Origin of the sequence: Mesotoga sp. Brook.08.YT.4.2.5.2. (genome assembly GCF_003351125.1) — a bacterium.
Taxonomy (GTDB): domain Bacteria; phylum Thermotogota; class Thermotogae; order Petrotogales; family Kosmotogaceae; genus Mesotoga.
On sequence record NZ_JPGZ01000031.1, the window covers coordinates 1 to 57671 of the forward strand.

50 protein-coding genes and 3 tRNA genes (1 of these 53 running past the window's edge) are annotated in these 57671 nt (G+C 45.1%); 36 read left to right on the forward strand and 17 right to left on the reverse strand.

Features of this window, described 5'->3' with window-relative positions:
- Positions 1 to 341, forward strand: a 341-nt coding sequence (locus Q502_RS07835; protein ID WP_181815880.1) for a transposase, incomplete at its 5' end; no start/stop codon positions are given.
- A 469-nt stretch (positions 342 to 810) separates the two neighbouring features.
- On the forward strand, positions 811 to 1989 hold the full coding sequence (locus tag Q502_RS07840; RefSeq protein WP_108702520.1) for a hypothetical protein: 1179 nt from the start codon (positions 811 to 813) through the stop codon (positions 1987 to 1989).
- On the opposite strand, the gene Q502_RS07845 is transcribed toward Q502_RS07840, so the two are convergent.
- From Q502_RS07845 to Q502_RS07870, 6 genes are all read right to left on the reverse strand, one after another.
- Positions 1986 to 2690, reverse strand: coding sequence for an IspD/TarI family cytidylyltransferase (locus Q502_RS07845; RefSeq protein WP_099829142.1), 705 nt, complete (start codon positions 2688 to 2690; stop codon positions 1986 to 1988). The two genes, Q502_RS07840 and Q502_RS07845, sit on opposite strands and share 4 nt — an antisense overlap.
- The gene (locus tag Q502_RS07850; RefSeq protein ID WP_099829143.1) at positions 2687 to 3928 is read right to left on the reverse strand and encodes a DUF1015 domain-containing protein; all 1242 of its coding nucleotides are present in this window, start codon (positions 3926 to 3928) and stop codon (positions 2687 to 2689) included. Before Q502_RS07850 ends, Q502_RS07845 begins: the two co-directional genes overlap by 4 nt.
- 3 nt (positions 3929 to 3931) lie before the next feature.
- Positions 3932 to 4360 (reverse strand): rRNA maturation RNase YbeY, encoded by a 429-nt coding sequence (ybeY, locus tag Q502_RS07855; RefSeq protein WP_099829144.1) that lies wholly within the window; start codon positions 4358 to 4360, stop codon positions 3932 to 3934.
- Positions 4302 to 5795, reverse strand: coding sequence for an HDIG domain-containing metalloprotein (locus Q502_RS07860; RefSeq protein WP_099829145.1), 1494 nt, complete (start codon positions 5793 to 5795; stop codon positions 4302 to 4304). Before Q502_RS07860 ends, ybeY begins: the two co-directional genes overlap by 59 nt.
- Entirely contained in the window at positions 5761 to 6738 is a 978-nt protein-coding gene (locus tag Q502_RS07865) for a PhoH family protein (RefSeq protein WP_099829146.1), read from the reverse strand. The genes Q502_RS07860 and Q502_RS07865 overlap by 35 nt, the downstream gene beginning before the upstream one ends.
- Positions 6739 to 6807: 69 nt before the next feature.
- Positions 6808 to 8124 (reverse strand): sigma 54-interacting transcriptional regulator, encoded by a 1317-nt coding sequence (locus Q502_RS07870; protein WP_099829147.1) that lies wholly within the window; start codon positions 8122 to 8124, stop codon positions 6808 to 6810.
- Between the two features lie 198 nt (positions 8125 to 8322).
- On the opposite strand from Q502_RS07870, the gene Q502_RS07875 reads away from it, so the two are divergent.
- Positions 8323 to 10053 (forward strand): phospho-sugar mutase, encoded by a 1731-nt coding sequence (locus Q502_RS07875; RefSeq protein WP_099829148.1) that lies wholly within the window; start codon positions 8323 to 8325, stop codon positions 10051 to 10053.
- Between the two features lie 33 nt (positions 10054 to 10086).
- A complete protein-coding gene (locus Q502_RS07880; protein WP_243392243.1) occupies positions 10087 to 10854 on the forward strand; it encodes a hypothetical protein in 768 nt (255 codons plus the stop codon).
- Here Q502_RS07880 and Q502_RS07885 read toward each other — a convergent pair.
- Entirely contained in the window at positions 10841 to 11641 is an 801-nt protein-coding gene (locus Q502_RS07885; protein WP_243392244.1) for a PhzF family phenazine biosynthesis protein, read from the reverse strand. The genes Q502_RS07880 and Q502_RS07885 overlap by 14 nt on opposite strands.
- Before the next feature lie 170 nt (positions 11642 to 11811).
- Between Q502_RS07885 and Q502_RS07890 the strand changes: the two genes are divergently transcribed.
- From Q502_RS07890 to Q502_RS07940, 11 genes are all read left to right on the forward strand, one after another.
- Positions 11812 to 12258, forward strand: coding sequence for a ferrous iron transport protein A (locus tag Q502_RS07890; protein ID WP_099829150.1), 447 nt, complete (start codon positions 11812 to 11814; stop codon positions 12256 to 12258).
- Positions 12259 to 12266: 8 nt separating this feature from the next.
- Positions 12267 to 14216, forward strand: a complete 1950-nt coding sequence (gene feoB / locus Q502_RS07895) for a ferrous iron transport protein B (RefSeq protein ID WP_099829151.1) — start codon at positions 12267 to 12269, stop codon at positions 14214 to 14216.
- Positions 14213 to 14608: a hypothetical protein gene (locus Q502_RS07900; protein WP_099829152.1), complete on the forward strand. Its 396-nt coding sequence runs from the start codon at positions 14213 to 14215 to the stop codon at positions 14606 to 14608. Before feoB ends, Q502_RS07900 begins: the two co-directional genes overlap by 4 nt.
- A 77-nt stretch (positions 14609 to 14685) precedes the next feature.
- A complete protein-coding gene (locus Q502_RS07905) occupies positions 14686 to 15291 on the forward strand; it encodes a response regulator (RefSeq protein WP_099829153.1) in 606 nt (201 codons plus the stop codon).
- A 3-nt stretch (positions 15292 to 15294) separates the two neighbouring features.
- A complete protein-coding gene (locus Q502_RS07910) occupies positions 15295 to 15747 on the forward strand; it encodes a TrkA family potassium uptake protein (RefSeq protein ID WP_099829154.1) in 453 nt (150 codons plus the stop codon).
- Positions 15744 to 16403: a TrkA family potassium uptake protein gene (locus Q502_RS07915; protein ID WP_099829155.1), complete on the forward strand. Its 660-nt coding sequence runs from the start codon at positions 15744 to 15746 to the stop codon at positions 16401 to 16403. The genes Q502_RS07910 and Q502_RS07915 overlap by 4 nt, the downstream gene beginning before the upstream one ends.
- Complete coding sequence (locus tag Q502_RS07920; protein WP_099829156.1) at positions 16404 to 17888, forward strand: TrkH family potassium uptake protein; 1485 nt, start codon at positions 16404 to 16406, stop codon at positions 17886 to 17888.
- Positions 17881 to 19155, forward strand: a complete 1275-nt coding sequence (gene hisS, locus Q502_RS07925; protein ID WP_243392245.1) for a histidine--tRNA ligase — start codon at positions 17881 to 17883, stop codon at positions 19153 to 19155. The genes Q502_RS07920 and hisS overlap by 8 nt, the downstream gene beginning before the upstream one ends.
- A gap of 134 nt (positions 19156 to 19289) precedes the next feature.
- The gene (locus Q502_RS07930) at positions 19290 to 20024 is read left to right on the forward strand and encodes a DUF4912 domain-containing protein (RefSeq protein ID WP_099829157.1); all 735 of its coding nucleotides are present in this window, start codon (positions 19290 to 19292) and stop codon (positions 20022 to 20024) included.
- Between the two features lie 4 nt (positions 20025 to 20028).
- The gene (locus Q502_RS07935; protein WP_099829158.1) at positions 20029 to 21633 is read left to right on the forward strand and encodes a glycoside hydrolase family 57 protein; all 1605 of its coding nucleotides are present in this window, start codon (positions 20029 to 20031) and stop codon (positions 21631 to 21633) included.
- 139 nt (positions 21634 to 21772) lie between these two features.
- Positions 21773 to 23974: a peptidylprolyl isomerase gene (locus tag Q502_RS07940; protein ID WP_099829159.1), complete on the forward strand. Its 2202-nt coding sequence runs from the start codon at positions 21773 to 21775 to the stop codon at positions 23972 to 23974.
- A 33-nt stretch (positions 23975 to 24007) separates the two neighbouring features.
- On the opposite strand, the gene Q502_RS07945 is transcribed toward Q502_RS07940, so the two are convergent.
- A tRNA-Gln gene (locus tag Q502_RS07945) sits at positions 24008 to 24083 on the reverse strand.
- Positions 24084 to 24139: 56 nt separating this feature from the next.
- On the opposite strand from Q502_RS07945, the gene Q502_RS07950 reads away from it, so the two are divergent.
- From Q502_RS07950 to Q502_RS07985, 8 genes are all read left to right on the forward strand, one after another.
- A complete protein-coding gene (locus Q502_RS07950; RefSeq protein WP_099829160.1) occupies positions 24140 to 25804 on the forward strand; it encodes a nucleoside kinase in 1665 nt (554 codons plus the stop codon).
- An 11-nt stretch (positions 25805 to 25815) separates the two neighbouring features.
- Positions 25816 to 26091 (forward strand): metal-sensitive transcriptional regulator, encoded by a 276-nt coding sequence (locus Q502_RS07955; RefSeq protein WP_099829161.1) that lies wholly within the window; start codon positions 25816 to 25818, stop codon positions 26089 to 26091.
- Positions 26092 to 26871: a tRNA (adenine-N1)-methyltransferase gene (locus tag Q502_RS07960; RefSeq protein ID WP_099829162.1), complete on the forward strand. Its 780-nt coding sequence runs from the start codon at positions 26092 to 26094 to the stop codon at positions 26869 to 26871.
- The gene (locus Q502_RS07965; protein ID WP_099829163.1) at positions 26864 to 28102 is read left to right on the forward strand and encodes a S41 family peptidase; all 1239 of its coding nucleotides are present in this window, start codon (positions 26864 to 26866) and stop codon (positions 28100 to 28102) included. Before Q502_RS07960 ends, Q502_RS07965 begins: the two co-directional genes overlap by 8 nt.
- On the forward strand, positions 28099 to 28773 hold the full coding sequence (locus tag Q502_RS07970) for a hypothetical protein (protein WP_099829164.1): 675 nt from the start codon (positions 28099 to 28101) through the stop codon (positions 28771 to 28773). Before Q502_RS07965 ends, Q502_RS07970 begins: the two co-directional genes overlap by 4 nt.
- A gap of 100 nt (positions 28774 to 28873) precedes the next feature.
- Positions 28874 to 31288 (forward strand): RND family transporter, encoded by a 2415-nt coding sequence (locus Q502_RS07975; RefSeq protein ID WP_258553711.1) that lies wholly within the window; start codon positions 28874 to 28876, stop codon positions 31286 to 31288.
- 3 nt (positions 31289 to 31291) lie between these two features.
- On the forward strand, positions 31292 to 31909 hold the full coding sequence (locus Q502_RS07980; RefSeq protein ID WP_099829165.1) for a hypothetical protein: 618 nt from the start codon (positions 31292 to 31294) through the stop codon (positions 31907 to 31909).
- The gene (locus Q502_RS07985) at positions 31906 to 32526 is read left to right on the forward strand and encodes a metallophosphoesterase family protein (RefSeq protein WP_099829166.1); all 621 of its coding nucleotides are present in this window, start codon (positions 31906 to 31908) and stop codon (positions 32524 to 32526) included. Before Q502_RS07980 ends, Q502_RS07985 begins: the two co-directional genes overlap by 4 nt.
- 65 nt (positions 32527 to 32591) lie before the next feature.
- Here the strand turns inward: Q502_RS07985 and Q502_RS07990 are convergent, their stop codons facing one another.
- A complete protein-coding gene (locus tag Q502_RS07990; protein WP_099829167.1) occupies positions 32592 to 33845 on the reverse strand; it encodes a Glu/Leu/Phe/Val dehydrogenase in 1254 nt (417 codons plus the stop codon).
- A gap of 182 nt (positions 33846 to 34027) precedes the next feature.
- Positions 34028 to 34102: transfer RNA gene (locus Q502_RS07995), tRNA-Arg, on the reverse strand.
- A gap of 225 nt (positions 34103 to 34327) precedes the next feature.
- Between Q502_RS07995 and Q502_RS08000 the strand changes: the two genes are divergently transcribed.
- Both Q502_RS08000 and Q502_RS08005 read left to right on the forward strand, forming a co-directional pair.
- The gene (locus tag Q502_RS08000) at positions 34328 to 35185 is read left to right on the forward strand and encodes a pseudouridine-5'-phosphate glycosidase (RefSeq protein WP_099829211.1); all 858 of its coding nucleotides are present in this window, start codon (positions 34328 to 34330) and stop codon (positions 35183 to 35185) included.
- Positions 35182 to 36615, forward strand: coding sequence for an amidohydrolase (locus Q502_RS08005; RefSeq protein ID WP_099829168.1), 1434 nt, complete (start codon positions 35182 to 35184; stop codon positions 36613 to 36615). The genes Q502_RS08000 and Q502_RS08005 overlap by 4 nt, the downstream gene beginning before the upstream one ends.
- A 164-nt stretch (positions 36616 to 36779) precedes the next feature.
- Here Q502_RS08005 and Q502_RS08010 read toward each other — a convergent pair.
- Positions 36780 to 36857: transfer RNA gene (locus tag Q502_RS08010), tRNA-Ile, on the reverse strand.
- Positions 36858 to 36919: 62 nt separating this feature from the next.
- Here Q502_RS08010 and Q502_RS14290 point away from each other — a divergent pair.
- Positions 36920 to 37093: a hypothetical protein gene (locus tag Q502_RS14290; protein WP_165775337.1), complete on the forward strand. Its 174-nt coding sequence runs from the start codon at positions 36920 to 36922 to the stop codon at positions 37091 to 37093.
- Positions 37094 to 37114: 21 nt separating this feature from the next.
- On the opposite strand, the gene mnmG is transcribed toward Q502_RS14290, so the two are convergent.
- A complete protein-coding gene (gene mnmG / locus Q502_RS08015) occupies positions 37115 to 39001 on the reverse strand; it encodes a tRNA uridine-5-carboxymethylaminomethyl(34) synthesis enzyme MnmG (RefSeq protein ID WP_099829169.1) in 1887 nt (628 codons plus the stop codon).
- 48 nt (positions 39002 to 39049) lie between these two features.
- On the opposite strand from mnmG, the gene Q502_RS08020 reads away from it, so the two are divergent.
- The 5 genes from Q502_RS08020 (at position 39050) to Q502_RS08040 (ending at position 47886) form a co-directional block, all read left to right on the forward strand.
- A complete protein-coding gene (locus tag Q502_RS08020) occupies positions 39050 to 40444 on the forward strand; it encodes a pyruvate carboxylase subunit B (protein ID WP_099829170.1) in 1395 nt (464 codons plus the stop codon).
- 201 nt (positions 40445 to 40645) lie between these two features.
- The gene (locus Q502_RS08025; protein WP_099829171.1) at positions 40646 to 41836 is read left to right on the forward strand and encodes a maltose ABC transporter substrate-binding protein; all 1191 of its coding nucleotides are present in this window, start codon (positions 40646 to 40648) and stop codon (positions 41834 to 41836) included.
- A gap of 93 nt (positions 41837 to 41929) precedes the next feature.
- Positions 41930 to 43672 (forward strand): ABC transporter permease subunit, encoded by a 1743-nt coding sequence (locus Q502_RS08030; RefSeq protein WP_099829172.1) that lies wholly within the window; start codon positions 41930 to 41932, stop codon positions 43670 to 43672.
- On the forward strand, positions 43672 to 46443 hold the full coding sequence (locus Q502_RS08035) for an ABC transporter permease subunit (protein WP_099829173.1): 2772 nt from the start codon (positions 43672 to 43674) through the stop codon (positions 46441 to 46443). Before Q502_RS08030 ends, Q502_RS08035 begins: the two co-directional genes overlap by 1 nt.
- A 258-nt stretch (positions 46444 to 46701) precedes the next feature.
- On the forward strand, positions 46702 to 47886 hold the full coding sequence (locus Q502_RS08040) for an alkaline phosphatase family protein (protein ID WP_099829174.1): 1185 nt from the start codon (positions 46702 to 46704) through the stop codon (positions 47884 to 47886).
- Here the strand turns inward: Q502_RS08040 and tsaB are convergent.
- From tsaB to hrcA, 5 genes are read right to left on the reverse strand one after another with little or no spacing between them, the layout of a single operon-like run.
- On the reverse strand, positions 47883 to 48542 hold the full coding sequence (tsaB, locus tag Q502_RS08045; protein ID WP_099829175.1) for a tRNA (adenosine(37)-N6)-threonylcarbamoyltransferase complex dimerization subunit type 1 TsaB: 660 nt from the start codon (positions 48540 to 48542) through the stop codon (positions 47883 to 47885). The two genes, Q502_RS08040 and tsaB, sit on opposite strands and share 4 nt — an antisense overlap.
- A gap of 9 nt (positions 48543 to 48551) precedes the next feature.
- A complete protein-coding gene (locus tag Q502_RS08050; protein WP_102818838.1) occupies positions 48552 to 49409 on the reverse strand; it encodes a YitT family protein in 858 nt (285 codons plus the stop codon).
- A gap of 1 nt (position 49410) precedes the next feature.
- Positions 49411 to 50538, reverse strand: coding sequence for a molecular chaperone DnaJ (gene dnaJ, locus Q502_RS08055; RefSeq protein WP_099829177.1), 1128 nt, complete (start codon positions 50536 to 50538; stop codon positions 49411 to 49413).
- A gap of 21 nt (positions 50539 to 50559) precedes the next feature.
- Positions 50560 to 51177, reverse strand: coding sequence for a nucleotide exchange factor GrpE (locus Q502_RS08060; RefSeq protein ID WP_099829178.1), 618 nt, complete (start codon positions 51175 to 51177; stop codon positions 50560 to 50562).
- Positions 51178 to 51189: 12 nt separating this feature from the next.
- Complete coding sequence (gene hrcA / locus Q502_RS08065) at positions 51190 to 52233, reverse strand: heat-inducible transcriptional repressor HrcA (protein WP_099829179.1); 1044 nt, start codon at positions 52231 to 52233, stop codon at positions 51190 to 51192.
- Between the two features lie 107 nt (positions 52234 to 52340).
- Here hrcA and Q502_RS08070 point away from each other — a divergent pair, with 107 nt between their 5' ends.
- The 5 genes in view from Q502_RS08070 to Q502_RS08090 are tightly spaced (at most 2 nt apart) and all read left to right on the forward strand, a layout consistent with a single transcriptional unit that may run on beyond the window.
- Complete coding sequence (locus Q502_RS08070) at positions 52341 to 53837, forward strand: UDP-N-acetylmuramoyl-L-alanyl-D-glutamate--2,6-diaminopimelate ligase (protein ID WP_099829180.1); 1497 nt, start codon at positions 52341 to 52343, stop codon at positions 53835 to 53837.
- A complete protein-coding gene (gene murF / locus Q502_RS08075; RefSeq protein ID WP_099829181.1) occupies positions 53834 to 55159 on the forward strand; it encodes a UDP-N-acetylmuramoyl-tripeptide--D-alanyl-D-alanine ligase in 1326 nt (441 codons plus the stop codon). Before Q502_RS08070 ends, murF begins: the two co-directional genes overlap by 4 nt.
- A complete protein-coding gene (locus tag Q502_RS08080; RefSeq protein ID WP_099829182.1) occupies positions 55152 to 56078 on the forward strand; it encodes a phospho-N-acetylmuramoyl-pentapeptide-transferase in 927 nt (308 codons plus the stop codon). Before murF ends, Q502_RS08080 begins: the two co-directional genes overlap by 8 nt.
- Positions 56079 to 57410: a UDP-N-acetylmuramoyl-L-alanine--D-glutamate ligase gene (murD, locus tag Q502_RS08085; protein ID WP_243392246.1), complete on the forward strand. Its 1332-nt coding sequence runs from the start codon at positions 56079 to 56081 to the stop codon at positions 57408 to 57410.
- A gap of 2 nt (positions 57411 to 57412) precedes the next feature.
- Positions 57413 to 57671, forward strand: partial view of an FtsW/RodA/SpoVE family cell cycle protein gene (locus tag Q502_RS08090; RefSeq protein WP_099829184.1) — the 5' end (the start) only. 851 nt of this gene lie beyond the right edge of the window; the window shows 259 of its 1110 coding nt (coding positions 1-259); its start codon is at positions 57413 to 57415; the stop codon falls past the right edge of the window.

The following is a 57671-nucleotide window of genomic DNA, read 5'->3' on the forward strand; positions in this document are numbered from 1 at the left end:
GGAATGCATTGCTTGCATTAGAAGAGAAGTGGGGTGACAAATACCACTTGTCAATAAAAAGCTGGAAGGAAAACTGGGAATCTCTCTCAACCTTCTTTCAATATCCAGAGGAACTGAGAAGATTGGTTTATACAACTAATCCCATTGAATCAGTTAATAGACAACTGAGGAAGGTTACTAAGAACAAGGGAGTCTTTCCTACGGATACTTCTCTCTTAAAGATGGCTTATCTAGCAATAATAAATATAACAAAGAAATGGACAGTAAGAACCCTTGAATGGTCAAAGATCCTTACTCAACTTGTGATAAAGTATGAAAGATTAGCTAAGTACATAAGCTGATTCTTAAACCCATTACAAAAAAGGGGTTTACACAAAAAAAGAGACAGAACCTGCACGGGATCTGCTCTTCCTAACCAAGTCTCGATAACCCGCTTCTATCAACCCGATCTTTCTAACCCGCACTTAGTAACCCGTTCCTAGACTAGGCTCTTCCGGCCGGCGCAAGCCGGACTGGCCTGCGCAGCAGACTGGCCTTTGCGAAGAAAAGACTGGCCACCGAAGGTGACTGGCATTTATTTCCCTCCTGCGCAGCAGCATCACTTCCCCGGATGCTCCTCCGGGCATCACTTCCTGGGATGTACTTCCCAGCCTCACTTCCCGACGAAGTCGGCCTCGCCTCCTGCCGAAGGCAGCATTGTGTCTTCCAACTGCTGTCTCACATGCATTACGTCCATAAATCAATCTTGGTATAATCAAGAATCGCGATAATGTCTGGAATTCTTGCAGCTTCTGCAGGGGAGGTGAGTCTTTGAGATCGAAAGTGGGTAACGCAACCGTCTATGCTATTCTTGGAATTCTTTTGGGAACTCTTGCTCTTTTAGACTATCTCTTCCCGTTGAATCACATGCCCGTACCTGACGGACCTCATAAGGTCGGTTTTCGTTCTTTCGAAGTGACGAATCCCGAACCGATTGGAGTTGCTGGAATAAGCTACTCGGATTCAACGAAGATAGGTCTGGATATCTGGTATCCGGCAGATGAGATTTCCGGTTATGAAAGAAAGGGTTGGATAGACAATGATCCGATTATCTTTGAGGGGTTCGAGATAATGACCGGTTACCCGAAGGGACTGTTCGAGCATCTATACCGAGTACGAACTAATTCGTTCATAGGCGCGCCTCCATCCATGAACTCGTCTGGCTGGCCCATTATCATATTGCTTCTCGGTTGGTCGTCAATAAGTGAATTACATACCTCCCTGGCCGAGTCCCTGGCTAGCAGCGGATATCTTGTCGCAGGAATAGAGCACCCGGGCGCCTGTGCAGTAGTGACATTTTCGGACAATAACGTCTACTATTTTTTGGGAAACGACCTTCTTGACGGTTTGCCTGAAGGCACAAGAGAGAATAAGCTCAGGTTTCTGTCGGAGTATCTTTCTCGTGATATAGACTATGTAATTGAGTTTCTAAAAGAGATGAATGAAGATCCTTATTCAGATTTCTATGAAAGATTGAATATGGAGGACATCGGTCTCTACGGCCATTCCGGAGGCGGGAGCGTTGCCTTACGGTACGCGCTTTCAAACGAAGAAGTTCCGATGGTCCTGGCCGATCCTACCCTTGAAGGCTTCACCATTGAGGAATTGGTTTCAGGGCTTTCAAATCCAGTATTATTGATGACTTCAAGTGAATGGGAATCCGGTGTCAATGGCGAGTTTCTTTCAATGGTTTCGAAAGATTCTGCCAAATCGAACTACAACTTAAGCATAAGCGGCATGAGACATGTCGACTTTGCAATGGTCAGAAATCTCTCTCCACTAACTTACTTCTTCGGCGAGACAGGAAGGTTCATGAACAAGAGAGACGCGGTAAATTACCTGGACAGCGCGGTGAAGTTCTTCTTTGATAGTATCTTTTTCGGAAGAAGCATAGAGGCGCTTTTCAAGCTCTCGGATTCCGTGCCCGAATTCTCTTTGAGTGAGTATTAGTCTCTTCTATTGAAGTCATATTCTCTATTTATCAGTAGCTCGGCCATTTTGAAGTCGAGAGGAGTAGTTATCTTTGGGTTTGGAGCGATCGAGTCGACAGTAACCACTCTGCCGCCAAATCCTATGAAAAGTTGCGCATCATCAGTTGAGCAATGAATCCCTTCTTCGGCTGCTTTTCTGTGTGCCTGCAGGATTTCGCAGAACGTGAAGGTCTGTGGGGTCTCTGCCCGTCTGAGATTACTTCTATTAGGAACGTCGACCACCACTTCATCTTCCACCAGATAGACTGTATCTGTTGCTTTCTCAGTTACTACGACTCCCGTTCCGGGTGTAATAAGTCTAAGGATCTCCGGAATTTGCTCTTTCGAAAAGAAAGGTCTTGCTGCATCGTGGATCATGACTATCTCTGGTCTGATTGTTTCGCAGAACAAAAGCCCGTTTTGAACTGACTCTTGCCTTGTCTCTCCTCCAGAAACTACACTTACTGAGTTTATTCCTCTTTTCTCGAGAATCCTCCTTGCCTGACCTAGCCAGTCTTTGTGAACGATCAGCACAATGAAATCAACATAAGCAGATCCGTGAAATACTTCCACGGATCTGACGAATATCTCTTTTCCTGAAAGAGGCATAAACTGTTTTGGAAGAGAGGAATGCATTCTCAGTCCTAGACCGCCTGCTACTATTAGAGCCCCAGTTTTCATCTAAGTAAATGAACCACAAGTCCACTGCGCAGTTTTGGTTCGAACCAGGTTGATTTCGGAGGCATTATCCTTCCCTGATCGGCGACAGCCAAAAGCTCCTCCATCGAAGTGGGGAACATTGAGAACGCGACCGCCCAGCCATTCGCTATTCTGTTCTCAAGAGCCTTCAGTCCTCTTATTCCTCCTACGAAGTCGATTCTGGAATCCTCTCTTGGATTGTCAATTCCAAGAATGGGATCGAGAAGATTCTTCTGAAGAATGTCTACATCGAGGCTTGAAACAGGATCGCTTTCATCAAAAGTACCCTCTCGGGCCGTCAATCTGTACCACTTGCCTGTCAGACACATTCCAAATTCGTGTCTCTTAAGAGGCCTGTATGGAATATCGGGAGCTTCTTCAACATCGAAAGCCTTGCTTACCTTTTCGATGAAATGCGATTCGGTCATGCCGTTCAAATCCTGAACGACTCTATTGTAGTCCATTATCTTTAGATGAGAATGGGGAAACGCAACGGCCATGAAAAAGTTGTATTCTTCGTTCCCAGTATGTGCTGGATTTTCCTTCTTGAAAAGCTCTCTTACCCTGGAAGACGAAGCTGCTCTGTGATGACCATCGGCAATATACATGCACTCGACACTTGAAAACGCAGCTCTCAGTTCATCGACTTTCTCTCTTTCCTTTACTGCATAAAGTCTATGTTCAACATCATTTTCATCGATAACACGCATTGATAATGGCAGTTCCTTGGAGTATCTCTGAAGAATCGTCTCAAGCCCTTCATTTGCTCGGAACGTCAGGAAAACCATGCCCGTATTTGCACCGGTGGTTCTTATGTGTTTAACTCTGTCCTCTTCCTTGTCCTGCCTCGTTAGCTCATGTTTCTTTATGAGGTCTTTCTGATATTCATTTACACTGGCTCCTCCAACCACTCCGATCTGAACGTGGTCTTTCATCTTCTGCCAATAGATGTAGTACATCGGCTCATCTTCCTGCACGAGAATTCCATCCCGGATCATTCTATCAAGGTTATCCCTTGCCTTCAAATAGATCGTGTCGGCGTAATGATCGGTTTCCATTGGAAGGTCGATTTCTGCCCTAATCACATGCATGAAACTCTCGGGACTCCTCCCGATCTCTCTCGCTTCTTCAAATGAAACAACATCGTATGGTGGGCAGTTCACCTTTTGCGCCATTCCTTCTGCAGGTCTTACTGCTCTAAATGGTCTAAAATCAGACAAAGCCTATCCCTCCTTAACAAAGCGCGTGAAATAACCTTTCTGGAGATCAAACATCTCTTCTCCACCATTATCGTATCCTTCATGAGTGTACCCTAGAACATGTAGGACGCCGTGAATGAGAATGTAGTATAGTTCTTCCTCAAAAGAATTGTCGAACTCAGCAGCTTGCTCAGAGATTCTGTCAAGCGAGATTACTATATCACCAATAGTTTCCTCTTCCAAGCCATACTGGAAAGAAAGAACATCGGTTGATTCATCTTTGTTTCTGAATTCCCTGTTTATGCTTTTGATTTCCGAATCGCCCGTGAGCAGAATGTTCAGTACCCCCGGATTTTTATCACCAAGCTCTGCTCTTATTACTTTCTCCGCGATGTCAACTACTATGTTCTCTTCTACCTTCCTCTGTGTCTTGTTTTGTATCAGAATCTCCATTGATGGACACCACCTTTTCGGTAGCCTCTTTAGGGTATTCAATTCTTGGCCGATTCATACTCATTAGAACTCTAGTGAAAGCTTCAATGATCTTCTCAAGATCATCGAGATCTAATCCACTTTGATCAAGCTGCCTTTCATTGTAGATACCGTTGACGACCTCTTCAACAAGCTCTTGAGTCTTTGCGGGAGTAGGTTTCTTTATACTCTTGAACGCTGCTTCAACGGAATCCGCCAGCATAATTATCCCAGACTCCTTGAACTGCGGCTTCGGACCAGGATATCTGAAGTCATCGCTTCTCTCTTCCTGACCCATCGTCTTGGCTTTGTGAAAGAAGAATTTCTTTATTCTTGTTCCATGATGTTCTTTTATTACGTCCTCTACAAGAAGCGGAAGCCTATACTTTCTAGCCTGTTCGATTCCTTGCTTCACGTGTTCATTTATAACGAGATTTGACATTGATGGCGTGATATTGTCGTGAGGATTTGTCCCCTCTTGCTGGTTCTCAGTGAAGTACTGCGGACGTTTCGACTTTCCGATGTCGTGAAAATAGGCTGCTACTCTCGCCAGTATGGCGTTTGCTCCTATCCTCTCCGCGGCAGCTTCAGAGAGATTTGCAAGGGAGATGCTGTGATAGTAGGTCCCTGGCGCGTATATCGACAGATTCTTCAGCAAAGGATGGGATAAATTTCCGAGTTCCAGCAAACCCATATCCGAGTAAATCCTGCTTGCGTATTCGAGATAGGGTATTATTCCAATTACAATCACAGACGACAGAATGGGATTAGCAAAAGCTATTAACAGATCGACCACACGAATTGCCTCTCCTTGAAGTGACATTCTGATCCCATTTACCACCGTAAATATCAAGCTAACTTCGAAACCGGCTCTAGCGATCTCAATTCTTCTCTCTATAGCTCTTGTGGTAAGAGCTGTTGCAAGAACCACCACCGACAACAGTATGAATGTTTCAAGAGAGTTGTCGAGATTCGCAGATGCAAGGAAGGACATGAACAGACCGCTGCCAATCCCCTCCTGGTAACCAATCAGAACTGTCACAATTGAAACACTCAGAAAAATCGGTGTCATTTCCGGTAGAAGTGCTTCGTCTGCAAGAGAGGGTACAAAAGAATTCACAAAAACACCAAAAGAAACAACAGAAAAGAAAGTTATCCGATAAGCTCTATGAAGGTTGAAATACCTGTTATTTCTGACGGATCTCTCCGCGAATATGTACCATAAGATCGCCGAACCCACGAAGTAGAGAAATGGTTTTGAAGGAAGCGAAAGGAACGGCAATCTATTGAGCAGTGCTAGGAATATGGGAAAGACTACGAAATTTGTGAGATCTTTGACATTCAGAAGTCTCTCAAGAGGGAACTGAACCTTTGATATTTCACTATTCTTCGTCTTTTTCTTCTCGTTCATACTCATCGTATGCCTTTATAATATCCTTAACAAGAGGGTTTCTCACAACATCCTGATCGGTCAAATATGAGAAGCCGATCGTTTGGATATCTCCAAGCACTTTCTGAATGACCACTAAACCCGACCCTGAATCTCTAGGAAGGTCAATCTGAGTAATATCCCCAGTCACAACTACTCTCGAACCAAATCCAATTCTAGTAAGGAACATCTTCATTTGCTGGTAGGTTGTGTTTTGAGCCTCGTCAAGGATGATGAATGAGTTGTTCAAAGTCCTTCCTCTCATATAGGCAAGAGGGACGACTTCGATTATCGAACTCTCTCTGTAGTAGGCGAGTTTCTCAGCGGGTATCATTTCCATGAGTGCGTCATAGAGAGGTCTCAGATAAGGATCTACCTTATCGAGAAGAGTGCCCGGGAGATATCCCAATTTCTCTCCGGCTTCTACGGCGGGTCGAGTGAGGATTATCCTTTGTACCTTACCTGACTTCAGAAAGTCTACTGCCATAGCTACAGCAAGATAGGTTTTCCCGGTCCCAGCAGGACCAATGGAAAAGACGAGTTCTTTCTCCTTCATCGTCTCCATATAGTTCTTCTGCCCGATGGTTTTCGGTCTTATCCTGTTTGAAAGCAGTGTTGTTTCCTTTACTTCGTTGTAGACGCCCTTGAAGCTTCCCCCATCCTCGTCATACTGCAGGTGTTGATCTACTATATATTCAAACTCCCTCCACTCAACAAGGTGGCCATCTCTGCTTATCTGAACAAGTTCATCCACTATCTTTCCTGCAATATCTATTCCTGTTCCATCTTCACCTTTTATCCAAATCTCATCACCGATGATCGAAATTCTTACATCCAGCTTCTTCTGAATATACTTAGCTTTTCGATCATACTCTCCGAAAAGCTCGGCGACTTCAACCCCTGTTGGTAGACTGAGCTTTCGTATCGCCAAAAAAACACCTCCTACTCCAGAGATTATACATTAATATTTTCGCATAAGGAGAGTCCGATGATCGTGGTTTCACTCTTCTCCATCACTTCGTGTTGGATTATTGGCGGAGCTGTTAAGCTCAGCAAGGAGATCTCTGATCCTTCTTGTAGTCAAACCAAATTCCTTTGAGAGTTCGTTAATATCGTTTCCGAGGACTTCTGAACGTTGTTGGAGTAGTTCCTGAGAGGCGCTTTTATAGACTTCCTGGAGAAAGTCTTTGTAGGTTGTTCCGTTTACTATTCTAGCCACCATCGCCTCTTCGGCGAGAAGTTTGACATTTTTCGACATCGAAGAGTTTACGGAAGCTTGAACAACATCGTTGACCGCCAGATACTCTTCAACCATGTTGATCAACTCCCTGACGTTGCCTGGGTAGTTGTAGGTAAGAAACCTCTCCTTAAGCTCTTTAGGGATATTATCGAATTTTACAAGGTATCCCTTCTTCTCTAGAACGTCGTCAAAAATCAGCGGGATGTCCGTCTTTCTCTCTCTTAGCGGTGGGAGATCTATCTTCACTGCGGACAGTCTGTATCTTAGGTCATTTCTTAATGCAGAATCATCATATCTGTTCGTTGCCGTTATGAACCTAACATCTACCTTCATCGGTTTTGTCGCGCCTATTTTGAAGAACTCCCGGTTTTCTGTTATTGCAAGTATCTTGGCCTGCAGGTTCAGCGGCATGTCTCCGATCTCATCTAGAAATAACGTCCCGTAGTTCGCCTGTTCGATAAGACCAACTTTTTCGGAAGTTGCTCCGGTGAAGGCCCCCTTCTTGTACCCAAAGAGCTCGCTTTCCAGTAAGTTCTCCGGTATCGCCGCGCAGTTTATCGAATAGAAGGGCCTGGAACCTCTTGGAGAGAGCTTGGCTATTACTTCTGCAAGTAGATTCTTGCCAGATCCCGTCTCTCCGAGAATCATTATTGAGCCGTCATAAAACATAGTGAGGACCATCATCTTCTTCATCTGAAGAACTCTATTGCTTTTTCCGATTATCTTATCCAGGCTGCCGTCGATACTGGATACTATCTCCTGAACTATCTGCCTCGCACTCTTGTAGCTGCTGACAACGCGGTAGTAACCTTTGAACTCCTGCAGCTCTTCAGAATAACCCCTGATAATGAATGCCCGAATCGGGTTGTTGTTAATCAGAATTATGTTTGTGAATGCAAAGATCCAGTCGTTTAGAACATCTTTGCTGTATTTGCTTGCATCTATGAAAAGAATCGTCGGCATATCCTTTCCAAGACCGACCAGATAGTCGAAGTCGACATCAAACAGGCTTTCGAAATACATCTCGCACTGCATGGATTCAAGATTCTCTCCAACCATGATCTTTCTGTAGAGCAAAATCACACCCCCAAATTGTTAAGTGCCGCCTTAGTGATTATACAACGCATGCTTTTCCGTGATGGCATCAAAACACTCTTACTATTCGACTCATATAGGGAGATTTCTTTCAGCTGTAGAACTTGTATGCCGAAGATAAGCTATGCCAACCCGTAAGTTGTACTATATAATTAGTTAAAAGAGAAAAGGAGGCTTGATATGGATTACAAGAGCCGTTATCAGAGGTGGCTTAATAGCCCCGAAATCGATGGACCTACGCGAAATGAATTGCTCTCTATATCGAACAGTGACGACGAGATAAAGGACCGCTTCTATAAAGAGCTCGAGTTTGGTACAGCAGGTTTAAGGGGCAAGTTAGGCGCTGGCGACAACAGGATGAACAAGTACAACGTTGCCAGAGCAACGCAGGGATTGGCGAATCTGATTCTGACCGGAAGTCTTGAGCAAAGGGATAGAGGTGTTGTAATCGCCTACGATTCCAGACATATGTCAAGAGATTTCGCTGAAATTGCTGCATCGGTACTTACAGCAAATGGAATAAAAGTCTACCTCTTTAATGATATAAGGCCAACACCGCTGCTTTCCTTCTCCGTTCTTACACTCTCAACAGTAGCGGGAATTATGATTACCGCCAGCCACAATCCAAAAGAGTACAATGGGTACAAGCTATACTGGGAAGATGGGGCTCAAGTACTGCCCGAAGTGGCCGACAAAGTCTACACCCAGATGCGAAAAACAGAGCTGTTTGTTGGCCCGAAGACGATCCCTCTAGAAGAGGCAAGAAGGAATGGACTGCTGGTTGATGTGGGTAAGGAGCTCGATGATCTCTACATCTCCAAGGTCTTGTCACTTACCCTTCGAGATTCAGAGGAGGAGCTGGACAAATCAATTAGAATCGTCTTCACTCCTTTGAATGGTACCGGCAACGTCATGATACGTCGTGTATTGAGAGAACGGGGCTTTAAGAATGTTTTTGTGGTTCCTGAACAGGAGAATCCAGATCCAGACTTCTCTACAGTTGGTTATCCAAATCCTGAAGATGTTAGGGCCTTTGCACTTGCTAGAAAGCTCGGGCTTGAAAAGAAGGCCGATTTGCTTCTTGCAACTGATCCAGATGCTGATCGTCTCGCAGTAATGATCAAAAAGAATGAGGACTATGAACCACTTAACGGGAATCAGACGGGGGCACTCCTCGTTTGCTATCTTCTTCTATCAATGAAAGAGAAGGGAGTTCTACCTGAAGATGGCTTCATCGTTAAGTCTATAGTAACGGGAGATATGGCGAAAACGATTGCGCAAGAGTACGGGGTAAGAACTTTCGAAGCGTTGACTGGATTCAAGAATATCTGCGGAAAAGCCATTGAAATTGAAGAGGGTGGAAAGGGGAGATTCATATTCGGATACGAAGAAAGCATAGGTTATGTCACGGGAAGCTTTGTAAGAGATAAGGATGCCGTTTCTTCATCCATGCTTCTTTGTGAGATGGCAGCTTATTTCCTAAAGAGAGGAAAGTCATTGTTGAACGTACTCGATGAGCTATATGTCAAATACGGTGTCTTCTCGGAGAAGCAGATATCAATAATTCTTGAAGGCGTATCGGGACAAAAGAGGGTCGACAGAATTATGAAGGAGTATAGGATGGAGTACCCCGTTAAGATAGGCACTTCGAGAGTGGTGAATTACATAGACTTTCTGAGCGGCGTTAATACTGATCTTCGTACCGGAAAAGCGAGCGCAACGAAGATTCCAATCTCCGATGTCATTAAGTTCATCTTCGATGATGGTTCATGGTATGCGATAAGACCGTCGGGAACAGAGCCCAAACTGAAGGTTTACATCTATGCTAGAGCGAAAGATAAAGACGAGGCGTTAACTAAACTAGTAAGAATAGAGCAATTGGTACTTGAGAAGATAGAGTCCATACAATGATCTGATTCTTCTATCTGGACTGGAGGTAGTGGCTTGAAAGTATCTAAAAGCACAATAATGATCTTCCTCTCGATATGGGTCTTCTCATACATCCTTGCGGTGATCCTGACGGAAATCATTTCCTCGAACAGCAATGGATATCTGCTCTCTGCGATTTCGAGGAGCCTTCTGTGGCCAATTCTAATCATTGCACACTTTCTTTTCGTAAGGAAGTTCGAAGAAACTGCTTTTGACGGCTTCTGGCTTGTCTCTCTCTATGCCATGCTTGCCGGTTGGATTCTCTTCGCTGCAGTAAATGTGGGTAGCGCATTGCTGATTCTATCAATTCCGATCGTCTTCCTGTCCTTACAGCTCTTCAGGCTGAGCAAGATGAACTACGGCAACTTGTTGAAGCATATCAGATCAAGCTTCCTTGGAAGTCTCACTTTCTCATTAAGTCTTGTAATTCTTGTCTGTAGCCTTTCTTTCTTCTTTTCTTCAGAAGCTACCTCTGTCTTGCTTTTGTTCGCTCTGCTTATCCCATCGGTACTCCTCACCCATTTCAAGGCAGACGTCTTATCGGGAAGCGTCTTCGCATGGTTCTCTTTTGCAGTTGGAATGGCGAACAGGGGAGCCTCTGGTCACATAGCGGTCGCCGGCTTCTCTCTTGGACCAATTTTCATGCTTTTATCTATCTTCTCTTCTTTACTGGCAAGTGAAGATCCATCTAAAAAGGTTTTTGCAACGGTGAATCCAAGAAAGCCAGTAGATGAAGATGATCTCAGAATTCAACTGGGCGCCGACAGGACTAGATCGAAATAGTGCCCCTTATTAACGTGACTGCTTCTCCCAGGATTAAAATCCTGTTTTCCTCCAATAATCTGAGCTCGATTTCTCCCATTCTAGAAGAGAGTTGACAGGCCTTGAGAACTCTCTTTCCGAGTTGATTGGACCAGAAAGGACCTAGAACTGTGTGAGCAGATCCGGTTACCGGATCTTCGTTTATGCCTACCCATGGAGCGAAATATCTAGAGTAGAAATCATATCTTTGGTCGCCGGGAGATGTAACGATCAAACCCTTGACTTCAATACCAAAGTCCATCTTCTCAAGAAGATTGAAGTCCGGCAAAATCGCTTCGAGCTCAGAGATTGATGGTATGAAGTAGAGAAGTTTTTCCGTTGCGGGTGAATAGTAGCCTTTCCCTTTCACTCCGATGATACTCTCCAATGCATCATCGATTGGTACCCTAACTGGATTATCTGAAGGGAAATCCATCTCTATCTTTCCATCGACATACCGAACCTTCAGTCTGCCGCTTAGAGTCTCATAGAAGATTTCTCCTTCTATTCCCAGCTCGGTGAACTGTACCCAGGCAGTAGCAAGAGTGGCGTGCCCGCACATTTTCACTTCAGTCTTAGGAGTGAACCACCTCAACCCAAAAGTATTACTCTTCGTCAAAGGATTCACAAAAGCAGTCTCGGAAAGATTCATCTCAGCCGCAATGTTAAGATACTGCCTCTCTTCAATTTCCTTTTCAAGTACACAGACCCCTGCAGGATTTCCACCGAAAGGCACTCCCGTAAATGAATCTACCTGAAAGATCTTCAACAATCTCCCCTCCTTCTGCCACAATTATACGTAGTTGATTCACTCCTGTAAAATCCACTTAGGTCATTGGGAACGATCCACCTGGATTCTTTTCAGATCGTTCACTATGCAGCGGTAGCCGTTTAATGATACAATCTTATTGAGACAAATTCTCAATAATGGTGATTTCGATGGTTGTTCCACTGTCAAGAATGTGCGAAGGTGAAAAGGGCAAAATCAGAAAACTAGAGCTTCCCCCGATAACGAGGGAGCGGTTATGTGGTCTCGGTTTTGTTAGCGGCGAGGAGATACAGCTGATCAAAGTCGCTCCTTTTGGTGATCCAAAAGTCTACAGAATAAAGGGCACAGATATTACTCTTAGAGATGATATATCCATGTGGATACTTGTAGAGACATCTTCAATTTCTCTTTCATACGCTTCCAAAGGAGATTACTTGGTAAGTCTCATAAACGGTGGGATGGGATTTAGAGAAAGGCTGCGATTGCTGGGGATCGAAGAAGGCAAAGGACTTACAGTAATCGATAATCTTGGAAGGCGGATTGAAATCAGCGTAAAAGGCAATTATGCAACGCTTTCGAGAGGTCAGGCGATGCGAATCATAGTCAGGGAGAGATAAACTTATCCGTGAAAAATCAGCCAGATAGAATCGATTCAAAGGAAATTACCGTAGCGCTTCTAGGAAACCCAAACGTTGGAAAGACAAGCATATTTAACAGTCTAACCGGCTCGAGACAGGTTGTTGCGAACTGGCCCGGTGTTACTGTTGAAAAGAGAGCCGGAGTGATGAGGCATCACAATCACACCATAGATGTTGTTGATCTGCCAGGCACTTACACTCTGGGTGCCACCAGTCTTGATGAAAAAATAGCCAGGGATTTCCTTGTGAATGAGAAGCCTGGTGTCGCAATAGTCATAGGTGATGCCGTCAACCTGGAAAGAAGTCTCTATCTTCTTCTTCAAGTTCTTGAGCTTCGCGGAGATGTAGTTCTTGTAGTAAACGCAGTCGATGAAGCGAGGAAAGCAGGCTTTGAGATCGACAAGAACGAGCTTTCGAAGCAGCTTGGCATTCCGGTTGTCGTTACCTCGGCGGTCACAGGCGAAGGTATCGAAGAGCTGAAGAATACTCTTGTGAAGAGCACCAAGAGCAGCAGCCATGTCCACTATCTTTTCTCCGATGAAGTGGAAGCTCACCTTAGGGATCTATCAGAGAGAATAAAGGGAAACCCTTCTCTGGCCGGGTTTGACGAACGTTGGCTTTCGATAAAGCTTCTGGAAAAGGACTATGAAGTTCAAAAAATAACGGGAATAACTCTGGACTACGACTTCTCTGTGGAAATCGCTGAAACTCGCTATAAATATATAAAAAGGATCCTTTCCACATCAGTTAAGGGTAAAGAAAAGATAGGGTGGAATTTTTCCGAAGCAATAGATCACGTTATGACTCATAGATTTCTTGGGATTTTGATATTCCTTGCGGTTATGTACATCGTCTTCCAGCTGACCTTCACTATCTCAGGACCCTTATCGATCGTGATTGAAGAACTGCTCGGAGGCCTCGGCCGCGCATTTGGCGGCTTCATCGGCGTAGATTGGCTTCGCTCTCTCGTTGTTGAGGGAATAATAGGAGGCGTTGGAGCCGTTTTGGTTTTCGTGCCTAACATTTTCATACTTTTCCTAGCGCTTGGAATTCTTGAAGAAACCGGCTACTTGCCTAGAGCTGCCTTTGTCATTGATAGACTAATGTATTCAATGAAACTCAGCGGGCGCTCCTTCATGTCTATGCTCCTTGGATTTGGATGCAATGTTTCATCTATTATGTCGACAAGATCGATCTCTGAACCAAAAGAGCGAATAGTAACCATTCTTGTCTCGCCGTTTATCTCTTGTAGCGCGAAGCTTCCAGTCTATGTTTTGATTGCAGGCACCTTCTTCGGCGCAAGAGCCGGTGTAGTGATTTTCTTTTTGTACGTTTTAAGTATTGTTATAACGGTCCTTTCCGCGCTGCTGATCAACAAGCTCTTCTTCAAGGGCGAGCCCTCCACGTTGATAATGGAGCTTCCACGTTATAGAAAACCGAGGCTAAGTTCATTAATTCTCTATACCTGGAACAAGGGGCGTCACTTTCTCGAAAAGGCTGGTACGATAATACTTGGCGCCTCTGTTGTAATATGGTTTCTCAGTTACTTTCCCTCAGAAGGGACAGGGAGTTTCGCAGCCATGATTGGGAAATCACTTGAACCGCTCTTCATACCCCTGGGTTACACGTGGGAAATGATAACCAGTTTGGTTTTCGGAATAGCCGCGAAAGAAGTCATCGTTTCATCGCTCACAACGTTCTTTGGAAATCTTAGCGTCTCAGGAAGCTCTCTTGGTGCTATAAGAACGTTGATTACCCCTGAAATAGCTTTGAGTTTCCTAGTTTTTGTACTTCTGTATGTTCCGTGCATGCCAACACTTGCTGTGATAAAGAATGAAACCGGAAGCTACAAGTATGTATTCTTCTCCGTCTTCTACAGTCTTACAGTTGCCTATACTGTTGCACTAATCGTAAGAGTAGTTGGGGGATTCCTATGAGAGGCAGGTCGATAACATTCTGGCTTATGTTCGGTGGAGTACTCTTTGCAGCTCTCGCGATAAACTCATTTTTCGGATTGCTTCTGACTGATCGCGATCCGTTTCTTGCCATCATCATTGGAATAAACTCCGCTATCTACTTTTTCGGAATCGCTGAGAAGAAAAGCAATGTAAGAAAACGGTATTCGCATCTGTTGGTTGGAAGCTTCTTCTCCTATGTGCTCTCAATATACCAGGTTCTTGTGGTGTTTAGTGTCTGGCTCGAGGGATTACTGATCTCAAGTTGCCTATTGACTATTGAGGTATTGAACCTCCCTCTCATTGTATCAGGCTTTGCAATATCCTTTCTTTTTGACTTCGCAAAGAAACAAATCGAGACAAACAGTTTCTAAGAATTCCATTTGTGGAAACTCTCAAACACTATTTGAGCTTAATGTGGTAATATGATTTGTGTTGTGGAGGTGATTGCATGGCACTCGTTTACGTGGTCGATGACGAGCTGAATGTCAGGCGAATTGTCAAGAAGACCATGGAGAACGAAGACAATGAAGTCCATACTTTCGTGACTGCCGAGGAAGCCCTGGAAGAGATTGAGAAACGAAAGCCAGACCTCCTATTCACAGATCTTAGCTTGCCTTCTATGGATGGAATTCAATTCCTCCAGGAACTTAAGAATAGAGCATATTCAATTCCCGTAATAGTAGTCTCGTCAGACATATCTCCCGAATCAATGAGAAAAGCATTTAAAGCGGGAATAGTGGATTTTCTAACCAAACCGTTCACACCTCAGGAAATCAGAGATGCGTTTGAACTTGCCTTGAGAGAAGAAGACAGTATCTATAAGCGCGCGAGGGAAATCAGAAGATTGATCGAAGATGGCCAAACCGCCAAGGCCGAATCACTGATGAGTGCCCTATTCTCCGACTTCCCTGGGTCACCATTCCCCCACTTTCTTTATGCACTGCTGGTGGCCAAAGATAATCCAAAACTTGCTGCAAAACATCTTAAAGCCTCACTTTCTCTTGATGAGGCTTTCAAAGAAGCTTCTGAAGAACTGAAGAAGCTGGAGGAGTAAGAGATGCCTTTCATGAAGGGTGCAATCAAGAAGGATGAGTATTACATCGTTATCTTCGGTTGCGGTAGACTTGGATCGAGAATGGCTAACTGGCTCTCTTCAATGGGTTGCAGTGTGGTTGTCGTCGATAGAAACGAGTCTTCTTTCAATGCGCTCTCGTACGAATTCACAGGATTCAACATAATGGGCGACGCAACAGAACTCGATGTACTGAAGGAAGCCAAACTTGATAAGGCCGACGTTGCCCTCGTTCTCACTACGGATGATAATACTAACTTGATGATCTCAATGTCTGCCAAAGAGTACTTCGAAGTTCCAAGAGTCGTGGCAAGAGCTTATGATCCGAATAACATCCAGATGTTCTCCGATTTTGGGATAGAAGTTATTTGTCCAACACTGTTAGCAGTTGAAAGCATCAAGAACGCGTTGTACTTCATCGGCGGTGACGACAAATGAAGATCGTGCTTATCGGGGGCGAGAAGATCGCTTATCACCTGGCAAGGAGATTTCTGAGTAAGGGTCATAACGTGATGATGGTTAATAAGAACGATCGGTTTTGTGACGAAATGGCCAAGAAACTTCGTGCGGTGGTCGTAAGAGGCGATGGCAGCAAAAGATACATTCTTGAGCAACTAGAGCTTGATCGATCGGACCTCTTTGTTGCTTTGACTCCTAATGATCAGGACAATCTCGTTGCGTGCCTAACGGCCTCCAGAGTCTATGGTATCGAGCGCCCGGTAGCTATGGTGAATGATCCAGACAACAAAGCAGTCTTCGAAAAGATGGGAATAAAAAGTGTTGTAAGCCCAACGGAAATACTGGGCGTTGCTCTTGAAGATAGCCTCTTCAGAGAGCATATTACGAACCTCCTTCCTTCTTCGGAGAAAGTCTCGATTCTAAGGATAGAGATGACGGACAAGTCCCCAATAATCGGAGAAGCTATCAAGGATATCCCTCTTCCGGACGAAAGCGTCATAGGTGCGATTGTCAGGGATGACGAAGTGGTCATTCCAAGAGGTAATACAATCATTGAAAGGGGCGATGTTCTTCTAGTTCTGAGCAGTCCAACCGTTCAATCTTCAGTCTTTGAAACTCTCCTGGGAGAGGTGTAGATGTTTCAAAACATTCTGAAGCAAAGATATAGGCTTGTTTTCGGATACTTGGGGAATCTCTTCATCTTCTTCCCGATACTATTGCTGATTCCCTTGTCATATTGCATTTGGAATCCCTCCACATTTGCCGAGAGTCTTTCCTTCATCGTAACTGCGTTTCTGAGTTTTGTCATGGGACTTGTTCTTAAAATGACAATGCGAGTTAAACCTGGCTCCGCAATCACAGTTCAAGAGGGCGCGATAGTAGTCCTCTTCTCCTGGATAATCGCAATTCTACTGTCTGCCCTTCCTTTTGTTATCGGGGGTTATCTAGACTTCACACAGGCAGTTTTTGAGTCGACAAGTGGTTGGACAACGACTGGTCTAACCCTTGTGGACGTTGAAAAAATCCCCGGAACGTTTCTGCTTTGGAGAAGCTTGATGCAGTACTTCGGTGGAGCTGGCATTGCAATCATAATGATGTCCGCGATTCTCGGACCTTCGGGGCTCGGTCTTTATAAGGCCGAAGGACGAATGGATAATCTCGTTCCGAATATAAAGAGCTCCACGCGAACTATAGCAGTGATTTACGGTTCATATGCACTGGCAGGAATCGCGATGTACGTGCTAGCTGGAATGAATGTCTTCGATGCTGTAAATCATTCTTTGACGGCTCTGGCAACTGGCGGATTTTCGACTAGAACCGGATCAATAGGGGAATTCAACAGCATCTTCATAGAAATAGTCACTATAGTGTTGATGATACTGGGTGCCACCGGATTCGGAATACATTATGCATTGTGGAAGAGGAATTTCAGAGCCTTCTGGAAAAACGGTGAACCGAAACTGATGTTCGTAATTCTTGCTGTTTTCACACCTCTTCTTATGACCGGTACTCTTACGGTGGTTTACTCATCGGGCGCAGAAAGATTTCGGCACGGCCTGTTTCAAACTGTTTCTGCTCTAACAGGTACCGGTTTCTCTACCGTGGACTTTGTCCCTTGGAATCAGTTCGGTATCTATTTGATAGTTTTGTTGATGATTTTCGGTGGAGACCTTGATTCAACCTCGGGAGGCCTCAAGCAATACCGTTTGTTTGCTCTGATCATGATTCTCTGGCTCGAAATCAGACGCTATTTCCTTCCAAAGGATGCGCTTCTCAAACAGGAGATATGGAAAGGTGAAACAAAAAGGTATATCGACGATTCACTGGTCAAAGAGATTCTGTTGGTCTTTTCATTGTACTTCTTCACTTATGCAGTCGGAACAGGAATATTGATGTCATATGGAAACTCGATGGCTCTTTCTGTCTTTGAGTTTGCTTCGGCATTGAGCACTGTTGGCCTTTCGGTAGGTATAACGTCCCCCGGAGCACCGGCCGGACTCCTATGGACCGAGACGATAGGAATGTTTCTCGGAAGGCTTGAATTCGTTGTCGTAATATATGCTATAACTAAACTACTTAGAGATGGAAAGATCATATTCAGAAGACGGAGGAATGCTTAAAGTCATGATTACAAGAATAAAGGGAACTCAGGACATATCTTATGAAGACATTGGATACTGGCATTATGTTGAAGAGGCCATAAGGAATATATCTCATAAGTACGCCTTCACTGAAATCAGAACGCCAATCTTTGAAGCGACTGAACTCTTTCAGAGGAGCGTGGGTGAATCTACCGACGTTGTCCAGAAGGAGATGTACACATTTGAAGACAAAGGCGGCAGGTCGATCACTTTGAGACCCGAAGGAACGGCAAGCGTGGCCAGAGCATTCATCGAAAACTCTTTTGTGAACCTCGGGTCGCCTATTAAGCTCTTCTACAACGGGCCGATGTTTCGCTACGAAAAGCCACAAGCCGGTAGACTAAGGCAGTTTCATCAGTTCGGCGCGGAAATACTTGGCTCTGAAAGTCCCTTGGCAGACTTCGAGATAATTGAGATGGCTTACAGCTTCCTCAAAGAATTGAGATTGAACAAAGCGAAGTTATTCATAAACTCTATCGGCTGTCCTAAGTGCAGAGAGGATTATAAGACGGCTCTCAAAAAATACTACAGTGACAAGCTTCCGGAAATGTGTTCTGACTGTCAGCGTAGGTACGAAACGAATGTCCTAAGACTTCTTGACTGTAAGGTTGATAGAGAAAGGGTTGCAGGAGCCCCCAGTATTCTTGATTACCTCGACGTTGACTGTAGAAGTCACTTTGAAGAGCTTCAATGGTACCTCGATAAAGCAGGTATTCAGTATGAGGTTGATCAATTCATGGTCCGCGGACTAGATTATTACAGTAGAACTGCCTTCGAAGTAAGGTCCTCTTCTTTAGGTAGCCAGGATCAGTTAGTCGGTGGGGGTAGATACGACGGTCTTATTGAGTACATTGGAGGAAAGAGCTGCCCCGCAGTTGGTTTTGCGATAGGTCTTGAGAGAATTGTAATGCTTCTCAAATCGGAAAACTCGAAAGCCGGTATCCCAAGAGGCTCAGAAGTTGCAGTTCTTACCTTTGGAAGAGAAGAGAGTGTTAAAGGATTCGATTATGCCAGAAGGCTCCGGAAAGCTGGGGTCTCAACTTACGTTGACGTGATGGAAAGAAACATGCGAAACAAAATGAAACATGCTGCAAGAATCGGAGCGAAGATCTCTCTGATTATCGGAAAGGAAGAAATCGAAAGAGATATAGTGACCGTCAGGGTAATGAGTGACGGGTCGCAGTTTCAGGTAGATAGCGACTATATGGTTGACTACGTGGTCGATAAGCTAAGAGATATTACGTAAAACTGCCAATTTAAGTTGTCTGCGAAAGAAAATTGATAATAATCACCTTTAGTCAACTGTAATCACTTGAATTATCTTCCTGGAGTATGTTATCATCTACTCGTGGAGAAACTCATGCCCAGGAGGTTTTCAACATGATTAACGAAGAAATTCAATCATTTTTAAGTACCGACCCGACGATTCAGGATCTCCGACGTTTCGCGAAAATGATGGGGATTAACCTTAAGAGAACTATGGGAAAAAAGGATATCTCTCGTGCTCTGAAGAAGCATGCTCAGGAGAGCAAACATGTTTCGAGCGATGCAGCGACAAAGACTCCCTCAGAGATCCTCCGCCCTTCCAAGCCAGTAAATGCAGAGATCCCATCATCGTACTTTCATGATTTTGTTACTATCCATCCAGTGAATCCTTACTGGGTGTATGTGGTGTGGGATCTTTCTGAACGAACTGCTCGAGATCTTTCGACCTCTCAATTCAGGCTTCTTGTAAGAGTCAGTGATATTACTAACATCATCTACGATGGAAAGAATGCTCACAGATTTAAGGAGTCTGACATCTCTATCGATGCGGGCAACTGGTATTTCCAGGTTGATTTTCCCGATGCAGACTACATTGCCGAGATCGGTTACTACATTGACGGTCATTTCAAGAGCGTTCTTAAATCTGGAATTACGCGGACACCGAGGAACTCGCCGAAGTTTACCGATAATGAAATCTGGGTAGATCTGAGAAAAGGCTCTAGGAAAGAGTTGAAAGTCTCTCACGAGAGTTCTAGACGTGCGAGAATCACGAAATCTTCGGGACCAACAGGCAATCCTTCTTCTGAAGAGTTCATCAAAACTATCTCGAAGAGCAGAAGCGGGAGATGATTTTATGAGCAGAGGGAGATTCGTATTAATGCTCCATGCGCATTTGCCGTTTATCAACCACCCTGACTTCCCGAGCTTCATGGAAGAGAGATGGCTGTTCGAGGCCATTACAGAGACATATATACCTCTCTTACAGGCTTTCAGAAGGCTGAGGAGTGACGGAGTGAATTTTAAAGTGACGATGAGCATAACTCCGCCTCTGATGGAAATGCTTGCTAATAACGACCTGCAGAAGAAGTATCTCAATTATCTTGGATCATCGATTGAGCTTGCAGGAATAGAGATTTCGAGAACCTCTGCAGAACACCCGGCCGCCAACAGGCTGGCTACGCATTATCTTCATGAACTGGAAGACATTAGGAAAGTCTATGAAGAATGCAACTGCAATCTGGTTGGAGAATTCTCAGGGTTCCAGGATAGCGGAGAATTGGAGATTGTAACATGTAACGCTACTCATGGTTTTCTACCTCTGATGACCAATTTCCCTGAGGCGATAAATGCTCAAATAAGCATCGGAGTTGACTCCTATAGGAGACATGTTGGGAAGGACCCCAGAGGAATCTGGCTGGCCGAGTGTGGTTATGTCCCAGGCTTCGATTCGTATTTGCGCGAACACGGACTTTCTTTCTTCTTTGTTGACTCTCACAGCCTTTGGTACGGAGATCCGGCACCGAGATACGGAGTATACAGACCGGTAGTTACACCAGAGAATGTTTTTGTGTTCGCAAGAGATCCCGAATCAAGTCAACAGGTATGGAGTGCCGAAGTTGGTTATCCCGGTGATTCAAGGTATAGAGAGTTTTATAGAGACGTGGGCTTCGACAGGGAAGAGGACTATATTAGGCCCTACATAGATCCGAGTGGAGAGCGGTGCAACACTGGAATAAAGTATTATAAGATAACTGGTAAAGATGTACCCCTCAACGAAAAGAGCTATTATGACTTGGACGATGCCCGAAGAGCTACTGTAGAACACGCAAAGGATTTCGCAAACAGAAAGAGAGAACAGGTTAGGAGGTTATTCAGTCAGTTTGACGGAGAAGAACCTGTAATCGTTGCTCCTTTCGATGCAGAGTTGTTCGGTCACTGGTGGTATGAAGGCCCTCTGTTCATTGAGGAGCTTTTCAGAGAACTTAACGGAGATGACATTGTTGTTCCTTCAACTCCTTCAGAAGTTATCAACTCAATGGATCAGGCACAGGTAGTCACTCCCAATACCTCTACCTGGGGAGCCAACGGATACAACGAAGTTTGGCTGAATGGTAGAAACGACTGGATATATAGGCATCTGGACGAAGGCTCCAGGAGAATGATTGAACTCGCAAGGAAGTTTGAAAGAACAGACGACGCACTTAGAATCAGGGCGCTAAATCAGATGGCTAGAGAGCTTCTTCTTGCTCAGTCAAGCGACTGGGCATTCATCATAACAACTAACACGACAGTGGAATACGCTGTTAACAGAACCAAGACTCATATTGACAGGCTGCTGAGGCTCTATGGAGAAATCGAGAGTAATTCGATAGATGAAAGCAGACTGAAGACCCTGGAATGGATTGACTCAATATTTCCGCACATTGACTTCAGGGTCTACGCTAAGCAGGTCGGTTAGTTAAATCCATCATTTTTCTTGACGTTGCGCCGATTACAAGAGCAAACTTACTATGGTATAATTCGTGAAGCCGGGGGAGGCATGAACCTCCCCCTCTTGGTTGTAGAGTATTTGGTGCTTGGAGGGAGTTGAAAAGTAAATGCCAAAGAAGAAATCCAGAGGAAATCCTAATTTCATGAAATCTATTCAACGGCCTGTCGTTTGGGCAGTAGCTGTACTCTTTGGAGTTGGAATTATTTGGTGGTCCGTTGCCCAGTATATTGGAGGCGGCTCTCAAGGAAATCAACAGAACACAGGAGCTACGGTCAATTTCAGCGAAACCGTTGGAGGGCTCACAAAGGACGGCACACCTCTTTCTGATCCAAATTACTGGATTACCTATTCAGAGTACGAAACATCGGTACGCGACACACTAACGAACCTGAGAAGCCAGGGGTATACCCTAGATCCGTATTTTGAGATGGAAAACTATCCCAGTGAAATGGGAATTAGATACGACATATTCATGTCATTGATCGATCAGAAGACACTGCTTCTCTATGCAACAGAGAATGAAGTCCTTCCGACGACTGCACAGGTCGAGTCTGAGACAAAGAGGATAGTTGATCAGTATGTTGCAGATGAAGAAACCAGATCCGCAATAATTTACCAGTACGGTTCTGTCGATGCCTTTTCAGCGCTCATCAAAGACTATGTGGCAACGCAGTTGCTAACTGTGAATGTCGCAAACAAGGCGATTCCAGACATGAATAGTCGCTTCCAGACTTTTGTTGAAGAGAATCTAGAAGGTTTGAAGTTCGATTATGAGAGGGTAGATGCAGACCATATCCTTGTTTCTGATGAAGCGAGCGCAGTCGAAATAAAGGCGATGATTGAGAATGGTGAGGTCTCATTTGCCGAAGCCGCTACTAGGTATTCGATAGACACAGGTACTGCAGCCAGTGGCGGTGCCCTTGGGCAGTTCAGAAGAGGAGAGATGGTTCCTGAATTCGAAGACGCTTCTTTTGACGCAACTCCCGGCGTTTTGGTCGGCCCTGTCGAGTCACAATTCGGGTACCACCTTATACTTGTAAACAACAAGTCTACATTCGACAGCTTCGAGGAATTCGTTAACACTCCCTCTTATCAGACTGAAATGAATCAGTTTGAGAACGCTGAATTCGACAAATGGATCGCAGAATACAGAGTGGAGAATAATCTATCGCATATGATAAACGATCCCGATCTTGAGATGTATTCCAAGTATGATGAAGCAAGAAGAGACAGACAGGCGGCCAAGAGATTTCTGGAAGAACTCGAAAGCGACTATTTTGACGAATCCGGAAATGTCCTCATAGGCGAATCGTACCTTCCGGTTGTCTTCTATACGCAGTTAGTTGAGGACGAGGTAACCAACCTCAGATATCAGGTGTTCGATTTGGAAGATCTAGAGGATCTCTTGTTGGCTCTTCCAGCAACCGCAACATCGATGTCGATCGAGGATATTAACGATCAGCTTGAAACAATTCCGGCAACAAACACTGAATTGAGAAGTGTTCTTTCTGAAGCTAAAAGGGCCCGAGAATACATGACAGAATTCGGTGTTGAGAGTTTGGAAGAAGTTCAGGAGATGCTGGCAGATAAGCGGAAAGTCTATGACGAAACGAACTCCCGTTTCGAGAGCTCTGTTAGATACCTCTATTCTGTAATGCCCAACTCAACAAAAGTCGTAAACTATATGTACCAGATAGACGGCAACAATCCAGAAGTCGCATACATGTACAACGAGAACTCCTACAACTTGAACGTGAGGCCTCTGCTGGAGAACTCCGCCTTGCTGGATAGCTATCTTCAATACTACAGTCAGTACTTTGGAGCGCAGGCTAGATCTCTCTTGATTGACTCTCCTATTCAGAGCATAGAAGGAGATCTGAATCGAAAGGTAATTAACTCTACAGAAGCCGCGACGGATCTGAAGATTAGTGCGCTTTATCTGCTTGTTGACATCTATGAGAAGATGGCAAATCTGGAGCAAAACGAACCGCTAATGGAGATCTACCTTATGGCTGAAAAGCATTACCTGGAGAAGCTTCTGGAATTTAATCCGGAAGACGAGACTATCAGGGGTCTAATTGAGAGTATCGAATTCTATATCTCAGAACTGAACGCTAGCCAAACGATCGATGCAACCGAGACGGCTGACTCAACGGAGTTCGAAACCTCTAGCGACATGGACCTTGACACCGAAGTTACTTCAGGAGAATTGAGTGTTCCATTTGAAATCGAGGCACCTTCACAAATAGGAGATGTCGATCTGGACGTAACTCTTGATAGTGAAGGACCGAACGAGACAAATAACTAGTCATAAGAAAGGGTGGCGATAGCCACCCTTTTCTGGCTGGGGCGGCAGGATTCGAACCTACGGATGTCAGAGCCAAAATCTGATGCCTTACCAACTTGGCTACGCCCCACAGCAAATAGATTCTAACATCGACTATTTGTGGTGTCAATGATTTGGAGTGATTCTATGGCTAACCACGAGATTTTCGTAAAGGAATTGAATAAGAAGATTCCAGTTACCAAAGAGACTACTTTCTATGAACTTTCCAAAATGTGTGACGGCTTCCACAGAGCTCCCATCATGGCCGCAAAATCAGGCAATGCTTTGATAGAGCTTTGCAGAAAGGTAAACGAAGAACAGGAAGTAGAGTTCGTAGATCTGTCTTCTCTAGACGGGTTAAGAATCTATACAAGGGGAACTCTCTTCATTCTCTTCATAGCAATCAGAGAGCTCTTTGGAGCTGTGCAACTAAATGTTCATCACTCAAGAGGCCCTGGCCTTGTCTGTGATATTGAGGGTGTAGAGCCTACTTCGGATAATCTGAAGACAATTGAAAATAAGATGAGACAGCTTGTTGAAGAGGACCACGTCTTCGAAAAGGGAACGTTGGGCAAATTCGAGGCCATTAGGATGTTCAACGAAGATGGGCAGAGAGACAAGGCTCTTCTGTTCAAATACCGAAAGAAGTCAACTGTGAACATTTACAGATGCAAGGGATACCTGAATTACTTCTATGGATATATGCCCTTTTCGACAGGTGCGGTTAAGAACTTCGCGCTAATTCCGTATGGAGAATACTTCATTCTGAACCTCCCCAATACTGAAGAGCCAGACAGACTACCAGTATTTGTTGATCAGCCAAAGATCTCAACAGTCTTTCTGGAGCACGAGAAATGGGGGAAGATTCTTGGTGTTAAGACCGTGGGCGAGCTGAACGAAATAATAAGCAAAGGTCCAAAGGAGATAAGAGAGATAATCAATATTGCGGAATCTCTCCATGAAAAGAAGATCGCTGCGATTGCAGATCTCATAGCCGCACACAAAGAGCCTAGTCTTATCCTTATAGCCGGCCCTTCAAGCTCGGGCAAGACTACCTTTTCTCAGAGGCTGATGCTGCATCTAAAAGTACTGGGAATGAAACCTGTACAGATATCTATTGACGACTACTTCGTTGATAGAGAGAAGACTCCGAGAGATGAAAACGGAAACTATGATTTCGAATCGATTTATGCTCTCAACATAGAGCTATTTAACGAACAGATTTCACAGCTGCTTGACGGAAAAGAAGTCTTGCTTCCAAAGTTTGACTTCATTCTTGGAAAGAGCGGATTTCATGACAAACCTATCAGGATCTCTGAGGGTCAGCCTGTCATAATCGAGGGAATTCACGGCCTAAATGAGCTGCTCAGCAGTTCCGTACCTCACGAGAGAAAGTTCAAAATATACGTCAGCGCTCTGACGCAGATGAATCTCGATAACCTGAACAGAATACCTACTACTGATGTCAGATTATTGCGTAGAATCGTGCGTGACAATCGATTCAGAGGGCACTCGGCGCTCGATACAATAAGAATGTGGTCAAGCGTTAGGAGAGGAGAAGACAAGTATATCTTTCCCTTCCAGGAAGAGGCGGATGTGATGTTCAATTCTGCAATTGTATACGATTTGGCAGCATTGAAAGCATTCGCAGAACCTTTGCTAGTTCAGATAGACGATTCGGTACCAGAGTATCTTGAAGCTAAGAGGCTTCTGAGGTTCATAGATTACGTGCTCCCCATGACGAATCTGGAGGATATTCCGAGAACCTCCATTATAAAGGAGTTCATAGGCGGCAGTGTATTCGGTTCCTAAGAGGTGAAGGCATGCACGGAGTTGATGAAGAGACCAGGAAAGCGGTCTTGAATAGGTTGAAGAGGATCGAAGGCCAGATCAGAGGCCTGCAGAAAATGGTTGAAAACGACAGGGTTTGTGGAGACATTCTTACTCAGGTCTCTGCAGTGAACTCGGCTCTTTCAAGAGTATCGGAGATGATTGTCAAAGGCTACGCAAGAAAGTGCGTTGTCGAAGCCAGTGAATCTGGCCAAATCGAAGAACTCGATAGCCTGATTGAGAACATAATAAAACTCAGAGGAGTCTAGATGATTGAATACGGTGACAAAGTACTGATCCTGCTTGAAGATGAAGAAACAAAGTACTTCTCTGAGGTCGAGAAAGGGACAGTTCTCAAGACTCACTATGGAAACCTAATGATTGATTCAATTGTAGGCAAGGAGTTCGGAGAGAGGATCAGTCTTGGTCTGAGAGATGCGTATTTGATAAAACCGTCTATCATCGACGGAATCTTTTCGTTGAGAAGATCAACTCAGATCGTTTACCCAAAGGATATTGCGTTCATTCTCTTAAACCTGGACATAAAACCGGGTGACGTTGTCTACGAAGCCGGAACGGGTACTGGTGTAATGACTTCAGTCTTCTCTCGTCAAGTAGGTGAGTCTGGCAGAGTCGTCACCTACGAGAAGAGATCAGACTTCTTAGAGAAGGCCAAGAAGAATGTCGGGCACCTTGGATTTGCAGAAAGGGTGAACTTCGTAGCGGGAGATATTGTAGAATGCAAAGACAGTAAGGTAGCCGATGCCTTCTTTCTTGATGTTCCCGAACCTTCTACTTCTCTTGAGACTTCGACAACTATCCTGAAGAGAAGCGGTAGGATCTGCGTTCTATGCCCTACAGCCAACCAGGTTCAAGAAACGATCGGGATTCTTAGGAATCTAGGAGTTATCGATGTTCAGGTATGGGAGATAATGGCAAGAAGCTATAAGACCAATCCCGAAAGGTTTAGGCCGGAAGACAGAATGGTCGGCCATACTACATACCTGGTGTTCGGTATAAAAGTAGAAGGGAGGAAGTTGCATGACTAAGAAGAAAGCCTTTAGGATAACGGCGTCGATCGCGGTTCTTATTGCGGTCTTCTTCCTGGGGGCATTTACAACTATGACGGACGATGAGATGTTCGAGAAGTTCAGTCCTGTGTTTCAGATACTTACATATATAGAACGAAACTACTACGACATTGACAAAGTAGATTATGACGATGTGCTCAACGAAACTTTAACAGGTACGATGCGTGGACTCGATGATCCATTTGCATGGTATTTTGATCCCGTTCAAACCAGGGAGAATGAGCTTGACACAAGCTCCAAGTATGGAGGTATTGGTTCTACTGTTCAGTACAACATTAAATTTGATTGTCTTGAAGTGGTGGCACCTATGGCCGGGAGCCCGTCAGAAAGAGTGGGCCTAAGACCCGGCGACTTGATTCTTACAATAGATGGAGTACCAATTTCCGATGTCGGCTATTACGGTGCCGTCAACATGCTCAGAGGAGACCCCGATACCCAAGTGGTTTTGGAGGTCTACAGAGAAACTCTCACTGAGCCTTTCTTCGTTGAAATTACCAGGGCATTCATTGAAATAAGGAGCGTAAAGAGTGAGTTGATAGATATTGAAGATATCGAAATCTCTTATATACACATTACGGGCTTCAACGCGCCAACCTACGATGAATTCCAGGATGCTCTAAACCTTAGCAGAAACAGCGAGGCCTACATAATCGATCTGCGAAACAACCCAGGCGGACTTCTGCAAAGTGTTCTGAACATCTCATCTCTCATTCTGCCCAAAGGCCAGAGAGTAATAACGATTAGGTACAGAGACGGTCAGGAAGAAATATACAACTCATGGGGATCCAGATACAATGCCTACTTCAAAGACAAACCAATCGTTTTGCTTGTTAATGAAGGAAGCGCATCGGCCTCAGAGATACTTACTGGAGCGTTGAAAGATCACGGACTGGCAACGGTTATCGGAACAAAGACCTTTGGGAAGGCGGCAGTTCAGACTGTTTTCAATCTTTCCAATGGAGGCGAAATATGGCTACCAACTGCTCATTATTTCACTCCAGATGGTAATGATATTCATCTTCAGGGTATAGAACCAGATATCATCGTTGAACCGGGTGATGATGTCCTTGAAGAGGACGGAAGCGAACTAACACTATCCAAAGCCACTATAGACATCGAACATGATCTTCAACTTTTAAAAGCAATCGAGATAATCCTCGAAAGTCTAGGAGTGAAGACCGTAAATTGAGAATCGCAAGTTTGCCAATCGCAATTTCGCTAATTGCCCTGATTTTCGGGCTTTTGGTGATATTGTATGTTAATCTGGAAGCTCTTCAGAATATCGGGAGACGGAGTGCCGCTCCCGACTTCTTTCTTAGAAACAAGTTTCTGCCGGTGCTTGAAGGTTTCAAGAATCATCTCGAAGCAGTTGAGGAGTTCAGCTCTGTACTTAAACAGCTAGAGAAGGAAAACGTAGGACCCTGGATAATGTCTACTGAAAACGGGATGAGAACGTTTGTCAGTCCATACTTTGAAACCTTCTCGAGATTGCAGACACTTTTTGTCATTGAAAGCGGAAAACAAGGTTCAAGAGAAAGAGAGACAATCGACTTTTTCGGTTCAGTTGTAACCAGGCTGGAGTTCATCGACTACGGAGCTTTCCGACTAAGTTATATCCCCGGCTACACAATCGTTATGGAATCAGACTTCAATTCATTGCAGGAAGAAGGGTTCGAATTCGCCAGAGTCCATTATATGCACTCTCTCAGTCCTGGAAGGTTCGTTTCAGATGTTTTCTCCGGCAGTGGACCCATTGTGGTTCTCAGAGAAGGCGCGACTATTAGCGAATCCTTCTTACAGACGGTCGAGAGATACTCGATACCATTTCTTCCGGTCAGATATTTTCTTATCAGGGACTGAACACTCAGCTTTGGTCGCTTAATATCGATCTCTGGCCATGCAAAAGTTGATATACTAGAGTTGCTTGTTCAATTTAGAAGAAATGACTGAGAGTGATTATTTGTTGCAGAGATTGAGTGAGTTCGTGGTAAGACACCGTGCAGCAGTAGTAGTGTTTTTCGTAATTCTTGGCGCATTTGGTGCATACCTTTCATTGAAACTGAATATTGATTCAGATCTGCTTAAGATTCTTCCACAGGACGATCCTGTCGTGAAGCAGTACAATCGCTTCATAAACGGAGACACTTCTGGCGACGTCACTTACATCGTTCTGCAAACACAAGACAAAACTGAAAAGGGAATAGAGAATCTTATTTCGGCTGCGAGAGGGATTTACGAAGGATCGAACGAATTCAGGAGTATCGAATCCTTTGTGAGGTTCGATCTAATGTCTGATCTCGGGCCTCTGGGCCTCCTAATGGTCGATCCAGGACAACTCTCCTCAATCAGAAATCGAGATCAGGATCTTTCAAGGACCGTCCAAAGACTCGTCAACTACGATTTCTCTGCTATTCGAAGCCTTGGACAGATGTTGCTCGGTTTTGAGGACCTCAAAGGACTAGTTGCAAACGAACCGGAAGGAGAAGACTTCTTCAGCTTCATAAGACTTCCAGAATCAATTCCTGTTAACGACCCGATGGTTTTGGTTATGGGTATCAGGCTCGATGGGCCTTCTTCCGATGTATCATACGTGAAAAGAGTGATTCCAGCACTAAGAGAGTGGCTTGATGGTGTTTGCGGAGTTCACGGAGTAACTTATGGAATGGCAGGAGATCACTTCGGAACTTACGACTCGCACAGGCAAGTAAGTGATGATTTCATGCTGACAACAGTGCTGTCGCTTGCAGGAATCTCTCTTCTCTTCTTCATTGCCTATTCAAGCTGGAAGGTTACCCTTTGCGTTTTCTCTTCACTGGCTATTTCGATGTTCATCACTCTCGGCCTTGCTTACGTAATCTTCGGCTCTCTAAACATCATCACTACCTTCGTCACCGCCATAACGCTTGGACTGGGAATCGACTATGGAATACATATGATAACCAGACTTTCGGATGGTGCAAACAGAGAGAAGAACCCGGTAACTCTATTGTACAGCTCCTATAAAGCTCTTATAAAGCCTCTTTCGGCAAGCATGATAACGACAGCTCTTGTCTTCATGATCCTTGCAGTAATCAGCTCCCCGGCCATTAGAGAACTGGGGATTCTCTCTGCAATCGGTATTGTTGTCTTCTTTATCGTAATGACAGTCTATCTCCCGGCAATTTCGATCATGACCGTAATAAATCCTGAAAAGAAGGCAAACATTCACCTGCTCGACAGATTTTTCCTGAGAATCTCGAAGGTAATCTTGAAATTCGGCGTCGTTTTCGGAGGAGTTGTCTTCATGCTTATCCTGATGCTCAGTTATCTTGGTTTGAACAATATTAGAAGCTTTTCCTATACTCCTCCCGGATTGATGTCAACCGACTCAGAACAGATCGCAGTTCCCAGCCTAATTGAAAGAACCTTCGGGGGAAGCATTATAAACACAGTGCCATTTATACTTCCAGATATAGATTCTCTAAGAAGGGCGCATGAGGAAATCGATCAGAATCCGAATTTCAAGAGCTCCTTCTCAATACTTTCTGTTATCGAAGGAGGAGAGGGAGATTACATTAATCAGATGCAGCAAGTTACCAGGGAAATCAATGCGCTGAGAGACTCTCCGTTAATTGAGGCCGTTTTCAAGAAAGCAAATTACTATGACTTCGTTGTAGAACTCCTTGACAGAGCGGAATCCATTGAAGGCTCGAATGATCTTATTGACCTTGCTACCGAGGTCATACCGGAAAGCCTGAGAGATCAGCTTCTCTACGAGGCTGCCAATGGTGAGACGTATTTTGTTATGAACTCAGAACCATTATCGATGATCTATAGAAACAACGTCATAAAGATTATTTACGACAGTCTCAGTCCTGAACTCAGAGCTTCTTTCGGAGGGTATCCCAAAGTCTTCCATTACCTGATGGACCTTGTGAGAATCATCTCCCTTCCAATATGTCTGGTTGCCTTCGTAGCAATCTTTGTCGTCGTTTCTATCGAAAGAAAGTCCATCATAGACGGACTCAAAACATTAGTTCTAATGGTCGGAATTTTGATGTCGATGTTTGGTTTAATGGAATTGATGGGAATTGAGACGACTTTTGTAACTGTAATCTCTGCCCCGCTGATAATTGGAATTGGTGTGGACTCACTTGTTTACGTTATACATAGTTCTAGGGAGAAGAAGAACACAGAGCTGGCCAGAACCCTAAAATCAATAACCATGTCTTCGGCAACGACTATGCTAACCTTCTTCTCATTCATTTTTGCAAGGGGAAAACTCCTGAGCACATTCGGTGTAAGCCTCGGATTTGGGGTTCTTGTCGCACTTGTTGTTGCAACCTTTCTAGTTCCTGTGCTACCATGGAACAGCAAAAAAAAGATCGGAGGTTGAGATATGCCATTACATCTTCTGGTGGCTTACTATGTAGTTGATCATGCATTTGTAAATAATCGAAAGCTTGCAAAGATGGATGATAAGAAGTTCTGGATGCATTTCATTTGGGTCGTTCTGATCTTTCTTGCCTTCACTTTCGACGTCTTTCTATCAAGCCCTCTTGGAATACTTTTACTGATACTTTCTGTCGGCCTGACAGTCACTGTTGACATGGGCCGCAAGAGGTTGCCAAACCTCTTGATCGAAGTCATTGCGTTTTTCCTGCTGCTTTTTTTCACCTTACTGGGAAGAAGCTTCCTCGTAGAATCATTTGTCACTGTTGAGTTTTCCTGGTATCTCATGGGAATGCTTCTGGTAACCGTGGGTGTCACTTACTTTCTTCGAGGGGCCATAGTGCCGGAAGAGGCTACCGACTCAATCGGAATCGCTGAGAGAATGTCTATATTTATCTTCATTCTTGCAAATCACTGGACTTGGGTCATTATCTCGGTTGCTGCCGGGCTTGCTTTCCGGGCAGTCTTTTCAAGGGACTCCAAGAAAGAATGGATAATTAGCCCGCTTGCAGGAATTGTAATATCCTTTCTCTGGCAACTCTTTATGAGGAGATTTCTCGGTTGACCTATGCAATCGGTGACATACACGGTTGCCTTTCACCGCTCAAAAGACTTATAAAGGCGATCGATCTCAAAGCTGACGACACTCTTGTTTTCATTGGTGATTATGTGGACCGTGGACCGAACCCCAGGGGAGTCATCGATTTTCTGATATCACTTTCCGTAAACCATGACTGTCATTTCATTCGAGGTAACCACGAGCAGATGTTCCTTGATTATCTGAGAGGCGCCGAAGGATCTACGATCTGGGCTTATAACGGGATGGAAACAACAATCAGAAGTTATGGGAGTATTAGATCTGTTCCAGAATACCATATTGAGTTTCTCAACGAGACTGTTCTTCACTACGAAGAGAACAACTTCATTTTCGTTCATGCCGGGGTACGGCCGGGAATCTCCTTGAAGAAGCAGAATTCAAAGGATCTTCTGTGGATCCGAGAACCATTTCTGGAGACGCCAAACCCTATCAGGAACCGTACGGTTGTGTTTGGTCATACACCCTTAATTAGCGGCCCTCTAATTCAAGAAGGAAAGATCGGTATAGACACTGGCTGTGTTTATGGAGGCTATTTGACGGCTTACAGAGTCGACGACAACTTCTACTTATCTGAGCGACTCTGATTCTCCCAACATATAAAAAGAGCGGAAGACAATTCTTCCGCTCCGTGAATCTGACAGCAGATATATCAGGGATAGATTCCTCTGAGTTTTGTGGCGTGAGCAACCTTCTCTATAGAGTCAACATATGCGGCAGTTCTCATATCGATGTTGTACCTGTTCATTGTCGATGCTACGGAAGCGAAAGCCTCTCTCATTATCTTTTGGAGAGCTCTTCTTACGTCCTCCACATCCCAGAAATAATGCTGTAGTCCCTGTACCCATTCGAAATATGAGACTGTGACTCCTCCGGCATTTGCCAGGAAGTCGGGAACAACGAAGATCTTGTTTCCAAGAACTATGTCTTCCGCTTCCGGTGTCATAGGACCGTTTGCGCCCTCGACGATTATTCTTGCCTTTATGTTCTTTGCATTCTTCTCAGTAATCGCATTCTCAAGAGCTGCTGGAACGAGGATATCCACATCGAGTCCGAGCAGGTCTTCGTTACTGATCTTCTGTCCCTTCGGGTAGCCCTCGATCACTCCGTTGTTCTGATCCCTGTATGCGATCAGATCATCAATGTCGAAACCCTCAGGATTATAAAGTCCACCAGAAACATCACTCACACCGATGACTTTTGAACCCATCTCTTCATCTATTAGCTTCGCCGCAAACGATCCTACGTTTCCGAATCCCTGAACGGCCACCTTCGCCTGCTTTGGATCCATGTCTTTGTACTTTAGAGCCTCTTCGGCAACCACTCTTACTCCGCGACCCGTTGCTTCCGTTCTTCCCTTAGAACCACCTATTTCCAGAGGCTTGCCTGTAACGATTCCGAGAACTGAATGACCAATGTTCATGGAGTATGTGTCCATGTACCAGGCCATTATCTGAGCGTTAGTATTTACGTCTGGCGCAGGAATGTCTTCTCCTTCACCTATTATGATCTGAATCTCTGAGAAGAATCTCCTTGAAAGTCTTTCAATCTCGTTGATTGAAAGCTCTTGAGGGTTCACACAAACTCCGCCCTTTCCACCTCCGTACGGGATACCAACTACCGCGCATTTCCATGTCATCCAGAAAGCCAGTGCCTTCACTTCATCGAGAGTAACGTTCTGATGGTACCTGATTCCTCCCTTTGCCGGACCTCTGGCTACATTGTGCTGTACCCTGTGCCCAGTGAAGACCTTGATTTCCCCGTTATCCATTCTTACGGGGAAATTCACAGTTAGCTCTCTTTTCGGAAAAGACAAGACCTGCCTCATGCTCTGGCTAAGATCCATGACATCGGCAGCTTTATTGAACTGCTTAAGTGCATTTTGGAACAGACTTGTTTCGGCCACGAGAATACCTCCTCCATATTGGTGTTCTTCATTAGAATTCTATGATCATAATGAATACTTCTCAAATCGATGTACGGGCGAATGGCACCGTCTACAGCTAATTAACGTACTCTAAGTAGCCTTTTCTGTACCAGTTTCCATTATGCTAATTACCAATAAAAAAGGCGAGGAAAACCTCGCGCTGGTACCCCCAGAAGGAATCGAACCTTCATCTGCGGATTAGGAATCCGCTGTTCTATCCGTTGAACTATAGGGGCACATCGTGGAAATTATAGCATCATGGTTCCGGCTTTTCAATGACGCGACTTTTTGAGTAGATTTAATTATCATACATTACGTGACGTTCTGTTAAAATTGATTGGACAGACTTCTTAGAGCCTGCTTCAACAGTTCTTTGAAACCTGTGTTTGCAGCTGTTCTGGTTGTCTGAAAAGTTTTGTACACAGCTTGCCGCATATGAGAATTATGAGAGGTGAATATTGTTGAAAAGAGTTGTAGCTCTTGAATCTACAGTTATAGCTCACGGCCTTCCACAAGGTATTAACTTCGAAACTGCTCTGAACATGGAGCGGGCAGTCAAAGAAAATGGCGGAATACCAAAAACCATAGGAATTCTAGACGGAAGAATTATCGTGGGTGTAAACGAGGAAGAGATGAGAAGACTTGGAACGGGTCGAAATGTCCTCAAGGTTGGTACTGCAGAGATATCCTACGCAACAGCGATGAAGAGAGATGCAGCAACGACCGTCAGCGCTACAATGGCTATTGCAAAGTTGAATGGAATCTCTGTATTCGCTACGGGGGGAATCGGAGGAGTTCACAGAGGAGTAGATTGGGATGTCTCTCAAGACATCATAGAGCTTTCGAGAACTAGAATGATCGTAATATCGGCAGGCGTGAAGAGCATTCTTGACGTACCAAAGACCCTGGAGTTTCTTGAAACCTTCGGAGTAACAATCGTTGGTTACAAGACCGATTGTTTCCCGTTCTTCCACTGCTCAAAAAGCCCTTACAAAATCAATCTAACCATAGACTCCCCAAAAGAGGCAGTGATGATTCTGAAAGAAAAAGAAAGGCTTGGAATAGAGGGCGGACTGCTAGTAGCTAATCCTATTCCCGAAATGGACTCTATGGACTACGATGAATTGAGCGCTCTCATTGAATCCGCTCTAAAAGCAGCCGTAGAAGAAGGGATCTCGGGGAAGACTCTCACTCCATATCTGCTCGGCAAACTCGCGCTGCTGTCAGGAGGGAAGACACTTGATGCAAACATTTCCCTACTGATAAACAATGCCGCGCTCGGTGGTCTTATAGCCGCTAACTCGGGAGAAGAACTATGAACGGTTACTCCTTGAAAGGCGGATTTGTCTATTTGGAAGAGACCGGAGCTTATTCTTGCAAGGACCTCTACATTGACTCAGGAGAATTCTCTGCAGATACTCCTTATGGTGCTCAAGAGATAGATATTTCAGGCAAATTCGTTTACCCTGGATTTGTCGACTCGCATGCACACCTCATTGGAACGGGAAGAAAGTCTCTGGAGGTTGATCTAGAGGGCTGCAGCTCTATCGAATCGCTTGCCGATAGGTTGAGCGTTGATCGAAGGATAGTAAGAGCTAGAGGCTGGGATCAGGAAGTGTTAGGGTTTATGCCCGTGAGAGGAAAGCTTGATCTCATCACTTCAGAACCAACGATTATTACCAGAAGGTGCGGACATATCGCCTGCGTAAACTCGTCCCTGATAAAGCTATTAGACCTTGAAAGACTTCACGGTCTTGATGGTTCGGACATCGATCTTGGAATACTCAAGGAGAGAGCTCTAGAGGAGATGGACCGGATAGCAAAACTCTCTCCTGCTGAAGTCAGAGAAGCGATTGAAGCGGGAACAAGGTCCTTTTTGAAATATGGAGTGACTTCGGTACACAGTGACGATTATCACGGCATAGATTATGAACTCCTTATGGAGGCTCTCTCGAGCGCGAACAAAATGAGAGTCTACGAAAAGCTCTGCATCTCCAGAAAAGAAGATCTGGAATTGATCAAACATGGCAGGCAATTCGAAACTGATTTCTTCCGACTGAGAGCTGCAAAGATGTATCTTGACGGGTCGCTCGGAGCAAGAACGGCGGCGATGATTGAGCCTTACCACGATTCTCCGACCGAAACCGGCGTCCTATATATGACTGCCGATGATCTTAGGCCGATCGTGAGGAGAGCAGACAGAGAAGGAATTCAGGTCTGCGTACATGTTATAGGAGATCGGTCACTGGAAGAGGCCCTCTTGGCTTTTGAAGGATCGAACAGTGAAACTCTCAAGCATAGACTAATTCACGTTCAGATCGCGTCTGAGGACCAGATAAGAAGGATTGCCGGCCAGAGACTAACCGCATCGATTCAACCGGTTTTCGTTGACTCTGACAGCACAATTGCACCGGAGAGGTTCGGGCCGATCCGGATCAAAGATGCCTACCCGTTTGGAAAGATGAGAGATATGGGAGTAGTTGTTGCCTTCTCAACCGACTCACCGGTAGAGAGCACTTCGGTAGTCAAGAACCTCGTTTCGGCCGATAGATTCTTCTCCAGAAAGGACAGCATAGAGATGTATAGCAAAGCCGGACACACTCTAGCAAACAGTGTCAGATCCTTCGCGCTCAATCCAGGGGACCCAGCAGATTTCTTCGTAACCGGCTCAGATCTCTTAAAGACGAGAGAAGATACTTTCGCGGACATGACATTTGTTTCAGGAAGGTTAGTGCATACACTAGAATGAAATCAGTCTCGAACCGTAAACCGTAACTCGTATTGTACATAAATGCTTCATCTACTTTCTTTACGCTTCGTCACTTATATGTTAAATATAAGAAAACTATCTTGAAGAACACTGGCAAAACTGCTAAAATTAGTACAGAAAAAGGCGGCATAAGCCGCCGAGTCTGGTGGGCTCGGGTGGAGTCGAACCACCGACCGCCCGGTTATGAGCCGGAAGCTCTAACCAAACTGAGCTACGAGCCCAGACACAAAATTGATTATAATATTCCTCATGACTTGTGTCAAGAGGTTCAGGAGATGGTCCAATGCTAAACAACAGCTCTGTGGGTCTTCGGATATCTGCAGATCCGGTTCAGGAAATGACTGTGAAGTATCCTAGGGTTCTTGTAATAAAGGCCGCGTTCTCTCTTCTGAAAGACGGAAAGTCAATTGAACATAGAGATCTGGAAAAAACTTTACAGACCTTGCTCTCGCGATAAAACCAGAACCCAACTCGGATCTTATTTCTGGTTGTGATGCTTGAGATGAAAAGATAGATTCATGATGTCTGAGGGTGTCAAGCCGGGTATTCTCGTTGCTTGGCCTATCGTTGTAGGCTTTGTTCTTTTCAGCTTTTCTCTTCCTTCTGTTGAGAGGTTGGATACTTCACCATAATCTAAGTTGGAGGGGATTTGATCTCCCTCGAGCTCTTCAAGTCTCTTGACCTCTTCCCTAAGACGCTTAATATATCCACTGTACTTGATCTCTATTTCAACTTGTTCTATCACTTCATCATCAACAATCGGTTCGGGATCGTAATCTGAAAGGTCCCTGTACTCAACTCCCGATCTTTTTAGCAGACCCGAAAGCTTTGCGGGCGTATCAAGTCTCGAACTCCTCTTACTAATTAATAGCTGGTTCAACCTTTCAGAAGGTCTGACGGTCACTCTTTCAAGTCTTAAGACCTGATTCCTGGTCTGGTTTGCTAATCGGGATACCTTCTCACTGAACCAGTCGGGCACTAGTCCGTATTCATGACCGTACTCTGTAAGCCTTATGTGCGCATTATCGTGCCTGAGAAGCAATCTGTACTCCGCTCTTGACGTGAGAAGTCTATAAGGTTCATCCACTCCCTTCGTCACAAGATCGTCGATCATAACTCCAATATAAGCTTCCGATCGACTTAGTACAAGCTGCTTCCCGCCATGCAGCTTCGCTGATGCGTTGATTCCCGCGATCAAACCCTGACCGGCAGCTTCCTCGTAACCACTGGTCCCGTTTACCTGACCAGCGAAATACAGATTCTCGACTAATTTGCTCTCCAGCGTTGAGTACAACTGAGTCGGATCTATATAGTCGTACTCGACAGCATAAGCCGGCCTGACGATTTCCGCCCTCTCAAGCCCCTTTATTGTTCTGATCATTTCCAGCTGTGTCTCGAAAGGAAGGCTGGTTGAAAGACCGTTCAAATAGTACTCGTCGCTCAAAGCACTCTCGGGTTCAACAAACAATTGATGGCTACTCTTATCAGAGAACTTGATCACCTTATCCTCAATCGAAGGGCAGTATCTCGGTCCCTTTGAATCGATAAGCTTAACATCCCCGTACAGCGGCGAGAATCTGAGGTCTCTCTTGATGATGTCGTGTGTTCTCTCATTTGTCCTGGTCAGCCAGCACGGATGATCGTCTTCAAGGACAAAGGGCTCGGAAAAGTATGAGAAACAAAGCGGGGTATTTGAGGTACCCTGACGCTCCATACTGGAGAAATCGATTGATCTGCCTGCTATTCTTGCAGGGGTCCCAGTCTTGAAACGTCTGACTTCGAACCCCAAAGCTTTAAGCGATGCAGTTAGCTCGGTTGCTGGAAACTCACCAAGCCTTCCTGCGGGAAACTCCTGTGGTCCGATGAATATCTTCCCTCCAAGAAAGGTGCCCGAAGCAACTATTACAGAACGTGCAGAGTACCTGAGGCCAAAGTGCGTCGTGATGCCTCTTACACGACCCTTATCCACTTCTATGGACTTCACAATTCCAGACTGCAAGTGCAGATTTTCCTGCATCTCAAGTATTCTCTTCATTATCTGGCTATACCTGTTCTTGTCCACCTGAGATCTCAGTGCTCTGACGGCGGCTCCTTTGCTGGTGTTTAGAACTCTTATATTGAGTGATGCCTTATCTGTTGACTTGGCAATCTCCCCACCGAGCGCGTCTATCTCTCTTACGACAATGCCTTTCGCTGGGCCCCCCACAGCCGGATTGCAGGGCGTCCAACCAACCGTGTCGAGGTTAATATTTAGAATAAGCGTTCTCATGCCCATTCGCGCGCCAGCTAATGCGGCCTCGATACCGGCATGTCCGGCCCCTATGACGATTATGTCGAATTCGTAATCTCTTTTATTTGATCGCATAACATCACTCCTCTATCATAGTATTGTACACAGAAAGGAGGCATTAAGTTGAGAAAAGTCCGTTTCGTTGACACTACGATGAGAGATGCGCACCAGTCACTTCTGGCCACTAGGGTCACAACAGCTGAGTTGGCAGATATAGCTCCTCTTGTCGATCAGGTTGGTTACCACGCAGTGGAGGTCTGGGGCGGAGCAACCTTTGACTCCTGTGTTAGATACCTTAATGAAAATCCTTGGGAAAGACTCGATGTACTCAAAGAGAGATTTAAGAATACCAAGCTTCAGATGCTTCTAAGAGGTCAAAATCTTCTCGGTTACAGAAACTATGCAGATGATGTTGTAGAGCTCTTTGTTAAGACTATGGCAAATCACGGGATTGATATTGTAAGGATCTTTGACGCCCTTAACGACCTAAGAAATCTGGAGAAGTCGGCAAGCGCAGTAAAGGATGCTGGAATGCACCTTCAAGTAGCAATGTCGTATACAACCAGTCCCGTTCATAACATCGATTACTTTGTGAAGATCTCCGACAAAGCTGCGGATTTGGGCGCAGACTCTCTCTGTATTAAGGACATGGCAGGCCTTCTGAAGCCTGGAACGGCTTCAACTCTTGTAAATGAGATCAAGAAGAGGCACTCTATCCCTTTGGAGGTACACTCTCATTTCACAACGGGTATTGCCGATATGGCTTACTTGAAGAGCGCTGAGGCCGGGGCCGATATTCTCGACACCGCCACGTCTTCAATGGGATTCGGAACCTCACAACCTGGTGTCGAGAGCATATGGACAACATTACACGATATGGGGCTCTCAGAGAAGCCAAATTACCCTCTACTCAAAGAGATAAACGACTACTTTTCAAGGGTTAGGAAGAATCACAGTGGCACTGATGCAGGTTTCACTATAAACACTTCAGTTTTGGAAAATCAGATTCCGGGAGGAATGTACTCCAATCTAATAAACCAACTGAAATCTCAGAACATGAGCGACAGATTCGAAGAGGTTCTCGAAGAAGTTCCTCAGGTACGCGCTGATCTCGGTTATCCCCCCCTTGTTACTCCAACATCTCAAATAGTGGGCGTGCAAGCGGTCTTGAATGTTATGAACAACGAGAGATACAAGACGATCACGAAAGAAGTAGAAAGATACATAAGGGGATTCTATGGAACACCTCCTGCAGAAATCGACAAGTCACTGAAATCAAGAGTTATGGGAGATGAAGAGTCGATTTCTCATAGGCCGGGCGACACTCTTGACCCAGAAGTCGAAAAAGGAAGAAACGAACTCGGCCTGCTGGCCGAATGCGATGAGGATCTTCTTATATACCTGTTACTTGGAGAAGTTGGAAAGAAGTATCTTAGTCAGAGATACAGAGATTCTCTCAGAGTCGACTTTGAAGTCGCGAAGGATTTTAGAGAAGGGATAACGGTATACCCAGTTTGATTCGTAGTATTAACAATATTCACGAAGATAGAACTATATTAAAGCTAACAAGAGGCAACTGTAGACTACTTAGCGCCTTCATGAAGAATGGGGGCGTTTTTTTTGTTCAATCTCTGCATTAACACTTCTTTAATTAACCGGAACTTTCTGATACAATTTGTTTAGGGTGTATCCCAATTCTATCAAAGGAGGGTTCAGAAGATGAGAAAACTCGCAGCTGTTCTTTTAGTGCTACTTCTAGTCTTATCTTTTGCAAGCGCAAAGTTGGTGATTTGGTCCTCTGAGAACCAGATCCCTGCACTTGAGAAGTTGGCGGCAGATTTCGAAAGTGACTACGGAATTCAAGTGGAGATTCAGCAGGTGAACTTTGGCGACATAAAGTCCAAGTTCCTTACCGCAGCTCCCGCAGGCGAGGGCCCCGACATCATAGTAGGCGCACATGACTGGGTTGGTGAACTCGCTATCAATGGCCTTATCGAACCGATTCCATTTCTTCCCGAAGCCGATCAGTACTACGATGTCACTCTAGATGCCTTCAGCTACGGCGGAAACCTCTACGGTGTCCCCTATACTGTTGAGGCGATTGCAATCATCTACAACAAGGATCTCGTATTCAAAGCACCGAAAACAATCTCAGAGCTTGAAGAACTTGCTTTCGAGGCTGCAGATGATGAAGTCGTGGGCCTGATCTACGCAGTTGGGGATTTCTATCACTCCGCACCTTTCATACTGGGAAGAGGCGGCTATATCTTCAAGGAGACTGCTGCGGGTCTTGATGTAACCGACATAGGCCTGAACAACGAGGGTGCGATTGCAGGCGGAAACCTCATCAAATCTTGGTTCGACAAAGGCCTAATTCCTGGCGGTCCAAATTACAACCTGATGGACTCTTTGTTCAAAGACGGACTGGCCGCATTCATTATTAACGGCATATGGGCAACCCCAAGTTACCGCGATGCGGGTATCGACTACGCGATTCTTCCTTTCAGCGAAATCACATTCGACGACGGTACAACTCCGAGACCATTCGTCGGAGTACAGGGCTTCATGATAAACTCAAAGTCTCCGAACAAGCTTGAAGCCACTGAATTCGTGGTGAACTACATCGGAAGCTTCGAAGGCCAGTACGGAATGTTCCTCGGAGAGAGAAGAGGTACGGCAAGAGCCGACGTGTTTGCATTTATTGAAGCGGACGCCGGTCCAGAGCTGTATGATGTTTTACAGTTCTCCAAGAGCGCTTCAGTAGGAACACCAATGCCAAACGTTCCGGAAATGGCGAGCGTATGGGGAGCAATGGGCGATGCACTTGGCCTTATTATCAACGGTCAGGATACAGTGGAGAACGCTTTCAATTCTGCAGTAGAGAAGATCAAGACTACAATTGGAAAATGATTGTTCTCTCTTGACTTATCCACATATCTAAATCTTGTTAGACTGAGCGCGGGAGACTCCCGCGCTCTGGTTTAACTGTCCGGAGGGATTACCTTGAGTGGAAGACGATTTGTAATCTTTCTCTTTTCCCTGGCTATCCTCGCAATATTCAATGCCTTTTCTCTATGGAGCATATATCTGTTATTTGCCGATGGGAATTTCGGCTTGATGGTAACAATGGTCATCCTGACTCTGCTAATTGATATAATTGCGTTGAATCCAAAGGGTTACCCGTACAGATATATGATTCCCGCAATGATATTGCTTTTCATTCTCACGCTATATCCAATGTACTACACTTTCAGAACTGCCTTCACTAATTACGGAACCGGGCATCTATTCACAAGGCAGCAGTCAATTCAAAAGCTCCTCAGCGATTACTTCTACATCCCGGAAAACCCCGAGGAATTCGAGTTTTCCATCTTTATCGAGCTCGACAACTATAGCCCCACAGACAGATTCATAACTCTTCTGAAGTCGAAGACGGATGGAGAGATGTATGCCACTCTTAGGCCTCAGGTTGTAAGCAGAGATGCATCGGGGAACATCACACTGGCCACCGCCAAGATGTTCGAGATAAAATCGGACAGTTTCGTTATCGGCGGGGTGAACTACACTCTTTCACGCTCTCCGGATGACCGAATCCTGGCTATCCTATCTGATGCCGGTGCAAGGTATATATACTTTTATTCTCCCCAAGACACCTCCACCAGGCCGAACGCTCCCTTCTACTTCAGCGAAATAAGAGGAGTGTGGCTCCGAAATGCCGAATTTACAGACTCGGAGGGTAATCAGATAAGACTATTCCCAAACTCTCTTTACACAACCTTTGCCACCACTGAAAGGAAGTATGCGTTAAGGACTGAGACTTCATTCTCCGCCGGAAGAGCCATTCAGGAGACCGTTGTCTATAACAGGCAGACGGGAAGGACCTTGATCGAGGAGGGTGGCTTTTTCTATGATATCGACGCAAATGGAAACGAGTTCATAGTTGAGGGCTACATATCTGACGTTGGTTTTTGGAACTTCGTTAGGATGTTCCAGGATCCGAAGATAAGGGACCCGTTTTTTCAGGTATTCGGCTGGACGTTTACCTGGGCCGGACTTAGCGTTCTCTTCTCATTCGTAATTGGCCTGGCGCTGGCAATCACACTGAATGATCGGAGACTTAAGGGAAAGAAGATTTACAGAACACTGCTCATCATTCCCTGGGCCGTACCTGCCTTTATCTCTGCTCTTGTATGGAGAAATGGCTTCTTCAACGAAACCTATGGAGTTCTGAACAGGTTCATTGTTCAGGGACTCTTTGGGCTTGAACCAATAAAGTGGCTGAACGATGCCTTTTGGGCCAAAGTTTCAGTCTTGATTGTCAATACATGGTTGGGCTTCCCGTACATGATGACAGTAAGCCTCGGTGCTTTACAGAGTATTCCCGAAGAGTTTTATGAGGCCTCATCGATCGATGGTGCAACGAGACTCCAGAGATTCAGAATGATTACCTTCCCCCTGTTAATGGTTACTGTTGCACCTTTGCTTGTCGGCAGCTTTGCCTTCAACTTCAACAACTTCACCGGCATTTATCTGGTGACCCAAGGTGGACCCGCAATTCCTGGAGCTTCGACACCCGCTGGGGCAACTGATATCTTGATCTCATACACTTTTAAGCTGGCGTTTGAAGGGAGAGGTCAGGACTTTGGCTTTGCCAGTGCCATTTCAATTATCATATTCATAATCGTCGCCGGCTTCAGCTGGATAAACTTTAAATTGTCCGGTTCCTTTGAAGAGGTGAGCAGATAATGGCCGTTGAGAGAAGAAAATACTGGTTAAGACACATAATCTTGATAGCTGTTGTCGTTGTGGTTCTCTTTCCCATGGTTTGGTTGATAACCACTTCAATAAGACGTGACCAGGCAGCTTTCTCGTCAAGGCTCTTTTCAACCAGAGTAACTCTTCAACACTACAGGAACCTTCTTTTCCCGGAAAGAAGCGTAGGAAGGCTTGTTCTTGATCTCCAGAGTGCAACATACGCCACAGGAGACTACAGAGGGAAAAGCCAGGAGGATCTGAAGAATACTGTTGAGAAGTTCCTCACTAAATTCGATTCTCTTATGGATGAGAGCGAAGAAATGGTTAGGGCAGTCGAAGGCGGTACCGCTGCAATTGAAAGCAATCTGGTAGAAATGGAGAGCATGATAATCAAGGAAATGAATGAGCTGAGACTCAAAGACAAGGTCCTCTTCGAAGAGAGACTCAAAGAGATAGGTGGACTAGACGAACTGAAGACGGCCTACGCGGTAGGAGAAATTCTTCAAACCGCCTCACCTTCTCTTGAAGGAACCTATCCCTTCTACATCGGATTGCTTGGCGAAAGGTCATCACAAGTCATCGAGTCTCTCGAAGCTTACAGAAACCTGTACGAAGAGGTATTCCGTCATCGCGACGAGACGCTGCTAGCAATAGAAACCCTTGAATTTGAGAACAAGAAAGAAGTGGTGGAATCACTGAATTCTGTTGAAGATTACATATCTCTCTCTGGCATTGACTACTCTGAATGGCGAAGAGTTGAGTGGCTTCAAGTTATTAACAGATATCTAAGGGAGGTCGAATCTTCGATGCCCGAAGATCAAGCCTCCGAGCTCAACCGGATCAGGACAGGCCTATATGATTCCTTCAGATCTGCCGGTAACGCATGGGAAGCGGCAGCTGCTTCCAGTGCAGCCCTTTCTGAAGAACTATCTTTCCTGGCGGAGACGGCCTTTGGAACCGACTACTATGAGTACCTGGCCGCAAATGAAAAGTTGGAAGCAATAAAAAAGAACCTCGAGTCTACCGAAAAGGCTCTAGTCGTCTCAAATTCGGCATTAGGCGAACTAGAAGACTCTTTTGAAGTCGCATTGCCGACCGTCGTGTCTGAAACTAGAAAACTCTCTGCCGTCGTTCCACCGCTGCAAATGATAATCACTAAAGGCGCAGGTAATAGTACGGCTGTGACGGAGGCAAAAGTCAGGTCATCACTCGAGAGAATCGATTCAGCAAAGGAGACCATAGATCTTCTCCAGCGGCAGCTATCAAGTATGCAGAACGTCCGTGGGCTGAGCACAAGTCTTTCCGATCTCTCGGATAAGATGGCCTGGTTCTTAGGCAATGGCGAAGCTCTCGTAAGCGCATCTGCAAACTCAGAAGTCTTAAAGGGAGCAGACGTAATAGACATAGCCCTGTCAAACTTGTCGAGGGTATTGCCTGTTCTTGAGATGAGTGTTGCAGAGTATATTGAGGTATCGGAGAGAACGATCGCTCTCACGACGGAACTGGAATCCCTGAAGAAAAGCATGGAAGACCTCGAGAACAGGATCTCTGAACTTCAAGAAGAAGCTGAGAGAGCAGAAAGAGAGCATGCAAAAGTCCTTGAAGCGATTAGTATACAAGCTGCGATGCTGTTTGTGGAGGAGGAAATAACCTCGCTGGAAGGCGCCAGAAATTATGTATCGAAGCTGTCCGGTGTGCTGAACAACTACTTCAACATAAGAGCATCAACCCGTTACAGGACCCTTCTGTGGTACGATGATTTCATTCGGGCTGATTTGGAGGCAAAGGAAGGGACGGCTCTGCTGAATCAGCTAATCTCTACTATGAGATCGATGAAGGATGAACTTGCATCCAAGGTAAACTACTACATCGATCTGAGATTCCTTGGGACTTCGGTAACCCTAGATGACTTCGGAAAGATGCAGGAGACTTACAATTCTCTCTTTCAGCAGGTTAACGCTAAGTACCAACGTGCATCTAGGTTAATATCCGATCTAATCGAGAAGCCCACAACCTATTCATCTCCATATGATGGCATATTGAAGGAGATAGACAGAGCCTTATTCAGAACAAATCAGATCTGGGCACAAAAAGAGAGTACTTATTTCTATTTCGTCAGGTGGCTTCTTAATTCAATAATCGTAGCACTTTCTGTGTCGCTTATCAGCGTTGCCGTTGCAGCTCTAGCTGCGTATCCTTTCAGCAGAATGAGATTCCGTGGAAGGAAGCAAGGTTTGCTTGGCCTCCTCCTTATTCAGATGTTCCCTACAATAATGTTCATGGTGGCTCTCTACGCTTTGCTGCAGTTCATTGGAAGTTTAATTCCATTCCTGGGACTAAACACGCTTGGAGGCCTGATATTTGCTTATTCAGGAGGAATTGCCTTCAACATCTGGCTGATCAAAGGCTATTACGATACAATCTCTAACTCTCTCGAAGAGGCAGCAATGATCGACGGGGCAACGAAATTCCAGGCCTTTTTAAAGGTGATTTTACCGCTTGCCAGACCGATTCTGGCTGTTGTGGCTATTCTGACGTTTATGAACATCTTCAACGAGTATCTGATTGCAAGGATAATTCTTCAGGACATGAACAAATGGACATACGCAGTTGGCCTTTGGCAGTTCTCGGGAAGATTCGAAACGAGCTGGGGCCCATTCACTGCCGCAGCGTTGATTGGAGCAGTTCCGATGGTCATATTCTTCCTCGTGTTACAGGACTACATCGTTGGGGGTTTGACACAGGGAGGAGTGAAAGAGTAACTTACCCTAAACTCGTCCGATTTGTGATGAGAGCCAGTTAATTTTCAGGAGCCCGTCCCTAAGCAACCGGGATCGGGCCCCTGAATTTTGAAGGTCGTGAGTATTTCGAACAGTGAATGTTGGGAGCGGAAAGACCTATGTCATATATAATTGAAGAGAAAGGATTCAGTAAAGTTTTTTCTCACTCTGTTAGAGTGTAGATACTAGTAAGATAGGAATCTGTCGCACTCAAGATTGTCCAGATGGAAGGTGTTGCAGATGGAGTTCATTTATCCCAATTACGACACAGGTTCAATAGTAAACCTATCAGCTGCCATTCTGAAGCACTTCGATGCTGAGATACCTTCAGGGGTGAAGGAGTATTGCTTCTCAGAACACGGAATTAGCATCGATGGAATAGATAAGCTAGTGGTATTCATAATCGATGCTGTTGGCTATTATAACTTGATGAAGGTCCTTGAGAAAAGCAGTTTCAAACACTTCTCTGTCGAAGATGTAAGAAGTCTGACTTCTGTCTTCCCTTCAACCACTTCCAGTGCTCTCACTTCGTTGTTCACGGCCACAACGCCTGGAGAGCACGGAGTACTCGGGTATCTTCTCAATATTCCAGAGTACGGCGGACTAGTGAATATGATCGAGTTGACTCCCTACACTCAGGATAGAGACAATCTCACCAGATTGGGCTTTGACCCTCTTAAGTACAATCAAAATCCAACTATCTTCGAATCTCTGAAGGAAGCTGGCGTAAAAGGTTATCATCTCACATCCAAGAGTTTCGTGAACACAGGACTGACGAGAATGCATTCCCGCGGAGGCATAGCCAGGGGTGTTCATGGATTGGGAGATATGTTCGAGGAACTCAATACCATCCTTGCTGCGGATGAATCCGAAAGTCTGACGGTTGTCTACTGGGGTCTTATCGATACTTACGGTCACAAGTACGGTCCAAACTCCTTATCTTTCACTTCGGAAACCGCAGCTCTTATCTCGGCGATCGAAGGGTTCTTCGATGAGACGACTGAGAGAAACACCGCATTCTTCATCACTGCCGATCACGGTCAAATCGAAACCCCTTGGGAGCAAGAGATCTGGTGGTCAAAGTTCGACGATATCTTCGATGAGATGTACTCCATGCCGGGAGGTGAACAGCGCATGTCCTACATATATTCTCTCGATAAAGAAAAAACAAGAAAGAAGATGGAAGAGCTTTTTGGAGATTCTATTGAGATCATAGAGCCATCCCGTCTTGATGAAATAAAGCTCTTCGGCAGGCCTCTGAGCAATTCTTTCAGGAAGAGGATAGGTGAGCTCATTACCGTATCCAAGGACGACTCATCATTGTGTTTCAAATACACAGGTCAGGAACACTCGCTCAAAGGAAGGCACGGAGGTTTGACAAAGGAGGAAATGAACGTCCCTCTAATACTTCTGAGAAGGGATTAGTGGCTTTTTTCAGTCTTTCTATTCTCCCAGTTTATTTCAGCGATTGACTTCTGCAAGTATATCGGTTTAAGGTCAGAATAACCTATGAACTCTCCTGCAGCAAACTTCTCAACTGCGATTTCTCTCATCGCTGAGGGGTCCTGATGTCTCACTTCACTGCAATCAAATCTTTCGAAGGCCTGTTCTATTTCACCGTCAAAAAAGAGTTTCGTCCCTGACAAGTCGATCGCGGAGACTAACTCGGCGGTACTACTGAACTCAGTTTCTCTGACTGGCACTCTCTCTCTGTATTCTCTCCAGTAATAGTGCCCCTCTCTTCCGCGTCTCAGGAGAATGAATCTCTCATCACCGATCGAGCTTGCCAGTATATCAAGAGAGTTAAAAGGAACTACGCGGATATCATACGGAAAGGCGATACCTTTGGCTGTTGCAATGCCTACTCTCAAACCCGTAAGGGAACCGGGACCAACACCGACCCCGATGAAGTCGAGTTTCGGGACCTCAATCTTGAGATTCTCTATCATCTGCTCTACCATTACGGCTAACAAAGAACCGAATTTGTCGATTTCTCGAGCCTTTATCTCCATCTCTCCCCTGCCATTACAGGCCGAGAGAAGAAGAGTTTTAGAAGAAGTGTCGAAACATATATACTTCATCGCATCTCCTCAGCTGAGATTCTTGAAGCCTTCACCGAAGACCTCGGCATTGTTCACAATTATCACAAAAGCCCGTTTGTCTGTGGCCTTCACTATATGCCTTAACTGCCCTATCTCTCTTCTTCTTATTGATACCATCAAAACAGGTCTGTCTTCTCCGGAAAAGCCGCCCGTCGCCTTAATCATCGTCGTGCCACGCTCCATTTCCTCAATAATTCTCTTCTTTATTGAATCACTTTCCACGCTAATAATGAAAGCCGTTCTTGTGTTGCCGATACCCTCGATTATCCCATCTATTGTCTTGCTTGTAGTGAAAATCGTTATTATTCCGTACATTGCTGCGATAGGTCCGAATACGACAATGGCGAGCATTGTGATTAGTGAATCGCTTATTAACAGACCCGTTCCTGTGCTGAAATTCAGATACTTTGAGAAGATCATAGCAAGTATATCTGTTCCTCCAGTGGAAGCTCCGCGCCACAACACCAAGCCCATGCCAGCACCAGCAATAACGCCACCGTAGATTGCCACCAGCAGAAACCCGTCTTGTGTAGAAGAAGCATCGAAAACCGGGAAGTCCAGCTTCTGAAGAAGATCAACCGTTATGGACATAAGTACCGCCGAGTAGATCGACTTTATTCCAAAACCTACTCCCAGAATCACGAATGCAAGAAGAAAGAGAGCAATGTTGTACACAAACATCTGAGCTCCCACCCAGAAACCGAAGACCCTGTAGATAATTATTGCAAGCCCGCTGACGCCGCCGGCGATAATGTTGTTCGGAATCAAAAACGAAACAATTGAAACAGCAGTCAGTATTGAACCGACCGTAATCAGGAAGTAGTCAACGAATACCTTCCTATTCACTTCACTCTACGACCCTTGAGTTTTTCAGTTTTGCGATTTGCTGTAGGAGCTTCCTCTCTTTGCTTGAAGGCTTGTTAATATTCACCCTCACCGTTACGAGAAGATCTCCACGCCTATTGCCGGAAACACTTGGAACACCAAGGTTTTTCATCCTGAATACCGTGTTTGGACTAGTTCCCGCCGGGATCTTAAGGGTCTCCGTACCTCCTTCGGGAAGGGGTATCTCAACCGTGGTGCCTAGTGCACCTTCAACATAGTCTATCTCCTTGGTAATATACAGATCGTTTCCACTACGTCTGAACTCCGAAGGCATTTCGACTCTTACACTTACGTAAAGGTCTCCGTACGCACCTCCATTCTGCCCTGAATTCCCGTGACCGCCAATTCTAAGAGTTGCTCCATTCTCAACTCCTGCAGGAATCGTAACGCTCACCTGGTGTCTCTCCTTCACGTAGCCTCTGCCGCTGCACTGACCGCAGCGCTTATCGATTATCCTTCCCGTTCCGTTGCAGGTATTGCAGGCATGAGTGTTGCTGAACATCCCAAAGAATGATCTATGCTCCTCTTTCACATAACCGCTTCCATTGCAGGTAGGACATGTCCTGAAACTCGTGCCGTCTTCGGCTCCCGTTCCTTTACACTTGTGACAGACCTTATTTCTGTCATACTCAAGTATCACTTTCTTCCCAAGTATTACGTCTTTCAAATCTATGGCAACCGAAGCATGAATGTCCTCTCCCCTAACCGCTCTTGGACTCTGGGATCTGGAACTCGTACCTGACCTGCTTCCTCCAAAGAAGACATCGAAGACATCCTGAAAATCGCCGAACATATCGTCGAAGCTTCCTCCAGCGCTTCCAGGAGTTCTTCCAGAGCCACGGCTATAGGAAGAAGGATCTCCCACATATCCGAAACGGTCGAACATCGCACGCTTTTCTTTGTCGGACAAGACCTCATAGGCCTCCTGAATCTCTTTGAATTTCGCTTCGGCATCCTTCTTGTCTGCACCTTTGTATGCATCAGGATGCCATTCCTTGACGAGTCTTCTGTAAGCCTTCCTTATATCTTCATCAGACGCATTTCGTGAGACTCCTAGAATCTCATAATAGTCTTTTCTTGATTGAGCCATCTAAATCACCACCGAATGCTCTTATTCAGACTCGGAAGAGTTGTTTATGGCAACAACGACTCTTGCAGGTTTGAGAACCTTGCCGTTAAGATAGTATCCATGTTCGACGACATCATGAATCGCCATATCGGGAACATCGTTTGAAGTAATCGTCTCTTCAACTTCATGAGTGAAAGGATCAAAGGGCCTGCCCACCTCGGGGATTATCAGGGATAGCCCTTCGTCGAACATGAGCTTTTCAATCGATTTATGAATAAGCCTGACACCAGAAATGAACCCTTTCCTAGAATCTTCTGAGTTTCGCAGAGCGCGACCAAGATTTTCATAGATTTCGATGATTCTAAGGATCATCCTCTCTTTGTATCTTTTTGCATCCTCCTCCGACTCACGAATAAGAGCATTTCTATAGTTGATGAATTCCGATCTCAGCCTGGAGTTTTCATCTTTGAGAACCCTTATTTCATTCTTAAGACTCTCCACTTCATCTATTTCAAGCTCCTTTTCTTGTTTTTGTACGTCTTCCAACTTAGTTTCTTCCTCTTTTACTTCTTCGGACACATTTGGTTCATTCTCTTCTTCAATCGAGCCACCCTTTTTCTCTAGATCCTCGAGATTCTTGGTGTTCTTGTCCTCCAACATAGTTCACTCCTCCTATCTATTCGAAAAAACCTCTGATAATCTGTTAATTGAGAAGTCGAGATAGGCGTTTACCTTCTCATAGTAAGTCAGCTTAGGCGAGATAACGAATACACTACCAATCTTCTCATCGTTTCTGGAATAGGGAGATACAAATACGGCAAAGTTTCTGAGCTCCTCTCTGCCAACTTCCTCACCTATGAAAACTCTTTGATCATAAATATCGCCAAAGGAGTTAAGCAATATCTCAAGATTCCTCGGATTCTCAACCGATCTTACGAGTCCGGAAATGTCGGCAGAGTCCAGAAGATCGTTTGAAATTATGAACTCCAGGCCATATTTGTAGTACTTCTCTTCGTTCTCCTTATCAAAGATACTCTGAAGAAAATTTATTATGTCTTGCAATCTCCTATCATGCCACTGATCGTACCTCAGTTCAACGTCCCTTATTCCCTTTCTTATTTCCCCGATTGTCTTTCCTACGACTGCCATGTTCACGTACTTCTGGAAGCTGTCTATATCGAATTCACTAGCTCCAAGGAAGACTGTCGTATTTAGACTGACTCCAAGATCGGTTACAATGGATACATTAAGATAACCATCGGTTATCTTCGAGATCGAAACGCTGTTCACCAGCAGTCTGTCAAACTTCGGCTTCTCAATGACCACAAAACCCGATACAGCACGTGCCAGAATTCTGGTCATACCCTGAAGAAGATGCTCAACATCACCCACAGTGCTGGTCTGTCTTATTGCAATTGCTACATTGCTTTCTTGAAGATCCTCGGTGATCGTTTTAACTGAATCGAAATAGAACCTTAAGCCCTTGTCGGTCAAAATCCTGCCTGCTGAAGTATGAGGTTGATAGATATAACCTAAAAACTCCAGCTTTCGCATGTCGTTTCTTACGGTCGCAGAACTATACTTGAGGTTAGAGTGCTCCAGAACCTGCTTTGAACTCACAGGTCTTCCAGAGGCTATGTATTCTCTCGAAATACAATAAAGCACTCTTATCTGCCTTGGATTCAATTCTGGACCACCTGTACGTTTTCTTGACACCTAGCACTCCCTCCCATAGACTGCTAATAAATGTTACCATATGCCGCCTCTGTTGTCAACTTCAGAGACCGGTGATACAATCTTTAAGAGCGAAAGGGGTGTGATCAATGAGGTTATCTCAGGTCATAGAACTCCTCGGTAACAGTGTTCTTCAGGTTGTGAATCCCGGCAATACAGATCCGGAATTTGATCATATCGAGAGTGACTCACGTGTTCTTAGAGAGAGAAACCTCTTTGTATGCATTAAGGGTTCGAGCTTTGATTCACACCTGGTTGTGAGGGAGCTTCAGAGAAGGGGCGCAGTCGCTCTGATAGCGGAGCTGCCGATTGAAGACGAAGAAGTCGTCGTTCCGATTGTTTACGTGAAGAGTTCTCGTCTTGTTGAAGCACTACTTACCATGGAGGAGCACAGCCATCCTTACAGAAAACTCACTACTATCGGTGTAACTGGCACAAACGGGAAAACAACAATTACAACTCTCATCTATCACGTTCTCTCTTCCTTTGAGAGAAAGGCATCTTTAATTGGCACCGTTAGAAATGTGGTTGGCGAGAGCATTTACTCAAATCCAAAGAACACCACTCCGGGACCTATAGAACTTGCTAAGCTTCTCCAACTGTCGGCGGAGAAGAAGAGTGAATACTTCATTATGGAGGTCTCATCACACTCTCTTTCGATGAACAGGGTCGAAGGTATGCGTTTCGATGTCGGGATAATCAGCAATGTTACGAGAGATCATCTAGATTTCCACCCGACTTTCGATGATTACTATAGATCAAAGATGAGACTGTTCTCGTTGTTGAAGACTAATGGAATCGCCATTGTAAATGGAGACAAGATAAACATTGCAGATATCCATATAGCCAGAAACAGGATAACAACCTACGGATTTGGCGATGAATCAGATTACAGAATCGAGAATCTCGATATATCGAGGACGGGGATGGACTTCACCATACAGACTCCATACGGTTCTTCCCATAGAATATATTCGAGATTGATCGGCGAACATAATGCTTACAATATTGCAGCAGCAGTAGCAACTCTAAACTCACTGAATTACGACCTCGACCACATCGCTAAAGCCATTTCTTCCTTTGGAGGGGTACCGGGGCGATTCGAGTTTGTTGAGGAGGCTACCAAATATGGCTTCGATGTGGTAATAGACTTTGCCCATACGCCAGATGCTCTTGAGAAGCTTCTTAAGACAGCGAGAAGACTGACTCCCGGAAGACTAATCCTGGTATTTGGTGCCGGCGGGTCGGCCGATAAGGGGAAGCGACCGCTGATGGCAGAAGTATCTTCGAAGTTCAGCGATGTGGTTATACTCACTTCTGACGATCCGAAACTCGATGATCCCACCGAGATTCTTAGCGATCTCGAGAGCGGAGTAGACAAGTTCAAACCTTATCTCGTCATTCCCGATAGACGGGAAGCTATATCGGTTGCTCTCACCCTAGCAAACCGCCAGGATATGGTCTTGATAGCAGGACGTGGTCACGAAGACTTCCAGCTTCTGCGTGACAGGAAGATCCCCTTCAACGACAAACAGGTCGTAAAAGATATTCTAGAAAGTAAGTTTCGGAGGCACATCAAGAAGTGATTCCAACATCGGTAATTGAAGAACTCTTGAGTTACTCGGAAGATAGTCGAATTGCTCTCGATTCCAGAAAGGTGTCTGCCGGAGACGTCTTCGTCGCAATAAAGGGAGATATAGCCGATGGAAATGATTTCGTTGAAGACGCATTATCTGCTGGCGCGACTCGCGTTTTTTCGAACAGACCGTGCGCGGATCCTAGAGTGATTACGGTTCATGATACGGTTGAGCTTCTTATGGAAGCGGCTAAGGAAGTCATATCGCGCTCGCACCTCAAGAGCAGAATAGCCATAACCGGCTCCAACGGAAAGACCACGACGAAGGAAATCACAGCCTTTCTTCTTTCACAGCTTGGAAAGACCTTCAAAACGGCCGGCAATCTCAACACAGAGATAGGCTTGCCTCTCTCCTTACTCGAAAACAGGAGGGAGCTGCTATCGGCTAAATATGGGGTTTTTGAACTAGGTACCAATGCCAAAGGAGACATAAGAAGACTTGTGGATCTTGTTGAACCCAATCTTTGCGTTCTTCTAAATGTCGGCACGGCACACGTTGGAAACTTTGGAGGAATCGATGAACTGCTTGAAGAGAAGTTGTCAATCTTCGAATCAGGAAAGCTCTCCAGAGCTGTTTTGGGCGGAACCGACGAAAGATTGAGGAAATTCGCCGCCGATATGCCTGTTGAAACTCGTCTCTTTGGAAGGAATGACGCAGACTTTTCCATAGTAGACTTCTCTTACGGCAGTGGCGAGACTTTGCTTCATTTCGACTGCGAAGGCGATAGATTCGTCCGACTTAAAGGTATCTGGAGTCTTGGACAGTTGATGGATCTGGGGGCCGCTTACCTTGTGGCTAACTTTGAAGGCCTCGAAGAACCTTCAATCTTCCTGAGCGATTACAAGTCTCCATTCAGAGATCGTTTCAGCGTCGAACACCTTCATGGAATAACTCTGATCAGCGATTTCTACAACAGCAGCCTCGAATCTTGGGAGTCGGCAATTGTCTCTATTGAGAAGCTCAGTTACTCCCGAAAAATCGCTGTAGCGGGCTCTATACTGGAGCAGGGCGAAGAAGAAGCTAATACTCATGAAAAGCTTGGCAGATTGCTGGGGAAGTTCGATATTACGATTCTTTTCAATCATGACAAAGCGATTGAGGCTGCATCGAAGTATGTAGAACCCTCGCTAATTACTGACAGTGTTGAACAGTTAGCCGAATGGCTATTCGAGAACGTAAGAAAAGGGGACCTGGTTTTTCTCAAGGCTTCAAGGGCAGTAGCCCTGGAAAGAGTGCACAAAGCGTTTGTCGAGATGATGAGAAATGCATAGGGAAGCCCTTTCCTTTCTCCTGGCATTTCTGCTGGCAGCTATTGTCATTGAGCCTTTCAAGAGATTTCAAAGGAAGAAGAAAATAGGCCAGTACATTCGAGAAGAAGGACCGGACCTCCATAATTATAAAACGGGAACACCAACAGCCGCCGGAATTGTCTTTCTTCCTATTGCTCTTGCAATTTCCGTCATATTTGCCTTTAGGATAGAGGTTTTGCTGGTTGTTCTTACGGGCGTTTTATTTGGCCTGATAGGTCTCGTAGACGATGTCTCTAAGATCGTTAAGAAGAACGCATCCGGTTTGAGTGGCAAGAAGAAGTTGTTGCTTCAATTGGCTTTTGCATCAGCCATGGTCTTGGTCATTCAGGTTATCAATCCACATACTCACATGGCGTTTCCACTTTTAGGAGAGATAGATTTTGGCCTTGCCTACTATCCAATATCGACCGTGGTAATTGCCGGAATGAGCAATGCAGTTAACCTTGCTGACGGGGTAGACGGGCTGGCAGGTTCTATGTACATATTCTCGCTGGCTCCAATGATGCTTCTTCCAGTTTGGCAGAATGGGATAATCGCACCGATTTGCGGTGCACTGGCAGGATTTCTGTGGCACAACTGGTTTCCCGCCACGGTTTTTATGGGCGACACAGGGTCGATTTCTCTCGGAGCAATGATAGCCGTGATGTTCGCATTGGACGGACGGGAAGGCTTCCTTCTCTTTTTCGGTATGATGTTCCTCGTAGAGATGTTTAGCGTGATTATTCAGGTGTTTTCATTCAAAGTCTTCGGGAAGAGAGTGTTCAGGATGTCTCCAATACATCATCACTTCGAACTGCTCAATTGGAAGGAAAGCAAAATCGCTTTCAGGTTTTCATTGATCGCTTTTATTGGTGCAGTCTTCGGTCTGCTCTCATGGTAGGTGAATAGTTTGCTTGAAGGAAGAATCGGTCTTGTGGGATTTGGCGTCTCAAATCAGACGCTCCTGAGAAGGTTAGTAGAAGATAAAGATCCTTTCTCTTTGTTCGTCTCCGACAACGGTAATATTGGGGATGAAGGAAAGAGAATACTGAAAGAGAATCTAGTGGAGTATGAAGAAGGCGGACATACGGAAAGGTTGTTCAGCTGCGATGCTTTCGTGGTTTCACCCGGTATATCGCCCTTTTCCGATGTCGGCAAAAGGATAATTGACTCTGGAAAGCTCTTCACTACAGAACTCGAAATCTCCCTTGACCGACTGTGGTCAAAACCAAGAGGGACGGTCATTGGCGTAACCGGAACAAATGGAAAGTCGACAACCGTAACGATGCTGAATCACATTATCTCCGGAAAGAATAAGAAGGTCTTTCAGGGCGGGAACCTCGGAAACCCTCTTGCAGGAGTGAAAGACGACTTTGATTACTATATTCTGGAGGTTAGCTCCTTTCAGCTAAGATGGTTTGCAGAGGAAAAAATACGGTTCCACCTGTCCGCTATAATAAACCTAGGAGAGGACCATCTAGACTATCACAGGAGCATTGACGATTACTTCAAGTCGAAGTTGAGAATTGCAAGAATGACTGAGGGTTTCACTCTACTGCCGAAGGCTGTAGCAGACAGTCAAAAGGAGAATCTTGCCAACTGCAAGCTCATGCCTTTCTCTACTTCCTGCGAAGCAGACAACTGCTTCGACAGGGAACATTTAATGGTAGCGGGAGTGCCGTTTGAGACTTCATCCCTTCCGTTCACCGGACTACACAACTATGAAAATTCTCTTGTAGTTCTCATGATCTCACGACTCATTGGGCTGTCTGCAGAAGATGTTTTTGAAGAGCTGAGAAGCTATTCATTTCTCTCCCATAGACTTCAGCTGGTAAGAGAGTTTGAAGGAGTCAAGTACTACGACGATTCGAAGGCGACCAACGCCCACGCAGTCAGTGCCGCTCTGAGGAATTTCGAACTATCGAAAACAATTCTGATTCTCGGGGGTCAGGAGAAGGATGAGACATACATCGAGTTGATCGAACAGCTTGGTCAACTTAAGCACGTGGTTATGCTGGGAAACTCAATGAAGATATTATCTGCTAAACTTCAAATGAGAGGAATACCGTTATGCATTGCAGGAAACATGGCAGAAGCAGTTGGTATTTGCAGAAGGTTAGCACTCTCAGGCGATAGCGTAGTGCTGAGTCCGGCCGGTTCAAGCTTTGATCTTTACAAGAACTATGGAGAAAGAGGAAATCATTTCAGAGAGATAGTCAGCGCATTGGAGTAGTCATGAAGAGAACGTATCTGTTACTGGCACTGTATAGTAGCGTCTTTATTATCTTTGGATTTGTGTTCATTTACAGTGCCGGAATAAGTATGGAGGCAAGACATCCGGGAGTGACTGCTTCGGAGTTCCTTGAGACGCAGTTGATAGCTTTTGCAATAGGTCTGGCCGGCGCGCTGATAATCATCTACATGAAAGGCTCCTGGCATTTTAAGAGGGCCTTCACGGTTTATTACCCGCTTACACTTTTACTGCTTGTCGCAG

What these genes read in the sequence shown, in the direction of transcription:
- Q502_RS07845 (WP_099829142.1), bottom strand. Translation starts at nt 2,690, where the DNA reads ATGAAAACTGGGGCTCTAATAGTAGCAGGCGGTCTAGGACTGAGAATG.
- ybeY (WP_099829144.1), bottom strand. Translation starts at nt 4,360, where the DNA reads ATGGAGATTCTGATACAAAACAAGACACAGAGGAAGGTAGAAGAGAAC.
- Q502_RS07860 (WP_099829145.1), bottom strand. Translation starts at nt 5,795, where the DNA reads ATGAGTATGAACGAGAAGAAAAAGACGAAGAATAGTGAAATATCAAAG.
- Q502_RS07875 (WP_099829148.1), top strand. Translation starts at nt 8,323, where the DNA reads ATGGATTACAAGAGCCGTTATCAGAGGTGGCTTAATAGCCCCGAAATC.
- Q502_RS07890 (WP_099829150.1), top strand. Translation starts at nt 11,812, where the DNA reads ATGGTTGTTCCACTGTCAAGAATGTGCGAAGGTGAAAAGGGCAAAATC.
- Q502_RS07900 (WP_099829152.1), top strand. Translation starts at nt 14,213, where the DNA reads ATGAGAGGCAGGTCGATAACATTCTGGCTTATGTTCGGTGGAGTACTC.
- Q502_RS07905 (WP_099829153.1), top strand. Translation starts at nt 14,686, where the DNA reads ATGGCACTCGTTTACGTGGTCGATGACGAGCTGAATGTCAGGCGAATT.
- Q502_RS07910 (WP_099829154.1), top strand. Translation starts at nt 15,295, where the DNA reads ATGCCTTTCATGAAGGGTGCAATCAAGAAGGATGAGTATTACATCGTT.
- Q502_RS07915 (WP_099829155.1), top strand. Translation starts at nt 15,744, where the DNA reads ATGAAGATCGTGCTTATCGGGGGCGAGAAGATCGCTTATCACCTGGCA.
- Q502_RS07920 (WP_099829156.1), top strand. Translation starts at nt 16,404, where the DNA reads ATGTTTCAAAACATTCTGAAGCAAAGATATAGGCTTGTTTTCGGATAC.
- hisS (WP_243392245.1), top strand. Translation starts at nt 17,881, where the DNA reads ATGCTTAAAGTCATGATTACAAGAATAAAGGGAACTCAGGACATATCT.
- Q502_RS07930 (WP_099829157.1), top strand. Translation starts at nt 19,290, where the DNA reads ATGATTAACGAAGAAATTCAATCATTTTTAAGTACCGACCCGACGATT.
- Q502_RS07935 (WP_099829158.1), top strand. Translation starts at nt 20,029, where the DNA reads ATGAGCAGAGGGAGATTCGTATTAATGCTCCATGCGCATTTGCCGTTT.
- Q502_RS07940 (WP_099829159.1), top strand. Translation starts at nt 21,773, where the DNA reads ATGCCAAAGAAGAAATCCAGAGGAAATCCTAATTTCATGAAATCTATT.
- Q502_RS07950 (WP_099829160.1), top strand. Translation starts at nt 24,140, where the DNA reads ATGGCTAACCACGAGATTTTCGTAAAGGAATTGAATAAGAAGATTCCA.
- Q502_RS07955 (WP_099829161.1), top strand. Translation starts at nt 25,816, where the DNA reads ATGCACGGAGTTGATGAAGAGACCAGGAAAGCGGTCTTGAATAGGTTG.
- Q502_RS07960 (WP_099829162.1), top strand. Translation starts at nt 26,092, where the DNA reads ATGATTGAATACGGTGACAAAGTACTGATCCTGCTTGAAGATGAAGAA.
- Q502_RS07965 (WP_099829163.1), top strand. Translation starts at nt 26,864, where the DNA reads ATGACTAAGAAGAAAGCCTTTAGGATAACGGCGTCGATCGCGGTTCTT.
- Q502_RS07980 (WP_099829165.1), top strand. Translation starts at nt 31,292, where the DNA reads ATGCCATTACATCTTCTGGTGGCTTACTATGTAGTTGATCATGCATTT.
- Q502_RS08005 (WP_099829168.1), top strand. Translation starts at nt 35,182, where the DNA reads ATGAACGGTTACTCCTTGAAAGGCGGATTTGTCTATTTGGAAGAGACC.
- Q502_RS14290 (WP_165775337.1), top strand. Translation starts at nt 36,920, where the DNA reads ATGCTAAACAACAGCTCTGTGGGTCTTCGGATATCTGCAGATCCGGTT.
- mnmG (WP_099829169.1), bottom strand. Translation starts at nt 39,001, where the DNA reads ATGCGATCAAATAAAAGAGATTACGAATTCGACATAATCGTCATAGGG.
- Q502_RS08025 (WP_099829171.1), top strand. Translation starts at nt 40,646, where the DNA reads ATGAGAAAACTCGCAGCTGTTCTTTTAGTGCTACTTCTAGTCTTATCT.
- Q502_RS08035 (WP_099829173.1), top strand. Translation starts at nt 43,672, where the DNA reads ATGGCCGTTGAGAGAAGAAAATACTGGTTAAGACACATAATCTTGATA.
- Q502_RS08040 (WP_099829174.1), top strand. Translation starts at nt 46,702, where the DNA reads ATGGAGTTCATTTATCCCAATTACGACACAGGTTCAATAGTAAACCTA.
- tsaB (WP_099829175.1), bottom strand. Translation starts at nt 48,542, where the DNA reads ATGAAGTATATATGTTTCGACACTTCTTCTAAAACTCTTCTTCTCTCG.
- dnaJ (WP_099829177.1), bottom strand. Translation starts at nt 50,538, where the DNA reads ATGGCTCAATCAAGAAAAGACTATTATGAGATTCTAGGAGTCTCACGA.
- Q502_RS08060 (WP_099829178.1), bottom strand. Translation starts at nt 51,177, where the DNA reads ATGTTGGAGGACAAGAACACCAAGAATCTCGAGGATCTAGAGAAAAAG.
- Q502_RS08070 (WP_099829180.1), top strand. Translation starts at nt 52,341, where the DNA reads ATGAGGTTATCTCAGGTCATAGAACTCCTCGGTAACAGTGTTCTTCAG.
- Q502_RS08080 (WP_099829182.1), top strand. Translation starts at nt 55,152, where the DNA reads ATGCATAGGGAAGCCCTTTCCTTTCTCCTGGCATTTCTGCTGGCAGCT.